The 57,671-nt window shown below is 43.0% G+C and carries 46 protein-coding genes (2 of these 46 cut by a window edge); 29 read left to right on the top strand and 17 right to left on the bottom strand.

Annotated elements, in window-relative coordinates:
• The 3 genes from BMX50_RS13035 to BMX50_RS13025 all read left to right on the top strand — a co-directional run.
• Positions 1 to 381, top strand: the 3' portion of a protein-coding gene (locus BMX50_RS13035; protein ID WP_091210951.1) for a glycoside hydrolase family 43 protein. Its footprint begins 669 nt before the window's first position; the window shows 381 of its 1,050 coding nt (coding positions 670-1,050); its start codon lies beyond the left edge, outside the window; it ends in the stop codon at positions 379 to 381.
• A 318-nt stretch (positions 382 to 699) separates the two neighbouring features.
• Positions 700 to 1,557, top strand: coding sequence for an SDR family oxidoreductase (locus BMX50_RS13030; RefSeq protein WP_091210950.1), 858 nt, complete (start codon positions 700 to 702; stop codon positions 1,555 to 1,557).
• Between the two features lie 67 nt (positions 1,558 to 1,624).
• Complete coding sequence (locus BMX50_RS13025; RefSeq protein WP_091210949.1) at positions 1,625 to 2,206, top strand: Crp/Fnr family transcriptional regulator; 582 nt, start codon at positions 1,625 to 1,627, stop codon at positions 2,204 to 2,206.
• On the opposite strand, the gene BMX50_RS13020 is transcribed toward BMX50_RS13025, so the two are convergent.
• Positions 2,203 to 2,793 (bottom strand): HD domain-containing protein, encoded by a 591-nt coding sequence (locus tag BMX50_RS13020; RefSeq protein WP_091210948.1) that lies wholly within the window; start codon positions 2,791 to 2,793, stop codon positions 2,203 to 2,205. The two genes, BMX50_RS13025 and BMX50_RS13020, sit on opposite strands and share 4 nt — an antisense overlap.
• A 168-nt stretch (positions 2,794 to 2,961) precedes the next feature.
• Here BMX50_RS13020 and BMX50_RS13015 point away from each other — a divergent pair, with 168 nt between their 5' ends.
• Positions 2,962 to 3,402 carry a hypothetical protein gene (locus BMX50_RS13015; protein ID WP_091210947.1) on the top strand — a complete coding sequence of 147 codons (441 nt, stop codon included), beginning with the start codon at positions 2,962 to 2,964 and terminating at the stop codon, positions 3,400 to 3,402.
• A gap of 23 nt (positions 3,403 to 3,425) precedes the next feature.
• Here BMX50_RS13015 and BMX50_RS13010 read toward each other — a convergent pair whose 3' ends face one another.
• The 3 genes from BMX50_RS13010 to BMX50_RS13000 are packed head-to-tail and all read right to left on the bottom strand — an operon-like array spanning position 3,426 to position 6,191.
• Entirely contained in the window at positions 3,426 to 4,973 is a 1,548-nt protein-coding gene (locus tag BMX50_RS13010; RefSeq protein WP_091210946.1) for an FAD-dependent oxidoreductase, read from the bottom strand.
• A 56-nt stretch (positions 4,974 to 5,029) separates the two neighbouring features.
• Positions 5,030 to 5,269, bottom strand: coding sequence for a hexameric tyrosine-coordinated heme protein (locus BMX50_RS13005; RefSeq protein WP_091210945.1), 240 nt, complete (start codon positions 5,267 to 5,269; stop codon positions 5,030 to 5,032).
• 49 nt (positions 5,270 to 5,318) lie between these two features.
• Entirely contained in the window at positions 5,319 to 6,191 is an 873-nt protein-coding gene (locus BMX50_RS13000) for a helix-turn-helix domain-containing protein (RefSeq protein ID WP_091210944.1), read from the bottom strand.
• A gap of 508 nt (positions 6,192 to 6,699) precedes the next feature.
• Here BMX50_RS13000 and BMX50_RS12995 point away from each other — a divergent pair.
• From BMX50_RS12995 to hmpA, 14 genes are all read left to right on the top strand, one after another.
• Entirely contained in the window at positions 6,700 to 7,671 is a 972-nt protein-coding gene (locus tag BMX50_RS12995) for a sensor histidine kinase (RefSeq protein WP_143065169.1), read from the top strand.
• A 154-nt stretch (positions 7,672 to 7,825) separates the two neighbouring features.
• Positions 7,826 to 8,239 carry a hypothetical protein gene (locus tag BMX50_RS34270; RefSeq protein ID WP_143065168.1) on the top strand — a complete coding sequence of 138 codons (414 nt, stop codon included), beginning with the start codon at positions 7,826 to 7,828 and terminating at the stop codon, positions 8,237 to 8,239.
• Positions 8,239 to 8,583, top strand: a complete 345-nt coding sequence (locus tag BMX50_RS12980) for a hypothetical protein (protein WP_091210940.1) — start codon at positions 8,239 to 8,241, stop codon at positions 8,581 to 8,583. The genes BMX50_RS34270 and BMX50_RS12980 overlap by 1 nt, the downstream gene beginning before the upstream one ends.
• A gap of 21 nt (positions 8,584 to 8,604) precedes the next feature.
• Positions 8,605 to 9,723 (top strand): sensor histidine kinase, encoded by a 1,119-nt coding sequence (locus BMX50_RS12975; protein WP_091210939.1) that lies wholly within the window; start codon positions 8,605 to 8,607, stop codon positions 9,721 to 9,723.
• Between the two features lie 85 nt (positions 9,724 to 9,808).
• Positions 9,809 to 10,246 (top strand): RrF2 family transcriptional regulator, encoded by a 438-nt coding sequence (locus BMX50_RS12970; protein WP_208864694.1) that lies wholly within the window; start codon positions 9,809 to 9,811, stop codon positions 10,244 to 10,246.
• A 119-nt stretch (positions 10,247 to 10,365) separates the two neighbouring features.
• Positions 10,366 to 12,516: a cbb3-type cytochrome c oxidase subunit I gene (locus tag BMX50_RS12965; protein ID WP_091210938.1), complete on the top strand. Its 2,151-nt coding sequence runs from the start codon at positions 10,366 to 10,368 to the stop codon at positions 12,514 to 12,516.
• Between the two features lie 5 nt (positions 12,517 to 12,521).
• Positions 12,522 to 13,565 (top strand): cbb3-type cytochrome c oxidase subunit II, encoded by a 1,044-nt coding sequence (locus BMX50_RS35255; RefSeq protein WP_091210937.1) that lies wholly within the window; start codon positions 12,522 to 12,524, stop codon positions 13,563 to 13,565.
• A gap of 17 nt (positions 13,566 to 13,582) precedes the next feature.
• A complete protein-coding gene (locus BMX50_RS12955; RefSeq protein WP_091210936.1) occupies positions 13,583 to 13,849 on the top strand; it encodes a hypothetical protein in 267 nt (88 codons plus the stop codon).
• Positions 13,846 to 14,253 carry a cytochrome C gene (locus BMX50_RS12950; RefSeq protein ID WP_091210935.1) on the top strand — a complete coding sequence of 136 codons (408 nt, stop codon included), beginning with the start codon at positions 13,846 to 13,848 and terminating at the stop codon, positions 14,251 to 14,253. Before BMX50_RS12955 ends, BMX50_RS12950 begins: the two co-directional genes overlap by 4 nt.
• A 229-nt stretch (positions 14,254 to 14,482) precedes the next feature.
• Positions 14,483 to 14,869 (top strand): group III truncated hemoglobin, encoded by a 387-nt coding sequence (locus tag BMX50_RS12945; RefSeq protein ID WP_091210934.1) that lies wholly within the window; start codon positions 14,483 to 14,485, stop codon positions 14,867 to 14,869.
• Positions 14,870 to 14,899: 30 nt separating this feature from the next.
• Positions 14,900 to 15,193 (top strand): cupin domain-containing protein, encoded by a 294-nt coding sequence (locus BMX50_RS12940; protein WP_091210933.1) that lies wholly within the window; start codon positions 14,900 to 14,902, stop codon positions 15,191 to 15,193.
• A gap of 11 nt (positions 15,194 to 15,204) precedes the next feature.
• Positions 15,205 to 15,705, top strand: coding sequence for a hemerythrin domain-containing protein (locus BMX50_RS12935; RefSeq protein WP_143065167.1), 501 nt, complete (start codon positions 15,205 to 15,207; stop codon positions 15,703 to 15,705).
• Between the two features lie 22 nt (positions 15,706 to 15,727).
• Positions 15,728 to 16,024, top strand: a complete 297-nt coding sequence (locus BMX50_RS12930) for a cupin domain-containing protein (RefSeq protein WP_091210931.1) — start codon at positions 15,728 to 15,730, stop codon at positions 16,022 to 16,024.
• Positions 16,025 to 16,062: 38 nt separating this feature from the next.
• Entirely contained in the window at positions 16,063 to 17,277 is a 1,215-nt protein-coding gene (gene hmpA / locus BMX50_RS12925; RefSeq protein ID WP_244280960.1) for an NO-inducible flavohemoprotein, read from the top strand.
• A 370-nt stretch (positions 17,278 to 17,647) separates the two neighbouring features.
• Here the strand turns inward: hmpA and BMX50_RS12920 are convergent, their stop codons facing one another.
• Entirely contained in the window at positions 17,648 to 18,988 is a 1,341-nt protein-coding gene (locus BMX50_RS12920; RefSeq protein WP_091210930.1) for a polysaccharide deacetylase family protein, read from the bottom strand.
• A 252-nt stretch (positions 18,989 to 19,240) separates the two neighbouring features.
• On the opposite strand from BMX50_RS12920, the gene BMX50_RS12915 reads away from it, so the two are divergent.
• On the top strand, positions 19,241 to 25,720 hold the full coding sequence (locus BMX50_RS12915) for an alpha-2-macroglobulin family protein (RefSeq protein WP_167667897.1): 6,480 nt from the start codon (positions 19,241 to 19,243) through the stop codon (positions 25,718 to 25,720).
• Between the two features lie 216 nt (positions 25,721 to 25,936).
• Here BMX50_RS12915 and BMX50_RS12910 read toward each other — a convergent pair whose 3' ends face one another.
• The 6 genes from BMX50_RS12910 to BMX50_RS12885 form a co-directional block, all read right to left on the bottom strand.
• Entirely contained in the window at positions 25,937 to 26,491 is a 555-nt protein-coding gene (locus BMX50_RS12910; RefSeq protein ID WP_091211107.1) for a carboxymuconolactone decarboxylase family protein, read from the bottom strand.
• Positions 26,492 to 26,507: 16 nt separating this feature from the next.
• Entirely contained in the window at positions 26,508 to 27,053 is a 546-nt protein-coding gene (locus tag BMX50_RS12905; RefSeq protein WP_091210928.1) for a carboxymuconolactone decarboxylase family protein, read from the bottom strand.
• A 71-nt stretch (positions 27,054 to 27,124) separates the two neighbouring features.
• Positions 27,125 to 28,393 (bottom strand): MFS transporter, encoded by a 1,269-nt coding sequence (locus tag BMX50_RS12900; protein ID WP_091210927.1) that lies wholly within the window; start codon positions 28,391 to 28,393, stop codon positions 27,125 to 27,127.
• Between the two features lie 5 nt (positions 28,394 to 28,398).
• Positions 28,399 to 31,167 carry a TonB-dependent receptor gene (locus tag BMX50_RS12895; protein ID WP_091210926.1) on the bottom strand — a complete coding sequence of 923 codons (2,769 nt, stop codon included), beginning with the start codon at positions 31,165 to 31,167 and terminating at the stop codon, positions 28,399 to 28,401.
• 34 nt (positions 31,168 to 31,201) lie between these two features.
• Positions 31,202 to 31,762: a carboxymuconolactone decarboxylase family protein gene (locus BMX50_RS12890; protein ID WP_091210925.1), complete on the bottom strand. Its 561-nt coding sequence runs from the start codon at positions 31,760 to 31,762 to the stop codon at positions 31,202 to 31,204.
• Between the two features lie 188 nt (positions 31,763 to 31,950).
• Complete coding sequence (locus BMX50_RS12885; protein ID WP_143065166.1) at positions 31,951 to 32,499, bottom strand: hypothetical protein; 549 nt, start codon at positions 32,497 to 32,499, stop codon at positions 31,951 to 31,953.
• Positions 32,500 to 32,778: 279 nt separating this feature from the next.
• Between BMX50_RS12885 and BMX50_RS12880 the strand changes: the two genes are divergently transcribed.
• Positions 32,779 to 33,255, top strand: a complete 477-nt coding sequence (locus BMX50_RS12880) for an organic hydroperoxide resistance protein (protein ID WP_091210923.1) — start codon at positions 32,779 to 32,781, stop codon at positions 33,253 to 33,255.
• 178 nt (positions 33,256 to 33,433) lie between these two features.
• On the opposite strand, the gene BMX50_RS12875 is transcribed toward BMX50_RS12880, so the two are convergent.
• From BMX50_RS12875 to BMX50_RS12855, 5 genes are all read right to left on the bottom strand, one after another.
• Entirely contained in the window at positions 33,434 to 34,114 is a 681-nt protein-coding gene (locus tag BMX50_RS12875; RefSeq protein WP_091210922.1) for a metal-dependent hydrolase, read from the bottom strand.
• A 27-nt stretch (positions 34,115 to 34,141) separates the two neighbouring features.
• Complete coding sequence (locus tag BMX50_RS12870) at positions 34,142 to 34,564, bottom strand: hypothetical protein (protein WP_091210921.1); 423 nt, start codon at positions 34,562 to 34,564, stop codon at positions 34,142 to 34,144.
• Between the two features lie 234 nt (positions 34,565 to 34,798).
• Positions 34,799 to 35,599: a DUF1223 domain-containing protein gene (locus BMX50_RS12865; RefSeq protein WP_091210920.1), complete on the bottom strand. Its 801-nt coding sequence runs from the start codon at positions 35,597 to 35,599 to the stop codon at positions 34,799 to 34,801.
• Positions 35,600 to 35,736: 137 nt separating this feature from the next.
• Positions 35,737 to 36,498, bottom strand: a complete 762-nt coding sequence (locus BMX50_RS12860; protein WP_091210919.1) for a LytR/AlgR family response regulator transcription factor — start codon at positions 36,496 to 36,498, stop codon at positions 35,737 to 35,739.
• Entirely contained in the window at positions 36,479 to 37,501 is a 1,023-nt protein-coding gene (locus BMX50_RS12855; RefSeq protein ID WP_091210918.1) for a sensor histidine kinase, read from the bottom strand. The genes BMX50_RS12860 and BMX50_RS12855 overlap by 20 nt, the downstream gene beginning before the upstream one ends.
• 392 nt (positions 37,502 to 37,893) lie before the next feature.
• Here BMX50_RS12855 and BMX50_RS12850 point away from each other — a divergent pair, with 392 nt between their 5' ends.
• Complete coding sequence (locus BMX50_RS12850; protein WP_167667895.1) at positions 37,894 to 38,433, top strand: RNA polymerase sigma-70 factor; 540 nt, start codon at positions 37,894 to 37,896, stop codon at positions 38,431 to 38,433.
• A 33-nt stretch (positions 38,434 to 38,466) separates the two neighbouring features.
• On the opposite strand, the gene BMX50_RS12845 is transcribed toward BMX50_RS12850, so the two are convergent.
• The gene (locus BMX50_RS12845; RefSeq protein ID WP_091210916.1) at positions 38,467 to 39,756 is read right to left on the bottom strand and encodes a serine hydrolase domain-containing protein; all 1,290 of its coding nucleotides are present in this window, start codon (positions 39,754 to 39,756) and stop codon (positions 38,467 to 38,469) included.
• A 209-nt stretch (positions 39,757 to 39,965) separates the two neighbouring features.
• Between BMX50_RS12845 and BMX50_RS12840 the strand changes: the two genes are divergently transcribed.
• The 8 genes from BMX50_RS12840 to BMX50_RS12805 all read left to right on the top strand — a co-directional run.
• Positions 39,966 to 41,033 (top strand): FecR family protein, encoded by a 1,068-nt coding sequence (locus BMX50_RS12840; RefSeq protein WP_167667893.1) that lies wholly within the window; start codon positions 39,966 to 39,968, stop codon positions 41,031 to 41,033.
• Positions 41,034 to 41,228: 195 nt separating this feature from the next.
• Positions 41,229 to 44,597: a TonB-dependent receptor gene (locus tag BMX50_RS12835; protein WP_091210914.1), complete on the top strand. Its 3,369-nt coding sequence runs from the start codon at positions 41,229 to 41,231 to the stop codon at positions 44,595 to 44,597.
• A 7-nt stretch (positions 44,598 to 44,604) separates the two neighbouring features.
• Positions 44,605 to 46,083, top strand: a complete 1,479-nt coding sequence (locus BMX50_RS12830; RefSeq protein WP_091210913.1) for a RagB/SusD family nutrient uptake outer membrane protein — start codon at positions 44,605 to 44,607, stop codon at positions 46,081 to 46,083.
• 74 nt (positions 46,084 to 46,157) lie between these two features.
• Positions 46,158 to 48,356 carry an alpha-N-acetylglucosaminidase gene (locus BMX50_RS12825; protein WP_091210912.1) on the top strand — a complete coding sequence of 733 codons (2,199 nt, stop codon included), beginning with the start codon at positions 46,158 to 46,160 and terminating at the stop codon, positions 48,354 to 48,356.
• Positions 48,357 to 48,570: 214 nt separating this feature from the next.
• Positions 48,571 to 51,528 carry a beta-galactosidase gene (locus BMX50_RS12820; protein ID WP_091210911.1) on the top strand — a complete coding sequence of 986 codons (2,958 nt, stop codon included), beginning with the start codon at positions 48,571 to 48,573 and terminating at the stop codon, positions 51,526 to 51,528.
• 9 nt (positions 51,529 to 51,537) lie between these two features.
• Positions 51,538 to 52,665: an acyltransferase family protein gene (locus BMX50_RS12815; RefSeq protein WP_091210910.1), complete on the top strand. Its 1,128-nt coding sequence runs from the start codon at positions 51,538 to 51,540 to the stop codon at positions 52,663 to 52,665.
• Positions 52,666 to 52,790: 125 nt separating this feature from the next.
• Positions 52,791 to 56,045, top strand: a complete 3,255-nt coding sequence (locus BMX50_RS12810; protein WP_167667891.1) for a GH92 family glycosyl hydrolase — start codon at positions 52,791 to 52,793, stop codon at positions 56,043 to 56,045.
• A 97-nt stretch (positions 56,046 to 56,142) separates the two neighbouring features.
• Positions 56,143 to 57,671, top strand: the 5' portion of a protein-coding gene (locus BMX50_RS12805; protein WP_091210908.1) for a GH92 family glycosyl hydrolase. Its footprint extends 766 nt past the window's final position; 1,529 of the gene's 2,295 nt are visible here — the first part of the coding sequence; the start codon lies at positions 56,143 to 56,145; the stop codon falls past the right edge of the window.

The raw sequence follows: 57,671 nt of genomic DNA, 5'->3' as shown, positions 1-57,671 counted from the left end.
ATTTTAAAACATAAGGATAAGCTATTCCTGATCTATTCGGCCAGTGGCTGCTGGACTGACTTTTATGCTTTGGGCATGCTCACGGCCTCAAAAAATAGTGATCTGTTAAACCCGGCATCATGGATAAAAACAGAGGAGCCTGTGTTTAAGCAATCGCCCGAAAACAGTGTTTACGCGCCCGGGCACAACTCATTCTTTAAATCGCCCGATGGAAGGGAGGACTGGATCCTGTACCATGCCAATTCAAACCCTAACGAAGGCTGCGGTAACAAGCGCTCCCCGCGCGCCCAGAAATTTACCTGGAATAAAGATGGTTCACCAAATTTTGGCGTGCCGCTGAAAGATGGACAACGATTGGCTGTGCCGTCGGGAACGAAGTAAACAGTTGTATAACAACATAGTTTAAAAGACCGTCATTGAGGGAAGGTAATTCCATTCACCACCCGTCATTGCGAGGTACGAAGCAATCCCCTATTTGCAGAGCCGTTAAGCCTACGACCCTGTATCGTTCGCGATTGCTTCGTACCTCGCAATGACGGATAGGAGAGTGTACAGTTCGTGATTGCTTCGTGCCTCGCGATGACAATAATGTTACAACGCCTCAGTTTTCTTGATAAATGTCAATTTCGTTCTTATCAAACATCAATGTACAGGTTATAGCTTCGCGGTAGATTTGTATCAACAAAAGAACGATACAAAATGTCAAAAACAATTTTTATAACCGGAACAAGTACAGGATTTGGTAAATTAACCACAATAACCCTTGCGAATGCAGGCCATACCGTAATAGCAGGTATGCGCGGAATAAACGGCAAAAACGAAGCTGTAGCCAAAGAGTTATCAGCCCTTGCAAACGTTGAAGTAGTTGAGGTAGATATCACCGATGATACCTCGGTTAAAACAGCTTTTGAATACACCTTAACCAAATATGGGCATATTGATGTGTTGGTGAATAATGCCGCGGTTTCGGGCTTTGGTGTATTGGAGGCCTACTCACTCGACCAGATCAGGCAGATGTTTGAAGTGAATTTTTACGGAGCTCTGCGTACTATCTTTGCAGTTTTGCCGGGCATGCGCGCAGCTAAAAATGGCTTGATCATCAACATTACATCAGGTGCAAGCGGCCATACCCTGCCATTTATGATTCCTTACCTTGCCTCCAAATTTGGGGTAGAAAGTATTACCGAAGGCTTACAGGATGAGCTTGCACAGTACAACATCGAAAACGTAAGCATCCAGCCGGGCGTATATCCAACCGAAATGAACAATGGCAGTAAAGCAGGTATCCATGCCGATAAACCAGAAGTTGTTGCCGAATATGGTGAAGCTTCGGCACAGCAATTCAACGCCATGGGCACCGCGCTTTTCAGCAAAATGGCCGAGTTTAATATGGATCCGCAAACCATTGCCGATGGTATACTGAGGCTTGTGGAAATGGAAAAAGGAACAAGACCATTGCGTTACCCGCTTGATGCCGTGGCCCAGGGTACCGACCAGGAATTTATTGATGCACGTGCTGCCATTAAAACCAAATGGTTAAGTAAATATACAGCATAAACCGCTGATAAAAATATGACCCGAACAGAAGCAAATATCCCCGGATAAAGGGGATATTTGCTTTTATATGTTTGAGCTATTTAAAGAATACATCAGCCAGAAAACAACCCTTACCGATGCCGACTATGCTAAAATCAAAGCCGTGTGTATTTATAAAAAGCTTCGTAAACGGCAATATCTGTTGCAGGAAGGCGACGTTTGGAAGTATAATGCCTTTATAACCAAAGGCCTGCTGCGTTTTTACAGCGTTGACGAAAATGGCCGCGAAAACATTGTAAGCTTTGCTAAAGAAAACTGGTGGACAGGCGACCGCGCCAGCCTGCTCACCGGCGAGCCTTCTAAAAATAACATCGACGCTATTGAGGATACCGAATTAATACTGATCACTAAAGCAAATTTTGACAGGCTCTGTCTCGATATCCCGGCTTTTAACGATATGGTTAATGCTATCATCAACAAGAGCTTTATCACCAGTCAAAACCGGATCCATGCGGCCATTTCTTTTACTGCAGAGCAAAAATATCTTGATTTTGTTCAGAAATATCCTGATCTGTCGTTAAGAGTTCCGCAGGCCATGATCGCATCATATTTGGGAATCACTCCCGAAACTTTAAGCCGGGTACGAAAGGAAACTGTAAAGCGGCATTAAGCCGTTTGCTTCATCAGGTCGATGTTTTTTTCTTTTGCTGCCTGCAGTACAGTTTTACCGTAATCAGTAAAGTACTGGTGGTGTTGTAATACCCTTAGGTTTAAGCTGTGCCACTCTTCATCGCCGTAGTGCTTATCCAAATGTACTTCCCATTCCTGTTTTAAATTGTGAGCACATTTAAAATAATCGGCTGATGCGAAATGACGCATATCGGCGTCGCAAATAATTTGCTCTACCAGGTTTTTGGGTGACTGCGGAATTTTTGTAGCTTCAATACAATCCCATACCTGTTGTATAAAGTTGTTATTGTAATGATGCTGCATTAAAAAAGTGCCGGCAATGATCATGCTGGTATCTTCATGGCCCTTATAATGATAAAGGTAACCGGTATCATGAAACCAGGCGGCTACAGTTAGGATAGTTAGTTCCGGTTTTTTTAATTTACTGTGGCTTGCAATTTCAGTAGCCGCATTCACAACCCTTTGTGTGTGCTCAAGATTATGAAAATACATCGTCGTTGGAAGGTTTTCTTCCATTAACGAGATAACATAGGCAGCAGCCCTTTTAACAATACTTATTGCAGGCATAAGACAGACGCGATAGTACCCTCATATTCTGTAGAAATTCTGGATAAATGTTCGCCAGCTTGTCTCTCAACAAAAAGATGACACTTTTATCTTATTTGTGTAAACATGGGATTTGCTTTTTTTAACGTGCTTTTAAAGCTTTATTTTAGACGTATATTTATACTATAGATGAAAAATACCCTTCAGATAGCACAACTTTATTTGCGCTTTGCTTTAGCTATTGGTTTCCTATTGCCTGTGGCGGATCGCTTAGGTTTTATGGGGCCGGCAGGGCAAAATTCAGTAAGCTGGGGGAGTTGGGATAATTTCGTAGTTTATACAAACACACTGATGCCATATTTGAGCCGGTGGATGGCAGGTGTTATGGGTTTTTTAGCAACAGTAGCCGAAGTTTCTATAGCCATCATGTTTATTGTAGGTTTTAAGATCCGTACTGCTGCTTATGCAAGTTTTGCCCTTACGCTTACTTTTGCCCTTTGCATGACCATATTTTCGGGATTCAAGGCTCCATTTAATTATTCGGTTTGGGCCGATAGCGCAGGTAGTTTATTGCTGGCAAGCATAGCCACTTATCGGTGGAGCGTTGATTTTATATATGATGAAGCTTAATGTATGTTTAAGCCTTTTATAATTCAGTTACCTTTAAAAGCATCAAAATAGCCGGTTATTAAACCTGGGCTTATTTCATCGCTAAGCAGGCCTATGTAATTATCGGGCCTTATCAGCAGGTACAATCCTGATTTTACTCCTAATTTTTGCCAGTTTTCATTAAGGGATAAATTAACTACCTTAATATGGGCTGTTAAGTGATCAGGAATTTGGTTGTTGTACCCGCTACTGCCAATACATAAAAGGTGAAACTTTGGCTCGGTGAGTAAATGATAGATGCTTTGCGATTTACCATCTATTTCTGTTATAACATATGGGCACCTGTCGCCGGCGCTAAATTTTAGCTTTTGCTTAATAAACTGCAGGGAAAGCGGGCTTTTTTTGTACGAATACCAAATTTGGGACAATATCCTGAAAATACGCTTTGAGATCCATTTTGTTGATAGTATGAGGCGTAAAATATGGGGCATAACGTGGGTGCGTAATTGATATATTAACCAGTTACAGCTTGTCATGAATGCAAATATTTTATCGGTAAATTTCATGAGCCATTGGGCAAAAGGATACCGCTCGTCATGATATGTATCAATAAGTTTATCACCGGCAACCCCCTGCAGTACCAGGGCAAGTTTCCAGGTCAGGTTGTGCGCATCCTGCAAGCCGGTGTTCATGCCCTGGCCACCTGCCGGGCTATGAATGTGTGCAGCATCACCCAACAAAAAACAACGGTTTATCCTAAACCTGTCGGCACAGCGGTGATGTAGCTTATAAACCGAAAACCAGTTCAACTTTTCAATGCCCAGCGGAAGCTTAACATTGGCAGTGATTACGTCTTTAAAGTCATCAAAACAAACATCGTCTTTGCCTGCAAAGCTTTCTGGCAATGTGCCCAGAATGCGATAATTACCAATGCCATACATCGGAAAAAAAACACAAAAGTTAATGCGCGATAGTGATGCTATAAGCTTGTTTGGAGGCTGCTGCCAGTTAAGTTGTACATCAGCAACAAAGAATTTATTTTGGTAGGTGCCGCCATCAAAATTTAATCCCAACTGCTGCCTTACCAGGCTCGATGCTCCGTCACAAGCCAACAGGTAGGAGGCTTTAATACTTATTTTTCTGAACGGATCGCTTTTATCGTAAAGATTGGCCACAACATGGTCTTCATATTGATCAAAACTTACCAAACTGGTTCGCCATAAAACATCGCGGCCTGTTGCTTTCAATTCCTGGTAAAGCAGATCTTCGTTCTTGAATTGTTCAAACGCCTGCAGATTAGGGAAATCAGTTAGGCCGTTGCCTGCATCGGCAGTTTCAAGTGCTGCTTTTTCACGGCCATTCATATAAATGGCAAATTTGCTAATCAACTGTCCCTGCTGCAAAACGACATCAGCCAGGCCCATTTGCTGGTAAATTTCCATGCTGCGGGCTGTAACCAGTATAGCGCGCGACTCATGAGTAGGGGCGGCCTTAGTATCGATGATAATAAAATCAATATTAAAGCGGGCCAGCTGGCAGGCGGCCATTAAACCGGTTGGCCCGGCACCGATAATAATTACTTGTGTATGCACGATGTACTATCGGTTAAAAATATGAAATTAATTGGCAGAGCATAGGCATTGCTGCACTATCTCCAGTAATTATTAGCCGCGGCTATTGTGGCAAATTCTGTTGCCACTGTTTGCCCTACGGCAATGAGCATCGCAGTATCTTCGGCATAAACAGCTCTCAGCTTTTCCCGAATTTCGGCATCGGGTTGGGTTACTTTGATGATGAGCCTGGCCATTTTAATAGCAAGTTCACGACCTTCCTGAGGTGTTGCCGTAATTAGGGAGTTGCCTGGGATTAGCTGTACCGGTTCTGACATGATGATAAAATTTAATTAATTATTACGTTGATTAATGGATTTGCGGTGTTTAAAAAACAGGTTGTAATACAGTTCCCCTTTTCTTAAAATCAGAAAAGCTGATCCCTGTAGCATTTTTAAAAAATTTACTGAAATGGGCCATGTCACAAAAACCCAGGTCATATGCTATTTTCTTCATACAGTTATCAGGATGTATGGCTTGTCGTTTAGCTTCGGCTGCAACCCTTTGCCTGATGTGATGGCCTGCCGATTGCCCTGTCAATTTTTTCACTACTTCATTAAGATAGTTGGGGGTTACAGATAGCTTGTCGGCATAATCAGCCACCATTTTATATTCCCTGAAGTTTTTATCGAGCAGACTCATGAAGTTTTGCAATATGGCGGTATTGCGTGATTGTTTGGGAGCCTGTTCCATAAATTCCAATTGGCGCGAAAGATAGATGAAGAAGATTTTGAAATATCGTTTTAATATTTCAGCACGGTAAAGATTGTGCCTGCTATATTCTTTCATCATTATTTCGGTAATATCATTCATATCATCGGCCAGTTCGTTGTTGATGGCAACGATTTGTGTTTGGCTAAACATTTGATGAATCGGGTTGTATATCGGGTCGCGGCCATAGTCATCTACATCCAAAAAAGAATCCGTAAATGATATTACATAACCATGCAGGCCATTGCTAAATTTAAGATCATGTAATTGGCCCGGCTTTATCAGGAGCAACTGATTAGTATTAACAGTCTCTTTTTGTAAATTAAACCTGTAATAGCCGTTACCTGAAACTATCCATATCAGCATAAAATAATCATTGGGAAGATCGACGCCATTTTTTTTGATCCATTCAATAGTATGGATTTTGAAAGGAAGGCAATAAGATGCTTTCTCAAAATGTACCGGTGCAAAATCGTTAAATTGTTTCATGGCTGCGAAGTTTAAAGCTTGTAAGGCATATGTCTGCTCTCTAATTTCGTGCCGTTGTTTTTATTTTATTGGTAATCAGTTGTTTGTGTGTGTGTTTAAATAGGACCGCTTAACGAAATATCATCATACTGCTGATTAAGAAGCGAAATATCGTAGCTTTTATATCACTAAAATATGTCACCTGTTAATATAGTGAGTTGTTAAATGTATAGGGAAAAGAATAAAAGTTTGCTGCCGGTAAATAGGACGGTACGGCCAAATAAAGGGCGTAAAATTGATAATTTATACCTAATATTTTGATTGTTAATTATATATGTTAATATTGATTTATTGTAAAACAAGCAACTGCAATATGTAATTTATACATCAAAATCCGTGTTTAATACATCGGCTGTGTTTAGTAAGTATATTATTTTTATAAGTTGAATTTAAGCGCAGGTTTATTAGTCTATCTGTATAGGACAAACCAAATCTGTGAGTTTTAGGCTGATCATAAAAATAATATCAAGTGAATATCAATATAAACTTGCCCCGGTTTTATTGTAAGCTGATACTTACCGGTTTCTTGTATTTGATACCAATAAGCGTTATGGCGCAGCATTATGAGGATACTGCTAATGATGTATTATGGACAAAAAGCAACTTATTAATTGTTAAATGGGATTTCATAACTATCGGTTTTATAATACTACTTATCATTTTGGGCTTAATTTATATCGGTTATCGGCAAAAACGACAAATCAATAATCAATTACGGCAAAAGGAAAAAGAGGTTATCGAGCAAAATCAAATCGTGCAGCAATTAGCTGTCGACAAAGACCGCCTGATCGATGAAAAAGACTGGCTATTGAAGGAGGTGCATCACCGGGTTAAAAATAACCTGCAAATAGTGATGAGCCTGCTTAATACCCAATCGGCATTTTTAAAAAATAATGCAGCAATCGCAGCCATCCGCGAAAGCCAGAACAGGGTACAGGCCATAGCGCTGATCCATCAAAAGTTATACAGCAATTCAAACGTAGCTTATATTGATATTGCTATCTACATCAGCGAACTGGTTAATTATCTTGCCGATTGCTATGAAGCTCATGATCGCGGAATCAGGTTTGAACAACAGATTGAACCCGTTAAAATGGACGTTGCCCAGGCCATCCCTGTTGGTCTTATGCTTAATGAAGCTATCACCAATGCTATTAAATATGCTTTTCCGAATAAGCGAGGGTATATAAACATCTCGCTCGGAACACTTGATGATAATAATATCATGCTCAATATAGCCGATGATGGTATTGGGTTGCCGCAAGATTTTGATATTAAAGAAACTTCATCTTTAGGGATGGAAATGATGAAGGCGCTAAGTAAGCAGCTTGACGGAAATTTTAAAATGGAAAATAACGATGGTGTAGTAATCACGCTTATTTTCAGGGCCGAAAAGAAATTCGGAAACATAGAAAGCGAAAATTATCCCGTGCAATATTAGGTGTTAGCAAGCTTAGGTCATATGTAATTTGTACTACTGAAACCATAATTAATACATTGATTTAGGGTATCTCCAACCCGAACTTTACATTGTTAAACAGCAGTTAATTATCAAATATCAGTTAATTGTATTGATAACACGTAAAGCCTTCACTATGAAAAAGTTTATATGTTTCGCGGTAGCTTTCTTTACAAGTGTATTGATGTTTACAGCAACAGGGTTGTTTATTAAACTCAATACCGGTTTAATGGAGCCACTGGTACCTGCCAAATTTTTCGTCATAGTGTTGTATGTTTTGTGCGCGTTGAAGTTTGCTTTACTGGTTATTATACTCATGCCCGGCAAGCCCTTACTTAAACTAACAGGTTTAGGTTTCATAGCGGCCGATATTGCTTTTTTGCTCCTCGGCAACATCCTCAGTTTAACGCTAAGTATTCCGGTATCACTTGTTGTGGTGCAGGCTTTACTGCTGCTTTTTTACATGGCCTTGCAAGGCCGTTTGTGGCTTTACAAAGGCAGTGCAGCTAATCACACTATTGAAAATGAACTTATAGCATCACCCATTTAATGAATATTGACATGCACCATGATGATGAACAATTGATAAGCCTCATTATTGATCTGCAGGATCGGGGCTTTAATCATGATTTTGTTATTGAAAATGAACACATCAGGTGCCTTCAATATAATGAGCTCATCTCACCCGATGATTTTGAGATACTGGAAACGTATCACTGCAAATCATCCGGTAAAAACAATGAGTGCAGTTTAGTGTACGCCATCCGGGTAACCAGCCATGAGATGAAAGGCATATTGATGAGCGATTACAGGTCGTACATCAAAGGGATGTCGTTGAGATTGTGGTCGAAATTTAATAGTGTAATCAGGTTAAATCTATCAATGATAAAATAAAATACAAGAAAACAGATCCAAATGAACAGGGAAATCAGAAATATGGAAAGCAGGACAAGTGTGGTACCTGAACCTACCATAGGAGCGGTGTATATAGGTAACTGGAAAATTCAGCTCAAATCAAACAAGGTATCTTTTTGCCCGCGGATGCGCAAAATCCTTGAACTATCAAAAGGGTATGACGAAAGAATTGATGAACTTTTTGGGTTGGTTAAACCTGCACAATTGAGCGGGCTTATCCATGAGTTTAAGGTGGCCTGTTTTAATGGTACCAAATTTGAAAAACAGGTACAGATTGTAACTCCCTGCGGTAACGAAAAATGGATCCTGCTTACCGGCATTTTATACTCGCGCAGGTGGGGCACTGCCGAACAAATGATAGGCACTATTGAAGATGTTACGCAGAAGGTTAATGAGGAATGCCTGAGCATGGCTATTGTAAACCATGAGCTGCGTGCCCCCTTAACTATAATTAAGCTTAATACGCAGTTCCTGATCAACCATTTAGGGCATAGTATTAATAAACAGCCGGTAAAACTACTAACTATGGTTGACCAGCATATTAATGGGATGACTAAATTGATAGATGAATACCTATCGCCATCAACCAGCGAGGACAGAGCTGCACAACTTAATTTTAGCTTATTTGATGTTAATGACCTGGTTGAGACCGTGCTTGGCGAAATGAGGATCCTGTATCCCGGCCACCGGTTTTGTAAATATCCTACTACCGACAGCATTTTGGTTAGGGGCGATAAATACAAGATCATACAGGTATTGATCAACTATATAACCAATGCTGCTAAATTTTCGCCGCCATGCTCGCACATCAATGTCAATATTGATCGTAAAGAAAATGATGTTGAAGTATCAGTGCACGACCAGGGTGTAGGTATCAACGAAGAAAACAGCCAGGCATTGTTCCAAAAATTTTATCAGTGTAACCAAAAATCAGTAAGGCAAAAAAATAGTAAAGGCCTGGGGCTATACATTGTGAAAAATATTATCCAAAAACATGGTGGCACTGTAAAGGCCGAGAACGGAAAAGATGGCGGGGCCGTATTTTCTTTTAGCCTGCCGCTTAGTCAGCAAAGTAAATTTAATACTACCGGGCAGGAGGCGGTTAAATTGATGGCTTAAACAGTCATGTTTAAGTAAGGAAACAATAAAAGATAAAAATGTCTTTTATTGTTAAACGAAATGACTACTTTTGCTTTATAAAGCGATGGGAATATTTTCAAAAACATGTGAGTATGCGGTTAGGGCAGTATTTTTTATAGCCCAGCACACCGCCGATGGCAGTAGGGTAGGCATAAAGGAAATAGCCGTAAAAATTGATTCGCCCGAGCATTTCCTGGCCAAGATCCTCCAGGATTTAAGCAAAAGGGGTATTATCCAATCGGTAAAAGGTCCAAACGGAGGTTTTTATCTTGATGCGCAAAGCCTGGGCCGCCCGCTATCAGATGTAATAGAAGCAGTTGACGGCGGAGGCATATTCAGAGATTGCGGTTTGGGGCTGAAGGAGTGCTCGTCAAAAAATCCATGTCCGCTGCATCATGATTTTTTAGATGTAAGGAACCGACTGCAAAGCATGCTTGAATCTATCACCATAGGCCAGTTCAACGAAGATCTGAATTTGGGAATAGTAGTACTAAAAAAATAATCCCAACCCGCCCAAAAAGGTCATAGGCGAGGTTAAAATCATGCAATTTTTTAACAATAAAATTATAGACGTATCTAAGCAAATAATTTAAAAGATAAAAAGGTATTAATATATTTTATATGAAACAGAAAATCTACTTACCCATAAGCCTGATAGGAGTGCTGCTGTTGATTCCCGGGGCAGTTGCCTATGCTGGTGAGGTATTGAAGCCCGATCCCGCCTTTAATACCGGAGCCTGCATTATCATTGCGGTTACCATTTTCTTTTTGTTATTGCTGCTGCTTTGGCTTATCCGCCTGGCACGCGGTCTTAAAGAAGATGAAACAGCACGCGAAAAATATGGCGACAAATGGATCTTCAGGCAGATAAACAGCCTGGATTCCCGCCAGCTTGATCAGCTGATAAGCCGCAGAAACAGCCGTAAAAAGGCCATCAGCAAAGCCAAAGGAGGCAATAACGGTTTCACCGCAGTTATGGTGTTACTGCTTGTGTTTTCATCATTAGCTGTACATGCACAAACACCAGGTGAAAGCAAAAATGTATTAACCAGCCCCGGTATGATCATTATGCTTACTTTAATCTTTGTTCCGCTGGTGGTGACCGTTTTTTTGGTGGCTTTAAAGATTCGTAATCTTGCAGTTAAAACCCGCTATAGTCGTGTAAAAAAGGAGACAAGCGAACTGGCCGCAGCCGTTGATAACGACGACGCGGTATACGAAGATCTGATTAAACGCCAGCGCGCACTTAACTATCATTTAACCAACAATGAGCTTGCAGGTACTATTGAAGCGGAAGATTCAAAAGGTATGTTGCTGAATGTTGACGAAGTTCATGGTCCGCGTTTTTTTGCATCCAAACGCAAGGCCGCTCCCAAACACCAAACAGATCCCAAACTGGTAAAATTAATTATGTGGTACCTGGGCACAGCAACGCTTTGGCTGGTGCTGGGTACTTCTGTAGGCGAATATATCGGGATCAAATTCGTATCGCCCGATGCTGATCATATCAGCTGGCTGAGCTTTGGCCGTCTGAGGCCGGTACATACCAATATGGTTTTCTGGGGCTGGTCGTCCATTGCTATGTTAGGCCTCGGTTATTATGTAGTATCCACAGTTAGCAATACTGTAGTTTACAGTATTAAACGCGGGTATTACTCGCTGGTACTCATGAATGCCGCCATTATTTTGGGCAGCGGTATGCTCATGGCCGGTATTAATAACGGTGGCGGCGAATACCGTGAATACATCTGGCCGGTGATGGCGCTGTTTGCGGCAGGTATTGTGGTAAGCCTCGCCAATTATATTCAAACCATAGCACAGCGTAAAACTAAGGAGATCTATATCTCCAACTGGTACATCGTATCGGCTATGATGTTTTTAACGGTGATCGTAACCGTTGGCTATCTGCCCTTTTACCAGGACGGCCTCGGCGAAACCATTGTACAGGGCTATTACATGCACCAGGCCGTAGGCATGTGGTTCATGTTTTTTAACCTGGGCCTGGTATATTACTTTTTACCCCAGCAGCTAAATACGCCTATATACTCTTACAGTCTGGGAATCCTGGCATTCTGGTCGCAGATTCTGTTTTATACCTTGATAGGCACGCACCACTTTATATTCAGTTCGATACCATGGTGGCTGCAAACGGTAGCTATAGTAGGCAGTATGGGCATGCTGATCCCGGTATTTTCGGGCACTACCAATTTTATCATGACCTTCAGGGGCAATTTTAATAAAATTGGTCGTAGTTACACGCTGCCATTTTATATCGTTGGCATCCTCTTTTATTTCACGGGTTCCACCCAGGGCACGGCCGAAGCTTTTAGGGAAACCAACCTGATCTGGCATTTTACCGATTTTACCACAGCCCACTCGCACCTTACCATGTACGGTATCATTGCCTTTATGCTTTGGGCTTGCATCTATACCATAGTACCAAGGCTCACAGGTAACGAACCTAAGCAGGGACTGGTTGGTGCACATTTCTGGATGGCTTTAATAGGTTTGTTGTTCTACACTATCCCGCTTATGGTAGGCGGTACCCTGAAAGGCATGTCCTGGCGGGATGGGAAACCGTTTATTGACAGCGTAGTGCTGATGGCCCCTTACTGGTTATGGCGTGCCATTGGCGGCTCATTGATGTGGGCATCGCACCTGGTGTTTGCCTGGAACATGTATGTGATGTTTTCGGGCCATAAAAGCGATCCTGATATCAGGAAGGAAGTTTTTGAGAAGTTAGATACTATACCCGTTAACGCCGAAATCTGATAGCCATGGAAATCTATAACAATCATAAAAAACTTTTTACTGCCGCGTTATGCTTCTTTGTGTTGCTCACCTTTTTTGTGGCGATAGGGCCTGCATTTACCAGTCAGAATAATAATGCCCCGCTGCCGGGCAGCAAGCCGTTAAACCGCCTTGAAACCGAAGGCAAGGCAGTATTTATTGCCGAAGGATGCGTGGCCTGCCATACCCAGCAGGTGCGTAATGTAGATATGGACAAAGTATGGGGGACGCGGCCCAATATAGCGGCCGATTATGCCAATATCACCCGTACCGATGTTTGGCGAAATACAGCCACGCTCATGGGTTCGGAACGTACCGGGCCCGATTTAACCAACGTTGGCACCCGCCAGCCAAGTAACGATTGGCATTACCTGCATTTGTTTAATCCAAGGTCGGTAGTGGCCGAATCGGTTATGCCATCATACGAGTGGCTGTTTGATATCAAGGATTATGCCTGGCCCAATGATGTGGTAGTGAATGTGCCCGACGACTTTAAAAAAGGCATCACCGGTAAAATAGTAGCTACGCATAAAGCCCTGGCGCTGGTAGCTTACCTGCGGTCGTTAAAAGAAGTTACCCTGCCCGATGGTAAACCCGTACCTATATTCCTGTACGGGAAAAGTGAAGCTGAAAAAGCTGCTGCAAATACACCCGGCAAAGGCGTTACCACTAAACCGGAGTTTGATGGAGCAGCCCTTTATGCAAGCAACTGCCAGTCATGCCACCAGGGAAACGGAGAAGGCCTGGTAGGGGCGTTCCCAGCGTTGAAAGGCAGCAAAGTAGTGTTGGATGACAATCCGGAGGTGCAGGTAACCATTATTATGAAAGGCTATAATGGCCGTGTAAGTGAAGGTTATGGTGTAATGCCTGCCGTGGGCACCAATAACAACCTGAAACCTGAAGAAGTGGCTGCCATTGTAAACCACGAGCGCAGCAACTGGGGCAATAACTCCAAGAAGGTAACGGCCGATGATGTGAAAAAGATCATAGCCACATTTGGTAAGCCAGAAACCGTAATTGCTAAAAAGTAAAAAATCAGAAGCCCAAAATGAAAAAATATATCATACTGCTGCTCATGCTCATCCTGAAGTTGGATGTTATAGCTTGTGAGGCTTGCAAAAAACAACAGCCCGCTGGTTTCGGCGGCATAACTCATGGTGCCGGCCCCGATAGTAACTGGGATTATCTTATAGTTTTTGTAATGGTAATCATTACGCTGTACGTGCTTGTAGCCACTATCAAATGCTTTATAAAGCCTGGTGAAAAAAACGAAGAACACATTAAACGGATGATTTTAAACGACCTGAAGCCATGAGAGATCAAAGTTTTGTAACCCTGTTTATTGATGAAGACCCGAAGCCGATAGGCGAGTTCCCTGCGCCTGTAACCTTTGATCTGGATACCCGCAAATTAACTGATGGCAGCCATGTGCTGAAAGTAGTAAGTAAAGACCACCAGGGGAAGGAAGGCATTAAGCTGATCCCTTTTGTGGTGCGTAACGGGCCGGCAATAGCCATTGAGGGTTTAAAGAAAGATGAAATTGTTGAAGGCGTACTGCCCCTGATGATCAATGCATACGGTAAAGGCGATCAGAAAACATTTATGCTGGCGGGCAGTGAAACCCCGCAAAGTATCCCCTGGTGGCTGGTGGTGGGGATCATCCTGTTTGTAGCATGGACGGGGTATTTCATTATCACATCGTTGGCGGTGAAGTTGTAGAGGAGAGATTAGTGATTGAGTAATGAAGCTAAAGAGCCTTTGTCATGCTGAGGTACGAAGCATCTTCTTCGCTCTGTATAGCGGCTTTGCATATTGAAGAAGATCCTTCGCTATCACTCAGTATGACAAACTTATTTAGGCTCAAACAGGTCTGTGTGTTTAATGAAATAATAATTGTGACAGTCGCAAGCGTAATGATCTGCCCCTCGAGTAATTGAATAAACAAAAAATGAACGATATCGAAAACATAACATCAATCAAACTACTGGTTGATGAATTTTATACCAGGGTGCGGCTTGATGGGTTATTGGGGCCTGTTTTTGCCGAAGTAATAAAAGACGACTGGCAGCCGCACCTTGATAAAATGTACGCTTTCTGGAATGCCGCTTTGTTTGGTGTGCCGGGATTTAAAGGAAATCCCTTTGCCAGGCATGCGCCGCTACCTATAGGTAACGATCATTTTGATCGCTGGCTGAAATTGTTTACTGAAACAGTTGATGCACATTTCGCCGGCCATAGGGCCGCCGACGCAAAAAATAGGGCTGGTTTAATGGCAGTAATGTTTATGAGTAAACTGGCCAACATGAAAGGCGGGCCGGGGCGGGTTGTCATGTAGGCCATGCATTGGGATATTAAAAATTAGGTTATGAAACAACTTCAAACAAACGAGCACTTTCAGGTGGTTAAAATTGAGTTCGCCGCAGGCGCAAATATGAAAAGGCATATTGCTACATCCGATGCTTACCTGATTGTGGAAGACGGTAACGCCTTGCTTATTTATGCTGGTGAAACCTATGAATTAAGCAAAGGCGAAACATTCCTGATCCAGGCCAATGAGGAGCATATGCTTAAAATAATCAATGATTTTAAGGCCTGGATTGTTTTGGCCAACGGTGCGCAGATCAAATACTTTGAGCCCGGTAACACTTATGTTAATTAAGCTTGCAGGCCATGTCCATTAAAAGAAGTGAACACATCATGGCGCTATCGCGCGACCATCATGCTGGCCTGCTCTTTGGTTGGAAGATCAAGGAAGGGCTTAAAAGAAGTGTACCGTTTTGGCGGATCAATAAGTACATCAGTTATTTCTGGAAAGCGCATCTGAAAAGTCATTTTGAGGAAGAAGAGCAATTGCTGTTTTGCCTCATGGATAATGAGCTTACGCGAAAAGCTCAAAAAGAACACGATGAATTAGCAGCCTGGGTTTTGCTGGCCAATAACGGCGGGCTACGTACCGCCGATGAATACATTTTTTTTGCCGAATTACTTACAAGCCATATCCGTTTTGAGGAGCGCGAGCTATTTCCTTACCTGGAAACTGAGCTGCCTCCCGAAACGCTTGAATGCGTTGGCGAATCATTGGCCAGGCTGCACCAAACACCTTTTACCGATGCTTATGAAGATGAGTTTTGGGTAGATGAGCATAAAAAAAAGGGTGGTATAAAGCCCTAAATCTCATTAAATACGGAATAAAATGACAATTGAACAAGTAAGGGAGCAAATGCCGTTGGCCACGGGGCCGGTAGTTAAAATACTGAAACAAAGCGACAGCTATAAAATGATGGTTATCGGCCTGAAAAAAGGGGCTGTTTTAAAAGAACATAAAACAGTTGTACCTGCCAGGCTTATAGTTACAGAAGGCAACGTGCTGTATAACGAGCATGAACGCTCGGTTAATCTGAAACGCGATGCTGATTTTGAAATACCTATAAACGTGCTGCACAGCCTGCTGGCCCTTGAGGATAGCATTTGCCTTTTAATACAAGGCTAAGCGGGCACAGCAATTAATTATAAATATATAATGTTAAAATGATGATTACTAAAGAACAAAAAGAGTTGGTTAAGGCCACAGTGCCTGTATTGAAGGAGCATGGAGTATTGTTAACAACTCATTTTTACAACCGGATGTTTACCCACAACCCCGAGCTTAAAAATGTGTTTAACATGGGCAATCAGCAAAACAGCAAACAGCAAACGGCTCTCGCTATGGCCGTACTGGCCTATGCCGAGCATATTGAAAATCCCGGGGTATTAATGCCGGTACTTGACGGCATTGGTCAAAAACATACAAGTTTGGATATCAGGCCCGAGCATTATGCTATTGTAGGCGGGCATCTTATTGCCTCAATTGGCGAGGTATTAGGCGATGCTGCAACACCTGAACTGCTGGAAGCCTGGACGGTTGCTTACAATCAGCTGGCCGCTATCATGGCCGGACATGAACAAAACCTTTACAGCAAACAAGTAGCTAAAAAAGGTGGATGGACAGGTTGGCGTCCATTTGTAATAAAGCGGAAAGTAAAGGAATCTGCCGAAATCACTTCGTTTTATCTTTATCCTACGCACGGCGGTCAGGTGCCCGATTTTACTCCCGGTCAGTTTTTGAGCGTGCGTTTATTTTTGCCCGAGCTTAATTTGTTACAGCCCCGCCAGTACAGCATTTCGAGTGCACCCAATGGCGAGTATTACCGTATTTCGGTTAAACGTGAGGCCGGAACTGAGTTGCTTGCTGATGGAATGATCAGCAACCGTCTGCATAATTTCGTGAATGAAGGCGATATCATCGAGGTATCGGCACCAGCAGGTGGCTTTACGCTAAGCGGCGACGGTGATCATCCGATAGTTTTTATAAGTGGCGGCGTTGGCCAAACCCCTTTAATGAGTATGCTGGAAAGCCTGATCAAAAGCGGCAGCAAAAGGCCTAAAACATGGATTCACGGTTGCCGCGATAAAAATGTGCATGCCTTTAAAGAGGTTATTGAACATTGGGAAGGTAAAAACGAAGAGGTTAAAAAACATATTTTCTATAGCGAGGCTGAAGAAGGGGGGGGCGATGATTTATATACCGGCTGGGTTGACCTTAACCAACTGGGCAATGAAATTTTTGAACCAGATACTGAATATTACATTTGCGGTCCGGCTGGTTTTATTGAGCTGCATTACCGCGAACTGTTGAAAAAAGGGATCGATAAACAGTTGATCCATTTTGAAGAGTTTGGCCCGCAAACCTTGCAGTTGAATTAAAGAGGCCGTTTTAAATTAATTGTTTTAAATGTAGAGACGCATCACATGCGTCTCTACATTTAAATTCTTGAAGTTAATGATTACGAAGCTGCTCGTCCTATGGGAGACGCATGTGATGCGTCTCTACCAGAAAACTTCATTGCCGTTGGTTTTAACCAACGGAATAATGAGTAGCAATAAGAGGGTTTCAGCCCAAATCTGCTTGCGTAATTAGGCTAAAGCCAGGAATTTTTAGCTTTTTACTCCGTTGGTTGAAACCAACGGCAATGAATATTTTACATTTTTAAACAGTTTCTAAGCGTAGTTATTCGTGCTGAAATAAGATGTTTTTACATTGACCATTTCAGCACGAAATAACTATCCAACATAATTATCCTTTTTTCAGTGTTACTATTGCCTCATTTGGCTGTGCCTGGTATAGCACGTAAGTGCCTTTTTCGTCTTTGGTAGTTTTTACCTTTTTACTTTTCTTACCTTGTGTAACGGTTACGCTTGTCCACCCGGTTGATACATAGGTTTTGAGCGTTACCGGCAGATAATACATTGTGCCGTCGAGGTCATGGCTCACTTTAATTTGGATATTGCCGCCAGCAGCTGAGGCCACCGCTTTGCCGTGTTCACGTTCGCGCATGTAGCGGGTTACATCGCCAAATGTGGCTATCCAAAGTTTATCGTTTTTGCTTTTGATGTATTGAAAATATTCATCGAGCAGGGTGCTGGGCAGCGCTTCGTAACCCATACCATCGATGCCATGGAAAACCAGTACCAGCCAGGTATTGGTATGGTTAAGTGTAGTATCAACCCAAAGCTTCATTACAGGCAATGGTGTTTTGGTAGTGGCGCCGCGTTGCCATTGAATATAATCTTTATCGGTTGAGCCGGGCGTTTGTTTACTGGCGCGGTCAATCTCCTTCAGCCATGGTTCGGGCATACGGTTACGCAATGCGGGATATATTTTGAGGGCGTAGCTCATTACACGGTCATTTTCAAACCCGTAGGGGCACTCTGCCGAAAAGGTATGTTTGGGTCCAAGCTGGGCCAGGATATCTGCCTTGCTTTTTTCAAGTTCCCAAAGCAGGTTTGGCTCATCCAAACCGGGCATGCTTGGGTGGGTGATAGAGTGGCTGGCAAACTCATAACCTTTGGCCGCGTCCTTTCTGAAATCATCCCAGGTTGAACCTACAGACTGTTTAAACTCATCATTAGGTTCATAGCCCGGCTTCAACTCGCCATTGCGAGCTTTGGCATAGATGTCATCAAGCACCTTAAAAGCCTTATCTTTTTTACCGCTGTCATACAAACTTCCCGCTTGTGTATGTGAGGCGATGGTACCCATATAGCCTAAATAGCCTGCGGCAGAGCATCGTTCAAAAAAGTTTTGATCATTAGTTGGAACCGTTGCCGATTCTTTGATAATCTCCTTTACCGGACGGCCAATAAATTTTCCATGGTATTTGGATCCCGGTATGGAGCCCGTAATGATGAAAAATGTGGCCGGCATTTTAAGACGTTCCATTACAGGCAGTGCTTTTCTGAACTGGTTCATGGAGCCATCATCGTAAGTAAGTGAAACAGCTCCGGTTTTACCGTATTGCCATTTGGTTATTTCGGTTGTGCCCGGTTTGGTTTGGGCGTTGCTCTGCAAGCCATTAAAGCTAATGAGGGCGGTGAGCAGCAGTGTTTTAATTGGTTTACGATTGGTGGTAAGCATGACTAAAATTAACTTATTAAATTAATTTACAAAGTAATATTACTGTTTCAATTGGCTGGAGATCAAGAGTTAAAATTGTTTTATGGAAAGTGGGGATATCCTGCATCTTAATGTTATTGCGAATGCTCGCCGGATTGACGCAACTATACTTGCTGCATTCATATCCAACTGTTAAAAAACGCTAAATTTCACCTCATGGATATTTTATATCTTGTTTCTCCGTTTAAACATCAACCCAAACCACTATCCAGCATGTTACCAAAACTTGCCAAAACACTTGCCTGTCTGTTCATATTAGGTTTCACTATTTCTGTTAACAAAGTATCAGCACAAAATAAATATGATGCCCTCAGCTTCCGGATTGATTCATTGGCGGCTATAGGTTTGCCCAAATCGGCTTTGAAAGAAGTTGATAAGCTCGACAAGCTGGCTCATGATGAAAAGAATACACCACAACAGGTTCGCGCGGTTATTTACCGGATGACCTTTCAGTCATATATTGAAGAAGAAGCATTGGTGGCTATTATCGCCAGGCTTAAAACTGATATTGATAAAGCACAGTATCCTGTAAAACCGGTATTACAATCAATGCTGGCCGAAATGTACTGGAATTATTATCAGCAAAACCGTTATCAGTATAGCCAGCGAAGCCGCCTTGAAAATCATGGTGATGACTATACCAAATGGGACCTGCAAACTATTATAGCCGAAACCAGCAATCTTTACCAGCTTTCACTTGCCAGGGCTAAGGAGGAGCAAGGCACGCCCATCGGTGTACTCGATGGCGTTTTAAAAGGGGACAAAACCATCCGCTATCTGCGCCCTACATTGTACGACCTGCTGGTGCAGCGTGCATTTGAGTTTTTCCTGGCTGATGAACCGGAGATTATCAAACCTAAAATGGCTTTCTCCGTAAATAATCCTGCCTTTTTTGGTGATGCCCGTTCATTTGTTAAGCTGAATATCAATAGCGCCGATACTGCTTCAACATGGTACCAGGGGATTAAATTACTACAGCAGGCAACGGCATTTCATTTGAGGGGAAATAACGAAGAAGCCCTTGCTGATGTTGAACTGCAGCGGCTCAGGTTTTTGCATGAAAAATCCACTTTAAGCAATGCCGGTTCATTATACCTGCTTGGGTTAAAACAAATAGCGGTTAATTATGCCTCCAAACCGCTAAGCGCCGAAGCTTTTGTGCTTAGCGGTTATTACTATCAGCAACTCGACAGCCTGGTAATTGCACACGGTTACTATGAAAAGGCTAAGGAGTTGTTCCCTAATAGTATAAGCGGAAAAAACGCGGCTGCTTACATTAAAGAGATAGAGCGACAGGCGTTAACGGCTCAAATGGAAGATGTTTATGCGCCTGGCAAACCTATGTTGGCAAGCTTGCAGTATGCAAACGTTAAGCAGGCAAAGTTTTCAATATACAGTATCACCGATTCGCAGATAGATCAACTTAAAAAAAACAATAAACAGAACCAGGGGCAGGAGTTATTGATCACTAAAAAAGTTTATGATTTTGTGAGTAAACTGAAACCAATTGAAAGTGTTAGCCTCGCGTTGCCAGACCCTCATGATTACAGAAGTCACCGGCTGGAATTTAAAATAGCTCCGCTGCGGCCTGGTAATTATATGATCATGGTTACAGATACCTCAATGAAAAAGAATGATTTAACCGGACTTGCCCGCTTCAGGGTAAGCGGTTTAGCATATGTAACCAGGCTCAGGCCCAATGGTGTGAAAGAGGTTCGGGTACTTGACCGTGATAGCGGAAAGCCATTAAAGGGCGTAAAGGTTGATATATACAATACTTATAATGGTGAGGGTAAAGTGGCGAAAATCCCCGTCACAAGTGGTATATCTGATGCCGATGGCCTATTTACTTTTACAAATGGCCTAACGTATTACAGCGTTGACCTTGCAACGGCCAATGATAAATTTACAGGTAAAAGCGATTATATAGGTGGATACCTCGAAACCTCGCAGCCAATAGCCCTGCCCATTGAGCATATGATGTTATTTACCGACAGGCAAATCTATAGGCCAGGGCAAACAGTTTATTTTAAAGCACTGCAGATAAGTACATTGAATAACAAAAGCAGGATTGTACCTAACGCGCAGGTTGTTGTTAATTTATTTGATTATAATAATCAAAGGCGGGATAGCCTTAAACTTAAAACTAACGAATACGGTACTGTGGCCGGTTCGTTTATTATACCGCGGCAAATTGTTGGCGGTGCCATGTTCATTACTGCACATGATGGCGCTGCATTGTTGCGTGTTGAAGAATATAAGCGACCTACATTCCAGATAACGTTCCCGCCGGTGACAGAAACCTACCATTTTAACGACTCCGTTCACATTAAGGGGAAAGTTACCGCGTTTTCCGGCTACGGCCTATCCGGGGCCAGGATAGTTTATCATGTTGTAAGGGTTCCGGACCGCAGGATATATTACATCAGAACAAGAAAAAGCGATTACAATTATTATAATGAGAGAAGTGCGGAAGTGAAATTTGATACAATTAAGGCCAATAGCAGCGGTGAATTCGATTTTGCTTTTAAAGCTTCGGCAGAGGGGGCTAAGCTGCCGGATATGTATGCTTACAATATAACCGCCGATGTAACAGACGGCAGCGGCGAAACGCAGTCGGCAAATACCGTGGTTAAAGTAAGCGACAATGCACTTGACCTAGCGTTGAGGATACCCGACGCGCTTTCGGCAAACGATAAAACAATCATACCCGTAAAGCTCAATAATATAAATGGCCAGCCGCAAAGCGGCGTGTTGGATGTAAAAGTGTACTCGTTGATGCAGCCAGGCAGCGTTTTTAAAAAGCGGCTATGGCAGGTTCCTGATCAATTTTTGATAAGCGCGGAAGAGTTTAGAAAAGTGTTTCCGGCCTATGCCTATAAAAACGATGATAATCGCGATACCTGGCAAATGAATAAAACAATTGTTGATAATCGCATCAAAGTAAGCGACACCACAAACAGTATGCTTGATTTGTCGGCCTTGAAAAAACAGCCCACAGGTATTTATAAACTGGTTATAGATGCCCGGAATAGTAAAGGCGATACCACGTCGCAAACCTATTATATAAAGGTTCATAATGAGCCGGGCAACGCGCCGGATATGGACAGTTGGCTAACTACCATTAATGATGAAGTAAATAAACCCGGAGAAACCGCCGAATTTTGGCTCGGCACAAGCAGGGAAAGTCACGTTTTAGTCGAAAAATATGAAGGGCCTAAAATGCTATCGTCAGAGTGGCTCACCATTAAAGGAAATCAGCAGCGGGATTTAAAAATAGCTATACCTGCTACCGCTAAAAGTAATTTCGCGGTACAGTTTTTAATGCTGAATGATAACAGGCTCTACAGCTATTACAAACAGATCAAAATAAAGGATACTGCGTCGGCGCTAAACATCCGTTTTCTTACCTTTAGAAATAAACTGCAACCCGGCGAAAAGGAACAGTGGAAATTACAGGTATCGGCGCAGGATAAAGAGCAGGAACAGGCGGAATTGCTTGCCGGTATGTATGACGCCTCGCTTGATGATGTTGCACTATCGCAAAGCTGGGATCAACAATTGCCTATATATGGTTATAACCCCGATTATTTCAGCTGGCAAACATATAGTGAATTTTTAAGGACTGTTTACACATCACCTTTTAATGAAACGTTTTATTATGGAGCACGGACGTTAAACTTCAACTATGAAACGCTAAACTGGTTCGGTTATAATTATTGGGGCGGCCAAAATTATGGCTACAACGGCTACATCGCATCAGTGTCAAACTATAAAAAGGGCTCTGATAAGGATAATCAGATTGAGGTTTCGTATCTTAAAAACTCGGCACTTATAAAAAATGGTACAGTAGTTAGCGGCAGGGTTATGAATGAATTTAATATGCCGGTGCCTGGCATTAAGGTCATGATAAAAGGTACAGACATTAGTACTACATCCAATTCATTGGGCTTTTACAAAATTAAGATAGCACGAAACGCTACACTGATATTTAGCGGGAAATACTTCATTACACAATACATAAACCAACCGGTAAATGGATATGTACGGATGAGTTTTGAAAAGGGAATAAGCGTAAGGGTTAACGGAAAGGACTATTTAGATGTTGCCCCGCCCGGTGTTAATTCAATGGATTCAGCGTTTGTTGATGAGGGTGTTGTTGATGAGGCCGTAGGTAACAGCGACAAATTAAAGGCGAGGAGTGCAATCCCTGTAATGGTGCGGGGTATGGCAAGCGGGGTACAGGTGGGATATAGTGCCGCATCTTTTACCAATTATTCCCGTAAAGCATCATTGCAAGAGGTTCAATTCAAATCGGTCGGTATGAATTATGACGAACTTGGGTTTACTCCCAAACCAATCACCACCCGCAAAAACTTCAACGAAACCGCTTTCTTTTATCCACAACTTCATACGGATGACAAGGGACAGATATTAATTGACTTCACCATGCCCGAGGCGCTTACCAAATGGAAATTCAGGGCTTTTGCGCATAACAAACAACTACAGCTTGGTTATACCGAGGCCGAAGTTGTTACCCAAAAGCAATTAAGCATAAACGCCAATATGCCCCGCTTTTTACGCGAAGGAGATACGGTAACCATTTCTGCCCGACTGGCCAATTTGGAAGCAGAACCCTTGAAGGGGAAGGTTGAACTGCGGTTGTTTAATGGTATTAATATGCAGCCCGTATCATTATTTGTCAACAATAATGATGCACAGCAAAAATTTGAGGTCGGCGCTTCGGCAACCAAAGCGGTTTCTTTTAAACTGGTAATTCCGCCCGGCTTTGATGCACTTACCTACCGCTTAACTGCCGATGCCGGTAAATACAGCGATGGCGAAGAAAATACCATCCCGGTATTGCCAAACCGTATGCTGGTTACCGAAAGTATGCCGATGTTGGTTAGGGCAGGCCAAAACAAAACGTTCAACTTTGATAAGCTGATCAATAATAACAGCCCTACGCTGAAAAGTAAAACCCTTACGCTGGAGTACAGTCAAAACCCGGCCTGGTATGCAGTGCAGGCTATCCCATACATGATGGAGTTCCCGTATGAGTGTTCGGAGCAATTGTTCAGCCGTTATTACGCCAATAGCTTGTCGACTGATTTGATTGGTAAGATGCCGCTCATAAAACAGGTTTTCGATCAATGGAAAAGCAGCGATAGTAAAGAACTGCTCTCGAACCTTGAAAAGAATCAGGAGCTGAAAACAACCTTGCTTGAAGAAACCCCGTGGCTGCAGGACGCCATCAGCGAATCGGAACAAAAGAAAAGGATAGCCCAGCTTTTTGATCTGAATAAAATGAGCTATGAAATGAAAGCCAATTTGGATAAGCTGAAGCAAAAGCAATTGCCAAACGGGGCTTTCCCGTGGTTTGGCGGTACTTATGCCGATAATTATATCACCCGCCATGTTTTGGAGGGAATCGGGCAGCTTTATCACTTGAAGATAGCCGCGGCTAATGATAAAACTTTAAAAGATATCGCTGATAAAGCCCTGGATTATATGGATGCTGAACTGATTACAGAGGATAAAGAAGCGAAAAAGCAAAAGAACTATCAATCAAGAGATGTTAATCAGAACGAGGTTCATGCGTGGTATGTGCGGAGTTATTATACCGATAAAGCCATGGTGCCGGAGCTCAAATCTATCTTCAATAATTATCTAAAACGTGCCGAAGATCAGTGGGTAACGCAAAGCCTTTATGAGCAAGGGATGATAGCCCTCACCATGCTCCGTAACGTGAAGCCACTGGTTGCAAGGGCAATCATTAAATCGCTATTGGAAACAGCGCAAACTTCGGATGAGATGGGGATGTACTGGGGGAAAAATATCGTGGGGTATTACTGGTACCAGTCGCCAATTGAAACGCAGAGTTTAATGATCGAACTATTTACAGAGGCTGGCAATAACGATAAGGCCGTTGAGGAAATGAAAATCTGGTTGATGCGCAACAAGCAAACCAACAACTGGAAAACCACCAAAGCAACCGCCGCCGTCGTATACGCCCTGCTGTTAAAACAGGAAAACTGGCTGCAAGGCAGCGCCACATCCGAAGTTAAGCTGGATAATAAACCGCTTACCGAGTTAAAGCCAGATATTAAGGCTGATGCCGGCACAGGCTACATTAAAACCAGTTGGGTTGATGAACAAATAAAACCGTCATTAGGCAAAGTTGAGATCAAAAACAACGGAAAATCAATCAGCTATGGGGCTATGTATTGGCAGTATCTGGAACAGATGGATAAGATCACGCCATCGCAAACGGATATCCACCTCGAGCGTAAATACTTCATCAAAAAACAAACAGATGCTGGCCCAGTATTGCAGGCAGTTGATGCAACACATCAGCCCAAAACCGGAGATCTGCTAAAAGTGGTAGTGTATTTAAAAGCTGGTCGTGATTATGAATATGTGCAGCTTAAAGATCTTCGCCCGGCAGGTACGGAGCCTGTATCTGCTTTATCCGAATATAAATACCAGGATGGCTTATCGTATTACCAGGTAACTAAAGATGTAGCAACCAATTTTTTCATCAGTAATTTAAACAAAGGCAGCTATGTGTTTGAATACGAATTGCGGGTAGCACAACCAGGTAATTTTTCAACCGGTATCACCAGTATCCAATGCATGTACGCGCCGGAGTTTAATGCACATAGTGAAGGGAACAGGGTGGTGTTTAAATAGAGTGATTATGTTACCCTTTGTCATTTCGATGGCGCATGGGTAGGAATAAGCGGCGGGGCGAAAGAGAAATCTTGTACGCCCTGCTAAGCGGTTATGCAAAGTCCGCAGTGTAGGGCGTATAAGATTTCTCCCTACGGTCGAAATGACAAAAGATGCTTAAAAAAGAAGCCCGGAGCTAAAAGCTCCGGACTGTAGATGTGAATAAAGCGTTAGGTATTAAACTTTCTTAAAAATGCTTGATATGTAGCCAACTTCGGCACGCTCAGGTGCCCGGTCGATATAGATCTGCCTGTCTTGTGGCGCCCAGGTTCCTAAGCCGTCAACATAGCGGTTATACATACAAAATGCGGCAGCGATCAATACAGTATCGTGGATCTCTTTATCATCAGCACCTTCTGCACGTGCGGCCTCAATTTGTTCGGTGGTTACATGTTTGCCGCCTTTTTGTACACTGCCGGCAATGGCTAACAGCGCTTTGATCTTTGGCGATAGATCGGTTGCAGAAAAATTTGCTTTGATAGCATCTATCTCATCAATATTGCAGCCGAGGTAGTGCCCGGCAACAGCGCCGTGCACATTTTGGCAAAAGAAACAATCGTTAAGGTAGGATACATAAGTTGCTATCAGTTCACGTTCGCCTCGGGATAAAGAATTGTTATCATCGCGAAGCAACTGCTCGGCAAGGGCGTTTAACGGTGCCTCTGTTTCCGGGCTGTAAAACATGAGGCCACGGATGCCGGGCAAATCGTTATTTAATTCAATATGTGCCATAATATCGGGTTTTAAATTAGTGTTGTGGTTGCGGTAATACATAACCTTTAGCCATGCGTTTGCCCATTTCGGCATAAGCTTCAGGATCGGTAGGGGTAAGGCTGGCCAACCCATCTACATAACGGTTAAACATGCTGAATGCAGCGGCTATTAATACAGCATCGTGGATCTCCCTGTCGGTAGCTCCCTGTTCACGTGCTGCGTCAACATCTTCCTGTTTTACTTCTTTCCCCAGAATCTGCACTTTGCCTGCAATATTTAATAATGCTTTTAGCTTGGCGCTGATGGGCGCTTCGGTCATATCGCGTAGTACTTCGTCAACAATCAGTGCGTCATCTTCGTACAAGCAGCGCGCGGCGGCGGCGTGGCTGCTGTAGCAAAATGTGCAGTTGTTACGGTAGGATACGTAAGTAGCTATCAGCTCACGGTCGGCCGGACTTAAGGTTGATTCTCCGCGTAATAATACTTCAGCCAGTTCATACAAATATTGACCGGTTTCGGGCCTGAACATTACCAGTGAACGGATGCCGGGAACGCCTTCTGGTACATTGATGTGTGCCATATTTTAAATTTTGAATTAGTGAGTTATTGAATTAGTGATTTGAATTGTTATTTCGCTTTTAGCCTTCGGCTTTAAGCTTTTTGCTTCATGTCTTCAGCTTTTTCGTGGCCAAATATTACCACCAGTAAGCCAACGATAAATACCAGCGAAAAGATGATCAGTGCATTGCCATATCCGCCCAGTGTTGATACCAACACACCCACAAATAATACAGCAGTAGCTGTAAATATCCGCCCGATATTGAAGCAAAATCCTGTTGCAGTTGCCCTGATGCCAGTCGAAAATAGTTGTGGAATATAGGCTGATAATACACCCTGGCTTGCACCAAAAAACAAGGCCAGTATGATGATCTCGATGTAAACTGCGGCACTGAACGTGGTGTTGGTTTTAAACAGGATGAATGACATACCCGCACAAACAGCAAAGCAGATCACCATAGAACGCTTGATGGATAACAGGTTAACCAGCCAGCCCGAAAAGAAACCGCCGGTTAAGCCACCCATGCCCATACACATCATGCTCAGGCCGCGTTCTTTAGCGGCATCATGGTCAGTAATTAAACTTTGCACCCAGGTAGGCAGCCATGAAAATATCGCCCATAAGCCTATCAGCATGGTGCCAAAGGTTAATGAACCTACAATAAGCTCGCGGCGGTGATTTTTAGAAAGCAGCTTATTTAACGGGTTTTCGCGGTTGGCAATATCATTGCGATAGTTGAGCCAGTTTTCAGATTCGTTCAAAACCAGTGCGCCTATCAAGGCCAGGGTAAGAGGAATTACCCCAACTAAAAAGCCCGACCGCCATGATGATACAATGAGGTTGATGAGCCCGGCAGAGAAAATGCCTACCGGGAAGGCAATAGAAAGAATGCCTATGATCACCGCCTTGCTTTTGGCAGGCCAGACTTCGCTTACCAGGGTTATGGAGGTTACCAAAACACCTCCTACGCCAAAACCGCTGAAGAAGCGGCAAAGCAGTACACCCCACCAGGTTGGCATCAGCCCGGTTAAAATGGTGAACACGCCATAGCTGCCGATTGCCAGCAGCAAGGCTTTCTTACGCCCCATTTTATCGCTGATAACACCCCAGGTAAAGCCGCCAAAGGCCCATCCAAAAATGAAGATGGCGTTGATATACCCGCTGATGGCATTGATCTCATCGGCGGGCACAGTTCCCTGCAAGTCTTTTACCACAACGGGCAGGTAAACCGACATGAGTGTTGACACGGAGCCACCCAGGGTAGTACTAAAAAAACAGATCGCGAACAGCACCACCTTATAGGTGGCGCTGAGGCTTGTTTGAGGTTTTGCAACCTGACCATCAATTGTTAAAGTGCTCATGTTGTTTATTTTAAAAGGTCATCAAATACTATTGAAACATAATAAATGGCGCCAATAGCCGGCGAGCCGTATGATTGGTATACTTTATTGTTGAAGATATTGCTGCCGCCCAGTTTGATTGTCGACTGGAGCTTTGGCAGTTTTTTGCTAAACTGAAGGTCAACTAAAGAGTAGGCGTCTACGCGACCCGGACGGGTGCCATTAAAGGTTCCGTACCAGTCGTAAGCAGTTTGCCAGTGCCATGCCGCGTTGAAGCCAAAATCATTGATCACATTACTGTTGCCAAATGTGGCGTTCGTGCTCCATTTAGGTGTGTTAAAGGCGGCAATGTTATTAGGGTTAGCATTGCGAAGGTTAAACACCGATAAGGTGGCGTTACCACCTACAGCGTAACCGCCATTGAGCAGGTAAGTTAAACCTGCACTTGCTCCCTGGGCGGATACTTTATCAGGCGCGTTGGTATACAATTGGAACGCGTGCACTTTTCCGTTAGGGATATCAGTTGCAGAGGCTGTGGTCACCTGTCCATCAGCACCAAGGATTGGGTTGCTTGGCTGGATCACAACTGTGTTTAGGATAAAGTTGTTATAGCTGCTGTGATAGTAGTTCAGGTCGATCAGCAATTTATCCATGATCAGGCCTTTGTAACCCAACTCAAATGCTTTTTGCTGCTCAGGTTTGATATAGGCTACACTGGCTTTTTGAAGCAAGCCTTTATTTTGCTCAACTGCCTGCGGGAAAGGAGTGCCACTTTGTACGGCCTTGCCAAACGCTGCACCAAAAGCACTTACCGATGATGAGGTGAAAGAGTTTTCATAAACATTGAGGCCTTTGCTATTATTAGGCGCGCCACCCAAAATGGTGATAGGTCCTACGTTAAGGTGAATGAACTGATCAACCGGGGTTGGGTTCCTGAAACCGGTTTGATATGATGCCCTGAAATTTGAAGTTTTATCAACCGTATAAACAGCCGAAAAACGAGGAGTGAAGCTGCCTTTAAAGTTTTCGTTTTTATCGTAACGGAGTGAGGCTGTCAGTTTCAGGTTATCGTCAAACAGTTTTTTAGCCGCCTGTACAAATGAGCCGTATTCTTTAATGGTTACGCGTTTGTCTTTATCATCAAACAAGCTGCCATTGGTGAACATCCTGTAATCGCGGAAACTGCCGCCGGCCAAGAGTTCAAATACTTTTATAGCGCTGGTAAAGTCATACTGGCCTTCTGCATGATAAAACTTACTGTTACTGAAAACGCCTGCACCACTTAGACCATAGTTATGGATTGACGCATCTTTTGCAGCATTAAATTCAGGCGTGCCCGGTAAAAAACGGCCCTGATCGGCAAAAGCCCTCGCGGCCGAATTACTATTAGGGGTAACGCCGCTTACCGAACCATTAAATGCAGCGGCATAACGGGTAAACCAGGTATCATCGGCTTTATCGGGCGTTACGGTATTACCGTTCAGGTCTTTCACCCAGTCGCGGTTAATGAATTGGGCCAGTGAGCGGGTATTGTATGAATCGTGCGAGTTTTCTTCAACCGAATAGCCACGGATAAAGAAGTTGCTGCCTTTTAACTCAACTCTGTGTGTTTGCAAAACAAAGTTGTTAAGGTCAAAACGGCTGCTGCCGGTATAGCTTGCGGTACCGCGACCGTAATTGTACTGGTAAATAGCCTCCAGGTTATTGCTGAAACGGTATTGTAAAGCACCGTTCAGTTTCAGGCTGTACACGTTATAGTTCATCAGGTCTTTTTCTTCATAACCTGTTCTGGATACCAGCCCAATGCCTGGTAGGGTTTTGGTAACCTCATCTCCATAAATATTCAGCGCGTCGCGGCCGGGGTTGTTGGGGCCACGTTGGGCAGCCGGGGTTGAAGCACTTACGTCAGTATAATTATCGGCATACCAGTCGCGGCCGGTCAGGTATGAAGCGTTGATTTTAAACGCGAATTTATCGTTGAATGCTTTGGCGTAACGGGCTGCAAAATCATACAAGCCCTGTGGCTTAACAACCGATTCGCCAAAGTGATTAAGACCGCTTTTTACCTGTAAGGTTAAGCCCTGGTATTTGAACGGATCTTTGGTTTTAAGTGAAAGCAGACCGTTAAAAGCCACCGGACCATACAAAGCCGAAGCTGCGCCGGGGATAACTTCCACGCTTTCAATATCAATATCCGAAGCGCCGAAAAGGTTACCTACCGAAAAGTTTAAGCCGGGCGTTTGGTTGTCAACGCCATCAACCAGTTGTAAAAAACGACTGTTACCGGTGCTGTTAAAGCCACGGGTATTGATCTGTTTGTAAGTTAAACTGCTGGTAACCGATTCAATGCCTTTTACGCTTTGCAAACCATCGTAAAAAGTAAATGAAGGATTATCCTTAATGGCCTTAAGGCTCATTTTTTCGATACTCACCGGCGATTGCAAAATGCTTTGGTTGATGCGAGTGGCAGATGATACCACCTCGTCAAGCACAATAGCTTTTTGTGTTAGTTTAACGCTGATATTATTGCTGGCAGATGTTACCTGGCTTTCCTGCACTTCAAAGCCTACGGCTGATATAACGATAGTAAAGGGCAGCTTTAATTTATTGGCACTTAAAGTATAATTGCCCTTTGAATCGGTAGTGGTGCCGGTAAGTTTTCCTTTAACAGAGATGCTTGCACCTGAAACGGGCTTGCCTGTGGCAGCATCGGTAATGTTGCCCGTTACCTTAACTTCCTGGGCAAACAGGTTTATGGATGTGAGCAGTAATACGAAGAATAAAAGTTTTTTCATTGTGTTGGGTTTTAGTTTAAATCAGGGGTTAGGGTTATTTTTTTAAATGATCATAACCTTGCGGCAGGCGGGTGTAGCCATGGTTAACCAGGCGTTCGGCCAGTACATTGTAGTAACCGGCATCGGCTGGGAGGGCAGTGGCCAGTCCGTCAACATAGCGGTTATAATAGCAAAACAAGGCGGCTATCAATACGGTGTCATGAATTTCAATATCGGTAGCCCCGGCAGCTTTAGCGCGGTCGATGGCTTCGGTTGTTACATTTCGGCCATTTTTTGCGGTTAGTTTGGCAATGGTAAGCAGGGCTTTCATTTTCTCGGTAACCGGGGCGGTTTCAATGTCTTCCTTTACTTTTTGGGCTGTTTCGGCCTCGCCGGCCAGTAGATCGGCCGCGGCGGTGTGTGCGGTGGTACAAAAGGTACATTGGTTGTTATGTGATACCACGGTGGCTATCAGTTCACGATCGGCTTCGGACAAGGTTGAAGGGCCGCGCAACAAAAACTGCGTAAGGTTACGGATAGGTTGTGCCGGTTCTTTGGCATACTCTAATAAGCCGGTAATGCCCGGCAAATGGCTTTCAAGGGTAATATAAGGCATAAGTAATGAATTGAATGTTTGTAGGTTGGGGGAGAGGATATACCTGTCTGGAGATTATCAATGCTATCGATATATAGTAATATCATAGCCTTTGAGCTACGAATAAACTATCGATAGAAATAAATAAAAACACAGTAGTAGAGTGGTACAACCGCTACCCAAAAAATGAATAAAAACAGGGGAAAAAATTAGCAAACGGCCTTAGGCGGTTGCTCCGGGATATCCTGGTGAGCAGGAATTAACTGTTGAACCGGGTGAACAACAATTTGTTGAGTATATTTTATTGGACAACTAAACTCAAAATGCACGAAAGTGAAATTGAGGTTGTCCTGCATAGTTATTTTACCAAAGGGAACATGTTCTTTTTGAGGTACCGGGTTCTCTTTTACATCCTTAGCATTAAGGATGTTTTTATCGGCGAGGCGGGTGGTTGCATAATTAGGTGTACACATTAGATAAATGGCATGCCTTGTTACGCGCATTTTTTGATAATTGTAGCAGTTGCTGCCAAACTGGATCTGTCCGTGAATGTTTTCGTAGCTTTTCCAGTCGGTTATGCCGGGCATGTTAGCAGGGATAACTACCTCGGTAAGGTCATTTACATTGTAAAAGCCTTTGGCGGTTTGTTCGGTAAAGTATCTGTTGCTTTTGTAAACCAGGAATTGATGTAACGCTACATGCCCGCCTATATTAAGCAGGTGAATGCTAAGCAACATCAGAGCGACAAGTTTTTTCAATTGGTTTACGAACAAAGGTTATTTAAAAATGCTGTTTATAAACATAGTATCCAAATTTATTTAGAATAATTATACGTATTGTGTAGCTATTTTCTTTATCCGTTATCGATTGTAATTAAAAGTTTCAATGACACTTTTGGGTGATTGGATTTTCGGCTTAAAGAATGTCCGGTTCGTGGTATGGGATGTCCGGCTCGCATAGTTAGTGATAGGACTCGGGCCGATATCAGGGTATCTTTGAGCATACAAAAAACAAAAACTATTTAAATAAATAACACAATGGAAACTATTAAAGAATCAGCTATCAATAAGATCAAAGTAATCGAAGATATCTCAGCTAATAAAATTGATAAAGTATTGTATACCGCTAATGTGCGCACAGTTGGCGGTCGTGACGGTGGTTCGTCTGTTAGCAGTGATGGTCAGTTGGATATTAAACATTCAACTCCCGGAACCCCTAAACCAGGTACAAACCCTGAACAACTATTTGCAGCCGGCTGGTCAGCATGTTTTGAAGGCGCTATCGGATTAGCTGCCGCTAAAAAAAGGATCGAGCTCCCTGCCGAACTGGCTATTGATGCAGAAGTGGATCTGGGTATCACTACAGGCGCTTACTTTTTACAAGCCCGTTTAAATGTAAGTTTACCAGGTCTGGATGTGGACGTAGCGAAAGCACTAATAGAAGAAGCTCACAGAACATGTCCTTATTCTAAATTAACTTATGGGAACATCAACGTTGAGATCAACCTGGTGTAAGCCCCCCGGCCCAAGCCTCCTAAAAGGGGGAGCTTTGAAAAGAAAAAGGCCTGCTTCGATTTAATTGAGGCAGGCCTTTTTTGCTTTCTTAAAATCCAGACTTAAGTTTTTAAAACTTCGTAAGTCTTCTCCGGCTTTGTTATTTCACTTTCTGGTTATAACAAAACATTTAGGCCGCTCAAATATCTATGCTCTCACCAATACCGGGTAAAAATAGTTTCAATCCTGCTTGTTCAAATTGTTTAACAGCTGCAGCTGTATCTATTTTGATAAAGCCAAAGGTATCGTAATGAACGCCTAAAACTTTATCAGCCTTTACCAGCTTTGCAGCTTCAATGGCATCATCAACGCCCATGGTTAACACATCACCTATAGGGAAAACCGCGAAGTCAAGATCAACCCAATTGGCTACAAGGCTCATATCTAAAGTAAGACCAGTATCGCCGCTGTAATAAAGATTGCCGTCGTCGGTTTTTAAAGCATAACCGCAGGCCACACCTGCATAGCTGCCATCCGGAAAGCTGGCCGAGTGTTGGGCAATGAACGATTTGGCAATACCAAAATCAAAGGTCACTTTGCCACCCGGGTTTAGTGGATGCACGTTTTTAACACCTTTTTTGCTGAAGTAGTCATATACTTCAAAAATGCCCACAACCATAGCTCCTGTGCGGTTTGCTATAGTTTCCACATCCAAAACATGATCATAATGACCGTGTGATACAAAAATGTAATCGGCTTTAATTTCATCAATGTTGATGTCTTTAGCCAAATCGTTGCCTGTAATAAAGGGATCAAACAGAATGTGTTTACCCCCGGCAACTACCGAGAAGCATGAGTGACCGTAATAGTTGATTTTCATTGGTTTGGTTTTTTATGTTAATGATGATTAGTTTAAAAGCGGAGCTAAAGCGTTTAAAACAGGCATTGGTAGTAGCTTAAAATGATCGTAGGCTGTGTAGGTAAATTTACCTGTTACATTGTTTATTTTAGGATATAGAAATGTCATCTTTTTAAGCATGATCGTGTCATTGGGAGAATAATCCAAGGAAGCATGTGTTTTTTTTGCGAAGCCGAATGGAAGGGTAGTTTCCGCTTGATTTTGCTTATCCGCAGAAGTACCCGGCAACCTGAAATCAGATGATAACCGCGAAGAGTTAAAGCGGCCAATTTTAGATGAATAGTTATGCCCGCTGGCAGGCAGGCTTATTTTAAAAGTAAATGCCTGTTCGGTGCAGTTTAATTCATTTGCCTGTGCATAAGCACCTATACTTAGAAGTGTTGTTATGCAAATTAACAGGAGTTTTTTCATGATGGTATTTGTTTAAAACAGCATCGGCCCTTTTGCAGGGCCGATGCTGTTTATATTAGATGTGTTTACTTTCTGCTGGTCTTTTCTTCTTCCCCGGTACGCAGATCATTTCACAATCTTGCGGGTTCTGCTCAAAGGGAGCCCGTGTAAGAAATGATAATGAGAACAGTGACAGGAACCCGACTAATAACCGGCCTTGTTTCAACTTGCTCATGATGTTGAAATTTTATGTTATTATATTTTAGCTACAGCGTTGTTTGTGAGGGTTGCCTTTGTTGCGGTTAAAACTTCGCCGTTGCCTTTGTCCTGGATAAAGCCTACCACTTCCCAACCTTGCTGAGTAAACTCTTTAGGTAAGTTGATGACGGTTTGGCCTTTCTTTGCCTCGTTTAAGGCGACTGTTTTTAGATCGCGAACTATCTGGGCGTGGGATAAAGTTCTGCCTTCGTTTTCACCTTTGGCAACTTTGCTGATGGCCGATTTTTGTACAATAGCTATCAACAGATTTTGGTTATCAGTGTTGCCGGATAACTCATAGTTTACGGTTAGCTTATCACCATTTTGTTGCGCCTGAAGAGAAACTTGTGCGGTTTGGGCAGTTGTTAAAGCGCTGGAAATAGCATCGCGAAGTACAGGTTCATCCGAACCTACCAATTCAGTTTTGCCGTTAACAACAACCTGCGGGGTATAAACCTGGGCATTTAAATAAGCGCTGTATTCCCGCTGACGTTTTGAAAACATGGCATTGCTGAATACATCTTTCCAGCCAAGGCTATTCCAATAATCAACATGGTAAGCCAGTATGTAAACAGGTTTGTCCTGCGACTCTTTTTGAATCCTGGCCAACAATTCATCGGCAGGCGGGCAGCTTGAGCACCCTTCTGAGGTAAACAATTCAACCAGGGCAAAACCTTTACCGGGAGTATCGGCGCTTACAGTTTTAACTGAATCTATTTTACGGGCGGCATATGCAGCAGTAGCAAGCGCCAGTGCTACCGCACCAACACAAAAGCTAAAAATTTTTAACGTTTTCATATCTTTCGATTTTTAATTTATATCAAAATTATGCCCCAATCGGCTACCGAAACAGCATAAAAAAGCCCAACCAGACATTTACATAGTTCAGTTGGGCATTTATTGGGGGGAATGTTTTTAAGCCGGAAGCATTAAATCTACCTATTCTCGAGCCAGCTTAAAAACACAGGCGCTTTTTCTTTGTTGATGAGGAGTTTCTCGGGCGTTGGAATTGTCAATTTAACAAACAATTTACGCATGAAATAGTGTTCAACTTCTTTTATTGCGCTAAAGTTTACAATGTATTGCCTGTTGAGCCTGAAAAATTGTTCGGGTGAAAGCTGGCCGCTGATCTGATCAAGCGATTGGTTAACAACATACTCCTGCTGATCAAAAGTCATAATGGTTGACAGTTCGTTACGGATGTAGAAGAACGCTATGTTGTTCGACGCTATAGTGATGTACTTATTATTCTTAAACACAAGGAAACTTTTTTTCCCTGCAGGAGGTGTAACTTGTGATAACAGGCTGCTGATATCCGGCTGCGAGCCCTGCTGGAAGAAATTCCGCAATTCATCTACCTTTTTAAAGGCATCGGCAATATCTGTTTTTGAGAAAGGCTTAAGCACGTAATCAACACTGTTAGCTTTAAAGGCCTCTAACGAATATTCGTCGAACGCGGTACAAAAAATAATAGGGCATGATACCTTTACCGATTTAAAGATCTCAAAGCATAAACCATCCGAAAGCTGGATATCCATAAAAATAAGATCGGGCTGCCTGTTTTCTGAAAGATAGGCAACCGAGCTTTCTACACTTTGGAGCTTGGTGACAATTTTTGAGTGCGGCCTTAATTCTAATATAATGCTTTCGAGCGAACGAGCCGCTTTGAGTTCGTCTTCAATGATGATAATGTTCATGTATAATAGGTAGTTTAACTTTGAATGTTTTATCCTCGGCAATGATCTCTATTTGTTTATCAAGCAGGTGATCATAGCGCAAATTAATATTCTTGAGCCCAACGCCTGTTGATGGTTCTTCAAAGCGTTTGGGCTTAATTTCGTTCTCCATAACAATGTTGTCGCCCTCGGTATATAGCTTAATATGCAGGGGATGATCCAGCGATACCACATTGTGTTTAATGCAATTTTCGATCAGTAATTGCAGCGTAAACGGAGGGATTAATGTACCGCGATATTGATCATCTATGGTATTGGTAAAAATGAAGCCATCTTCAAACCGGGCTTTAAGCAAAAAGTTGTAAGCGTCTACAATGTCCAGTTCGTCAGATAAATGAATGAGGTCTAATTTTCGGCTCTCAAGCGTAAAACGGTAAAAGTTGGAAAGTTTAAGGATGAAATCTACCGAGTGTTGATCGCCGGTTTCAACCATAGCTTTAAGTGTATTAAGGCTATTGAACAGGAAGTGCGGATTGATCTGTTGTTTAAGCAGTTCATATTGTGCGCCAAGGTTATCGGCCTTAATGCGTTCCAGTTCTACGCTAACCTGCTGGTTTTGGTAGTTTTGATACAACAGGTTTATCAGCATGTAAAACACCAGGTTGATCAGGATGCCCCTAACCTCAATCATGAGCATCACCGGACCAAAATTCATGTGCGTTAATATCAGTTGTTGTATATAAGCTAAAGCCAGCATTACACCCATACCTATCACCAATGTGGTAAGAAGCCGGGAATACGAGATGCTTTTGTTTAGTTGTTTATTATGAGATGGCTTTGGCAGCGTATATATATTATAGTACCACACAAACAGCGAAAATGCGCCTGTAACAGCCGAGTTTACTGCTGCTTCGGCTGGTTTAAAGTGGCGTTCGGCTATTTGAGGAACGGAGGCCAGCAGACCAAGAAAAATTGAGCTGCTCCATATAATTCCGGGAGAGATTTTAAATGTTGTGTCTTTCATTTATTGCAAAGGTTTGCGGAAATTAAAATGGTTGCCGGACAAATATAAAGTTAATTATGGCCTGCAAGCCAAATCTGCTGTTGTGTTAGTAAAACCACCGCCAAACTTTAATTTGTTTTGACTAAACGCCCCAATTATTTCCATTTACTGCTAAAGTATAACAGGTAGTGATAAGAAAATATGGGTTTCGGGGACAAGCGGACATTTTATCGGCTGAAATAGACATTTTAAACCGCGAATATTACGGCAGTAGAATTGCAGACAATGAGTTTTAGCCGATGAGGAGATCCGGCTTCTTAAATCAACCTAAAATACTTTTGATCAGGATTTTTTTACTTAAAATTGTACATTATTTCAGTTAACTGTTCCCGTTAAAAGCAAGCCGCTCAACATTGGAGATTAAAGCACTTATAGATTCTATCCATTACAACAATGATGAATCTGCCTTTAATGAACTGTATAAGCTGCTGATCAATAGTCTTAATCAGTTTGCCTGGTCCTTTTTGGGCGATAAGGAAGCTTGCGAGGAAATCATTAACGATCTTTTTGTAAATATCTGGACGGGCCGTCATAAGTTGGATAGGATCACGAACCCCAAAGTGTATTTTTATGTATCGATAAAAAACGCCTGTCTTAACCATATCCGCAGCAATACCTCAAAAAGAAACCGCGACGCTCAGCTTGCCGAAACCTATTATTTTCATTTATCGGTTGATCCGTCGCAATTGCTCATTAGTAAAGAGCTGCAAGCCGGAGTTTTAAACGCTGTAAATAGTTTGCCCCCACGTTGCAAACTCATCTTTAAAATGGTTAAGGAAGATGACCTATCCTGTAACGAAGTAGCCGATATCCTTGGCCTGTCTAACAAAACGGTATTTGCGCAACTGGCCATTGCTTTGAAGAAATTGGATGAGGCACTTGGTAATAGTTAGCATCAAATTTTCGATACTGTTTGCAATGCCTCGTTACTGACGTTTCAGTTCATATGTATCGTCCACGTCCTGTAGTAATAGTCGTTTGCCGTTGTTGTCAAAATAAAAGAAAAAGCCAAATGGTTTATTCCAGAATTCATTAGGTGAGATTGGGGTGAGTTCAAAGTCTTTGCCTTTTACAGAACTTACCAACGTGCCGTTTGCCACCCTGTTAGTTATCTCTATCCCTGAAGATGCGCTGTACTTTCCTGTAAAGTTTGCTAAGTGAACGCTATCTGCCTTAACAGGATTAAAAGTTTCCAGCGTATCCGCAATATGGAAACAAGCTTTAAAAATATGGTCGAGGATACGGCCTTTGGGGAATACCTCGCCGTTGGTGCAGTAAGCGATAGCCAGGTCCGATGCCGGATAGTATTGAACAGAACTACCAAATCCTTCTGTTTTTCCGTTATGGCCAAAACCGGGATATGCCGCAGATCCATATGGAAACATGCCCTTTCCGTAACCGTCGCGCATTGTTTTCATCAAATTGAGGCTACCGGTACTGATTAGTTTGCCTTTAAACAATGCGCTTATGAACGTGCATAGGTCTTGAGGAGTAGAAATAAGTGCGCCGGCCCCTGCGAAATTATCGAGGTAAACTGCACGATCCTGCTTCCAGCCGCTATCGAAATATTTGTAAGAAATAGCCTCGCCTTTGGCAAACCCAGCCTTTTCACCGTAATAGGTTTGTTTTAATTTAAGAGGGTGAATAATTTTTTCGGTAACTACCGTTTTATAGGGTTTGCCGTAAATTTTTTCAACTATATAGCCTAAAAGTAAATAATTGGAATTGTTGTAATCTGCCTTCGCATCCGGCTCAAAATCTGGCTTTTGTTTTTTGATCATCGCAAGCAATTCTGCTTGTGTATGAGGCTGGTCTTTCCATGTATCAAAATCCGTATTGTTTGTAAAGCTGGCCAGGCCGCTACGGTGCCCTAACAGTTCGGCAACAGTGATATGGCCTGCGTTTGGCAGATCCGGGAAGAAGCGGCCCAGTGAATCTGTTAGTGCCAATCGGTGTTCATCAATCAATTGATATGTAAGTACTGCCGTAAACATTTTGGTGATGGACCCAATCCTATATTCTGTCGTCGGATTTTGATCTTTACCCAAAGAGCGTTGATAGATTACTTGTCCATTTTGGCTAATGGTCATACTTCCAATGGCAAGATCGTTGGTTGTAAGATACAGGAACAGGCTATCAAGCCGCGCACGATCAATCTGGGCATTGCTCAAAAAAGGTATCAGTAAGAAGCTTACAAGCAAAAGGAAATATTTCATACACTAAGATTTAGTTGTGAGACGAGAGATTATCCGAACAAGTTACAAAAAAAGATATGGTAAAAGGGGGCTTTTGGATAGATGCAGATTGGCCTGTAGCCTGTTATCATTGCGTTACTTCACAACAGCCGTCTCCTCAAAAAAATATTTTAATTTCTTTTAGGAAAAACCCGGAGGAGCGGTGTCCTTTAAGCAGAATACCAATTACTATGAGCAAATCCAGGTTTATTGAGTTAATGGCTAAAAGTATGGGCAAAACTGCCAGTGCTGAAGAATTGGCCGAACTCGACGTGTTTCTTGAACAATTTCCCAACTATAAAAAAACATACCAGGTTACTAACGCATTAAAAGGAAATGATCCCGAACCGGCAGAGGTCAAGCCTGAAGATATCAACGGAAACCTGGAAGAGATTTGGAACCGGATTAAAAGTTCGAACGAAAATACGGTAAATGAAGTTAAAGTTAGGCCAATGTTCAGGTGGCAATGGGTTGCTGCCGCAGTATTGATATTTATTGCGGCGGGAGCTTTATTTTATAAGAAAACAGCGCAACAGGATAGCCTCACAGCCGAAAATATATTACATGAAATTCATGTGCCTTACGGTAAAACCCAAAAGCTCAAATTACCCGACGGAACGCAGGTTACCCTGAATGCAGGCAGTACGTTTTCGTATCCCGAGGCTTTTGAAAAAAACACAAGGGACGTAAGCCTTACCGGCGAGGGTTTTTTTGAAGTAACTAAAAATGCTAAGAAACCTTTTTTGGTACATACAGCCAGGCTTGTTGTAAAGGTATTGGGAACGGTTTTTAACGTAAAAGCTTTTAATAACGATAAAACGGTAGAAACTACCTTGTTAAAAGGTAAAGTACAGGTTGAACTAAAAAACAATCCGGAGAAAAAGATCATTCTGTTGCCTAATGAAAAGCTGATTGTTATTAATAACCGTGAGCCCAAAAGTATAAAACCCAAAGAGGGAAAGATTGAATACCAGGTAACCGAGTTACCGGATGTTAAGCCTGATGAAGTAAAAGAAACAGCCTGGGTTGATAACCGAATTCTGTTCACCAACGAGATGTTTGAAGACGTGGCTGCACAAATTGAACGCAAATACAATGTGCAGGTTGTGTTTGAAGATCAGGCGCTCCGCAGCGAACAAATTAGCGGTTTGCTTGATAAAGAGACGTTGAAGGAGGCTTTGGGCATTATCGAACTGACTACGCCATTCAAATTCAGAGTGGATGGGCAAACGGTGTACCTGTCGAAAAAAGAAAAATAGAAATCAAAATAAACTAACTAACCCATTAACCAACAGCTTATGATATTGAAAACTTACCTATCAGATTCCTGAACATCCGCAAGTAAACAAGGGAAGAGCTGCCACTCCTCCCCGCAAACAAATAGGATTTTATTAACGGAGTAAGCAATTGTAAAACAGCACTTGCTCCATCCATTTATTTTCAAAACAAATGTAATGAAAAAAACAAGAAGGGTGTTTCCGCTTCGTGGCGCCCCCGTATGTCTCAAAGTTATTTTGCTGATGAAAGCAGTATTTTTATTTGTCCTGGCTACCTGTGTACAAGTTTCTGCAAAAGTGTACTCACAGCAGAAATTTACGCTTAGCTTAAAGCAGGCCGAAGTAAGCAGTATCCTTACAAAAATTCAAAAACAAAGCGATTACCGCTTCTTCTATAACTATGCTTCCATCAAAAAGCTGGGCAAGGTTGACCTTGACGTAAAAGATGCAACCATTGATGAATTGCTTGCAGCCATCATTGATGATAAGCTTTCTTATAAGATGAATGATGACCATGTAGTGATCATTGCCAACCAGGAGGAGACCAAAAGTATAGCCCTTGTAAAGGGCAAGGTTGTTGATGCCAAAGGCGAGCCGCTTATTGGGGTAAACATTCGCTTACAAGGAACAAATCAGGGAACAACAACCGATGCGAATGGAAATTTCAGTATTGATGCCCCTATAAATGGCGTATTGGAGATATCCTACATTGGTTTTGAAAAAAAGATAGTAACCATAACAGGAAGCCAAACTTTAAATATCACTTTGGTGGCCCTGCCATCTGCCTTGACCGAAGTTGTAGTAGTAGGTTACGGTACCACTAAAAAGATAGATGTTACCGGCTCTGTAGCGAGTGTAAAAGGTACAGATATTCAAAACCTTCCTGTAGCTTCAGCAACTCAGGCCCTGGACGGCCGTGCGGCTGGTGTAAACATTGTACGCAACGATGGTTCGCCGGGTGCTGCTTCAAGTATCCGTATCCGTGGTACCGGTACGTTAAACGATGCCAACCCGCTTATTGTTGTTGATGGTGTGCCTACCAGCGACCCTGACGCCTTAAGCGATATCAACCCCAACGATATTGCTTCGGTTGATATATTGAAAGATGCATCGGCAGCGGCTATTTACGGTACACGTGCTGCCAACGGCGTTGTATTGGTTACCACCAAAAGAGGTACTTATAACCAGAAATTAGCTACTACTGTCAATTTCTACAACGGTTTTTCTAATACAACCAAATATCTTAAACTGTTAACCGCACCCGATTTGTATTCATTGAAAAGGGAACGCTACACCAATGATGGAGTTGCTATCGATGCACCATGGAACGACAGCTATTACGCCACTCAAAGAACCGACTGGCAGCGTGCTATCATGAAAACGGGCCATGTAATTAATGGCGATGTTAACCTGCAGGGTGGAAATGATGTATCCAACTATTATTGGTCCACCTCGGTTTATAACGACGACGGTATAATTGATAAAACTAATTTTAAACGCTTTAGCACCCGTTTTAATTCAGAGCATAAAGTAACCGAATGGTTGAAATTGGGTGAAAATATCCAGTTAAGCTATGCAAACAATGTTGGGTTTGATAATAACAACTCGCAAACGGGTTTAATTTTCTCTGCACTACGCTTTAACCCTGCAATACCGTTGGTTAATCCTGATGGCACCTATGGTACTTCCAAAGCTTTCGCTAACCAGTTAGGGGATATCAACAGCCCTTATGCTACCATACAGGAAGCAGACAGGTTTAATAAAAAATACCGTGCACTGGCCAACGCTTTTGCCGAAATCTCGTTCCTAAAAGAGCTAAAACTTCGTGTTAACTACGCTTATGACGGTACATTAAACCGTGTCTACAATTTTAGTATAGCCGATGTTAACCAGGCCAGGCAAAATACCACCTCGCAGCTAACCCAAAACGAAGGTGAAACATCATCACAATTACTTGAGTCTTTCCTGACTTATGATAAAGTGTTTGGTAAAAGCCATGTAACTTTTACAGGCGGTTATTCATACCAAAATTATAAAACCTACGGCTTTAGCGCATGGAGGATTGGGTACGATGATACTTCGGTAGATCAGCGTGTGCTTGGCACCGGTAATAGCCAGTTTAACAATAGCGTGATACCCGATCAGTGGTCGTTACAATCAGCATTCGGAAGGATGTTTTACGATTATGATGGAAGGTTCCTGGCCACTCTGACTTTTCGCGCAGACGGTTCTTCCAGGTTTGCACCTTCAAAAAGATGGGGTTACTTCCCTGCATTCTCTTTGGGTTGGAGGCTATCTAACGAACAATTCATTAAAAACATAAGCTGGATAAGTAACCTTAAATTATCGGGTGGCTATGGTGAACTTGGCAATCAAAATATAACTACATTTCAATATGCCAGTTTAATAAAACTGGGCAGTACTTATGAAAACAATGGCTACACTTTTGGTGGCGTTGGTTATACAGGTGCGGCAGTTTCGCAGCTTGCCAATCTTGACATTGCCTGGGAACGTACAGCTATGACCAATGTCAGTTTAGATGCAGGCTTTTTAAATAATCAGTTAACCACTACATTAGCCTGGTTTAATAAAAATACCAAGGATATGCTTTTGGCGCCTCCCGTTGTAGGCTCCGCGGGTTCGGTAGGTATCCCTTTGCAAAATATTGGTACCATGAACAATCATGGCGTAGAGGTTGAGGTTAATTATCATGGTGGGAATAAGGTGAAATATTCAGTTGGTGCCAATGCTTCTTTCATTAAAAACAAGGTAACCAAACTTAACGGCGAGGGGACATTTGTAGGCGCAACTGTTTACGGCCGTTCAAGTCAGGAAATTTCCCGCACTTATCAGGGCCAGCCAATAGCTTCATTTTACGGTTGGAAAACCAATGGTTTGTACCAAACACAAGCCGATATCGATAACGACCCGGCGTTGAAAAATGACTCGCGTAAAAGTAGTATCAGACCTGGTGACGTTCGTTTCCTTGACCTGAACGGCGATGGCCTGATTGACGGTAACGACCGTACTAACCTGGGTAATCCCAACCCTAATGTTACTGCCGGTTTACAGGGCAGTGTATCGTACAAAGGCTTTGATTTTTCGGCAAACTTTACCGGTGTATTCGGCGTGAGCCTTTACAATGCCGACAGGATGCAGGGTATCGACCCAACTTATCCGTTTAACCTTTATGCCGAAACTTTAGGCCGTTGGACAGGTCCGGGTACCAGCAACACCATCCCTCGCTTATCGCTTGATCGTGCCAATGATAACTACCGTACATCTGATCTGTTTGTTGAAAGTGGAAGTTATGTGAGCCTAAAAAATGCCACTTTAGGCTACACCCTTCCTGTGAGTTGGGCTAAAAAGGCCACGTTAAAAAGCGTAAGACTATATGCATCGGGCCAAAATCTGTTTTTCATAACCGGCTACAAAGGTTATACGCCTGAGTTGGGTTATACCAACGGTAATTTGCAAAGAGGGGTTGACGTAGCTCAATACCCATCGGTGAGGATAATAACATTTGGTGTAACAGTTAAATTATAACATCATCATGAAATCAAACAAACTAATATATACGCTTGTGTCACTGGCCCTGATGGGCAGCGGCTGTAAAAAAGCGCTTGATTTAAAGCAAACAGGTGTTTACAGCTCCGCCAATTATTTCCGTAACGAAACAGACGCTGTTAACGCAGTAACCGGTATTTACAGCATTTTACCGGAGGAAGATTACATAGGGCACGCCGAGTCAACATTTGATACCCCATCTGACGATTACTGGCGCTCGGGCGACCATGGTGAGGACGAGGCTATCGAAAACTTAACCTACGATGCCTCTAACGCAGCTATCCGTTACCCATGGAAATGGCGTTATGAGGAGATTAACCGCGCTACCAACTGTATTATTAATATTCCTAAAATCACCGCTATATCTGCCGATGTGAAAAATCGCAGTATGGGCGAGGCTTATTTTTTAAGGGCTTTTGGCTACTGGCGTTTGATGATCATTCAGGGTGATGTGCCTATCATTACTGAAGCTGACTATACATCGCTGAATTTCAACGTACCGAAATCACCTATCGAAGAGGTACGTAAACAGATAGAATCAGATTTGCTAAAAGCGGTTGACCTGCTGCCCGAAAGCTACGGCGCTGCCGATCGCGGTCGTGTAAGCAAAGGAACAGCGTTAGGTTTATTGACCAAGCTTTATATGTATTGGGAAAAATTGCCTGAGGCCATCGCAACCGGGCAAAAGGTGATCTCAAACCCGGCATACGCACTTGCGCCTAATTATACTGATAATTTTACCCGCGCAAATGAAAACAGTACTGAAATGCTTTTCTCAATCCAGGCCGTACAAAATGTGGTTCAAAATGACTTTACCGTTTATTACATTCCGCGTCCATGGGGAGGTTACGGTTTTAGTCAGCCATTACAGGGCCTTGCCGATGAGTTTGAAGCAGGTGATCCGCGTAAAGCTGCAACATTGTTAAGCGTTGGTGATAAGGTAGATCTGGGTGATGGCAACGGTTTAACAACCTTTACTGCCGATCTTTCTGCTACCGGATATGCATTTAAAAAGTACGCTGTATTTAATACCCAGGCAGATGGTGGCGGTGTTGACCATAGTTATGCAGTGCCTTTAATGCGTTCGGCTGATATTTACCTGTTAGTTGCCGAAGCATTGATCCGTACGCAAGGTGCAGGTGCAGGCGATGCGCTGATCAACCAGATCAGGCACCGTGCATCGGCTTCATTAAAACCGGTTTCGGGAGCTGGCATGAAAGAGCTGATTCATGAACGCCGTGTTGAGCTGGCCGGTGAAGACCAACGCCACCAGGATTTGATGCGTTGGGACAAAAAGAACATCGTTGATATTGCGGCTATTTATAACCTTGCCGTTTCCAAAGCTCCACTTGATCAAAATAAAACGGTAACCTTTGTGCGCCCTAAAAACTACTACTTCCCGATACCGCAGGTTGAGATTGATAAGAGTAAAGGCGTGTTGGTACAAAACCCTAATTTTAAATAATAATATCCTCATACCGGCAGCAGAGGGGAGCCTTCTGTTGCCGGTATTTATTTTCAGCGTTTAATTATCTATTGATGAGAAAGTGTTTACTTGTTGTAGCTGCTATTATTGCATTTGGCTTTAAAGCCGGTGCCCAGGTTGATCAAAAAGCCTCTTATGATTTTATTGAAAGGGTAATCCCTGGCAGGGGTAACGTATTTACTGTCGAATCTGTCCCGCAACAGAACGGTAAAGATGTATTTGAGCTGGAAAGCCGTAATGGTAAAATTGTGCTCAGAGGTAATAATGGCTTGTCGGTGGCGTCCGCATTAAACTACTATCTTAAAAATTATTGCTTTTGCGATATCGGCTGGAATGGCACCAACCTTAATTTGCCTGCTACTTTGCCTGCAGTTAAAGGCCTTATCCATAAAACTACACCTTATCAATATCGCTACTATTTAAATTACTGCACCTTTAATTATACCATGGCCTGGTGGGACTGGACCCGCTGGCAAAAAGAAATTGACTGGATGGCCCTGAACGGTATCAACATGCCGCTGGCCATAACCGGCGAAGAAGCTGTTTGGCAAACCGTTTACAAAGACATGGGCTTCACCGATAAACAACTGGATGAGTTTTTTAGCGGTCCTGCTTATTTTTCATGGTTTTGGATGGGGAATATTGATGCCTGGGGCGGTCCGCTGCCGCAGCATTGGATGGACTCACACAAAGCATTACAAAAAAAGATCCTGGAGCGTGAACGCTCATTTGGGATGACGCCTGTTCTGTCGTCATTCACCGGCCACGTGCCGCCATCATTTAAAGATAAATTCCCCGGTGCTAAGGTTAAAAGAACCAACTGGGATGCCGGGTTTCCCGATGTTTTTATACTTGACCCCGACGATCCGATATTTGAAACCATCGGCAAAAAATATATAGAAGCGCAGACAAAAGAATTTGGCACCGATCACCTGTACTCTGCCGATACTTTTAACGAAAACGTGCCGCCAGCCAACGATTCAACCTATTTGGATGGCATGAGCAAAAAGGTTTTTAACTCTATGGCTGCTGCCGATCCCAAAGCTATTTGGGTGATGCAGGGCTGGATGTTCCACTACAATAACAAATTCTGGCAGCCTCAGCAGATCAAAGCTTTGCTTAATGCCGTGCCTAATGAGCAAATGATAGTGCTTGACTTGTACAGCGATGCCCACCCGGTTTGGAACCGTACGGAAGCTTACTATGGTAAACCATGGATTTGGAGTATGCTGCAAAACTTTGGCGGTAATATCAGCTTGTTTGGTCGTATGCGCCACGTAGCTGCTGATCCGGCCATCGCCCTGCACGATCCTGAATCGAAAAATATGCGCGGTATTGGTGTTACGCCCGAAGGTATCGAACAAAATCCCGCCCTGTTTGCCCTGATGCTGGAAAACGTTTGGCGCGATACCCCGATTGATGCTGACGCATGGGTTGCGAACTATGCACAACGCCGTTACGGACAGGTTAACGGCCAGGCAAATGAGGCATGGCATGTCCTGTTAAATTCTGTTTATTCAGGTGGCTTAACAGAGGGTGGCCCTGAATCCATTATTGTGGCAAGACCAACGTTTAAAAAATATATCGACAGGGTGTTAACAAAATTGGATTACGATCCGATGCAATTGGTTAAAGCCTGGGGCTTGCTTGTAAACGCTGCCGACAGCCTGAAACAAAGTGATGGCTTTCAATATGACCTGGTTGATGTAACCCGGCAGGTATTGGCCAATTATGCGAGTCCGCTGCAACAGAAAATGGCACAGGCTTATCAAAATAAAGATCAGCAGCAGTTTAAACTGTACAGCAGCCAGTTCCTGGAGCTAATGGACGATATGGATGACCTGCTAAGTACCCGAAAAGATTTCCTGTTAGGCAAATGGATCAACGAAGCAAGGGCTAATGGTATAACCGACAAAGAGAAAAACCTGTATGAATTTAACGCCCGCGATCTGGTTACCCTGTGGGGCGATAAGGAAAGCGGTTTAAGGGAATATTCCAACCGTCAATGGGCAGGCCTGATAAAAGGCTATTATAAACAACGCTGGACAATGTTCTTTAACCAGCTGGACAAATCGTTATCGGCCAAAACTGATTTTAATGCCGATGCCTTTGACAAGCAAGTGAAAGATTGGGAGTGGCAGTGGGTAAACAAGTATGACAATGCCTACACTGATGTTGCTAAGGGTGATGCCGTTGAAAAATCAAAGCAATTGTTTGTGAAGTATAATGCGGTGATTTTAGGGACTCGCTAAGAAAACTCAGTAAATACGTCATTGCGAGGAACGAAGCAATCGCGAACTATACAGGGCGGCCCGGCTAATCGGGGATTGCTTCGTGCCTCGCAATGACGCTTTTTTAGATTTAATAGCCTTTAAAGAGACAGAACACACAGATAGAAGACTTACGAAGTTTTAAAAACTTCGTAAGTCTGGATTTTACCGAAATGACAGGATCGTAAAATAACTTATGAGAATACGCTATTCTATATTAACATTTATCTTACTACTAAGCGCCTTTACTAAAGCACACAGTCAAAGCGCTAACGATCATATTTTCCCGGCTTCGGCTGTTGCTAAGCCCTACATAGATTTTGACAGCAAAGGTTTTATGGTGAATGGTAAACGTACGTTCATCGTATCAGCCGGGTTGGAATACGCCCGCATACCGCATGAGCTTTGGTACGATAGGCTATTGCGGATAAAACGGGCGGGTTTTAATTGTATTGAGATCTACACCATTTGGAATTTTCATGAAGAACAGGAAGGCAAATTCAATTTTACCGGTGATCACGATTTGGGTAAATTCCTGGATATCGTAAAACAGCTTGGCTTATACGCTATTGTGCGCGTTGGCCCGTATTATTGCGCTGAGTGGGATAACGGCGGTTACCCCATATGGCTTAAATTTAAAAAAGGCCTGCGGGTTAGGGAAGACAATAAATCTTTTGAACAATACGTCGATCGCTTTTTTGATCATCTTTTGCCGGTTGTATTTCAACGACAAATAAATAAAGGCGGCGCGGTGATATTGGTGCAACTGGAAAATGAGCATCCCAATGGGTGGGGAACTGTAATGCCCGACGGCTATTTCAAACACCTGCAGGCAAAAGCTTTGGATATGGGTATGCAGGTACCATATTTTTTCAGCGGTCTGCACCATGCCAGCGATCCCGCCGGTGATGGTAAGCTTGATGACGATAAACGGCCAAACCCATGGTTTTCTACCGAGTTCTGGGCCGTTTGGTATTCGCAATATGGTGCAAAGCCGGGCGATGCAGAGCTTTATGACAGGCGCACCTGGAAGATCATTGCCCGTGGTGGTAACGGTTATAACTACTACATGGCTCATGGGGGCTCGAACTTTGGTTATACCAATAATGATGAGGATGCAGCTTCGTATGATTACGGTACGGGCATAGGCCAGGCGGGTGATTTGCGGCCAATATATTATGCTTTTAAACGTGCTGCATGGTTTTCGCGTAGTTTTCAGGATGTATTGGAAAACAGTACAAATGCTTCGGAAACATACAAAGGCATTGCTGTTGACACTGCCATTAAAATATCCGCCCGCACAAGCCCTGCAGGTGATCTGATATTTTTAGATAATCCGGGTACTTGTAAACTAAGCACACCATTAGATATTAAAGGTGCCGAAGAGCTGCTTGCAGGTAAAACTATCAGCGTCCAACCTAAAGAGATTTTCCCTTTAGTTCATAATTATAAACTCAATGACGATGTTACGCTTGATTGGGTGTTTACACGTGTATTCGCCATAGTTAAACAAGCTAACACTATAACGGTAGTTGTTGATGCCGAAGCTGGCAATCCGCTGTTACTTCGTTTCAATACAAAAGATAAAGCTTCATCAAAATCAACTGCCGTAAAAATTGGCAGTAATGATGTGTTGATCGACGAAAAAATGCCTGTTGCCAATGAAATGCCTGTTGAGTATACCTTTACCTCCGGCCCGCAGACCATCAGGGTTTTGGCCATGAACCGGGCTTTAACCGATAAAACGTGGATCACCGAAACTGAAGGCAAAAGCTATATCATCACGGGGCTAAACTATGTTGGCGAAACCTCGGTTAAAAGTGGTCAATTTAAAATCACAGCAGAAACGCCTTTGACACAAAAGTCGCTACAAAAAGCAATTTTATATACCGATAGTAAAGGGATCGCTTTTAATATCGATGCCAAAAAGGGCGGCCAGCAACAAACCATCAATTTATCAAACTGGCAATATAAAAACGCCGCCGTCAACGTGGCATCCAATGTAAGTACAAGCACCTGGCTTAAATCAAAAGACCCGCAGCCCATTGGTGCTGATGCTGACGTAACTGCTGATGCCTGGTATAGGGCCATGCTAAATATCCCATCTAACGGAAAATATACCTTACAGGTTAAAGGAGGCGGCAGGGGACAAGCTTTTATTGACGGCAAGCCTGCTGCTAAATGGAAACTGAATGATAATGAGTTAACCCTTAATCTGACAAAAGGCAAGCATACGTTAGCCGTTTTTGCAGCACATGACGGGCGCGATAAACTGGCTGCCTACCTTGGCCCGATAGATGAGGTAGATAGCAAAGGACTTTTTGGCAATGCGCTTATCAAAAAGGGCGGCCCTTTTATTTCTGAGCTTGGCAAGTGGTATTTTACCAGTGCCAACAAAAAAGATGATGTAAAGCAAGGTCCGCCGGCATTTGATACATCGGTGTACAAAAAGTATAAAATAGGAAATGATGTTTTTAACCTGAAAGAGGGTTATGCGTGGTTCCATACCATCATTCCGCAGCAGGCTGTGGGTACTTCAAAATTAGCGATACTGTTTAAAAGTGTTGACGAAAATGCTACCGTATTTATTAATGGCAAACAGGTAGCCCATCATGATGGATGGAACCAGCCTTTTGAAGTAAATATTACCGATGCCGAAACATTAAAACGTCCGGTTGAGCTTACTGTCTTTATCGAGAATTATTCGAATGAAGGTGGTATCGATCAACCTGTAAAAATCAACGCCATCGGTGATGCAACAACCGTAACCAACTGGCAACTGAAAGGTGGCCCCGGCGATGTGTTGGCCTCTACCGGCTGGACAAAACCCGATGCAGCCATGCAAATGAAAAATGAGCCGGTTTTTTATCGCACAACATTTAGCTTACCACCATCAAAAGGGAATATCTTTATCTGGCGTTTTGAACCTGAAGGATTAGGGCATGGCTCTGTTTGGGTTAACGGTCATAATTTAGGAAGATACCCTGAAAAGCTCGATGTGAAAAGCCTTTACATTCCAGAGTGCTGGCTTAAAACAGGCTTAAACCAACTGGTGGTTTACGACGAAGACGGCAATAGTATCAACCAAACCCGAATTGTAGCCGAAGAGGCAGCAGGTAGAACAATCAACGAAATTTCAATACCCCTTAATTAATAACAGCACATGGCTACAACAACCGAAAGATTTACCGCACTTGATGTTTTCCGTGGTATGACCATTTGCTTCATGATCATCGTTAATGCCCCCGGTTCGGGGGCGAACGTATGGTCACCGCTTGACCATGCCCCCTGGATAGGTTTTACACCTACCGATCTTGTTTTTCCATCGTTCCTGTTCGCGGTAGGTAACGCGCTTAGTTTCTCCAAAAAGAAGTTTGAAACTGACTCTGCTTTTATCGGTAAAATATTTAAGCGTACGGTGATCATTTTTTTGCTGGGTTACCTGATGTATTGGTTCCCGTTCTTCCATCGTGAGGCAGGTAGCTGGGTGTTTAACCCTTTAAACCATACCCGTATCATGGGCGTGTTACAGCGGATAGCGTTGTGTTATTTCTTTGGTGCTTTGATAGTTCACTATTGTTCGCAAAAGACAGCTGTCGTTATATCTGTTGTACTTCTATTAGGCTACTGGGCTTTCCTGATATTTTGCGGCGAACCTGGCAAAGAGTATACCATGCTTGGCAATGCAGGCACGCGATTGGATATCGTGTTGATGGGTAACGATCATTTATATCATGATAAAGGCGGTCCCATAGCTTTTGATCCCGAAGGTTTGCTCAGCACCATGACCGCCATTGTGAATGTAATTGGCGGCTATCTGGCTGGAGCGTTCATTCAGCGTAAGGGTAAAAATTACGAGTCGGTTGCGCGGTTATTTATGTGCGGTGTTTTGTTGATCGCTGTTTCCTTATTCTGGGCGCAGTTTTTTCCCGTAGCTAAAAAACTATGGACAAGCTCCTTCACGCTGCTTACCATCGGTATCGACCTTTTGCTATTAGGTTTTATGGTATTTGCCATCGAAATAAAAAAGATCAAAAAAGGCACAAACTTCTTCCTCATTTTCGGACGAAATTCGTTGGCTATCTACTTGCTGTCGGAGTTGCTGCTTACCGTTTTTCAAACTATTTGGGTAAAACCACAGTTAAGTTTTTATGATTGGATAAACCAGGTGTTTTACCAAAAGATATTCCCGGGTGCTTTTGGTACACTGGTATTCGCACTTTGTTATATGATGCTTTGCTGGCTGGTGGCCTGGGTGCTTGATAAAAAGAAGATTTATATAAAAATATAATAATCCTGTAGAGACGCATAATTGCGTCTCTAACTGTACAGAGCGGATAGTGAATTTCCAATGCCTTGCAAGCGGGAGACGCAATTATGCGTCTCTACATTTATTTTAAATTATTGATTGCACAATTGAAGAAGATAATATATTTCGTCTTAGCCTCGATATTACCGGGCTTCAACCTCTATGCCCAACAAGTAAACCACCTGCATTATGTTGATCCGTTTATTGGTACAACTGTAAGCAATGTACTCACCAAATGGGGCAATAATGGCGGCTGTTATCCCGGTGCTGTTGCACCATCGGGTGCGGTACAGCTAAGCCCGGAAACAAGGGTTACTGGAGCAAGGGGATATAATTATACTGACAGTTCAGTTTATTATTTCAGTTGTCTTGGGCACATGAGTGGCTTTCCGGAAGGATCATCCGGTCGTCTTTTTATCATGCCATGGAATAGCGGTGCTAATTTTGAGCCTGGTAAATCAAGCATTCACTTTTCGCACAAAAAGGAAAGCGCTGTGCCGGGTTATTATAAAGTGAATTTTGATGAGCGGCCCATCACAGCCGAAGCAACCGCTACTGCAAGAACCGGCATGTTCCGTTTTACTTTTAAAGAAAATGCTAAACCGCAAATTTTTATCGGTAATGGTGGCGGGATTAACGCCATATCCAATAAAGTGATCCATAATTCTGATGCTAATACTGTGATAAACTTTAGCGAAGGATATACAGACAAAAAGGAAGTTAAAGGCGGTTGGTTGTTTACCTTTTCTAAAGCCCAAACAAGTACTACAATCATTACTTTGCAATTGAGCAAATCATCGGTAGGTTATTCCGGTGCTCAGCACAATATCGATCAGGAAATCGGGAGCCTTAGTTTTGATGAGGTTCGTGCACAAACCAGCAGAGAATGGGCTAAGCTATTATCTGTTATTGATATAACCGATAATAATGAGCAGCATAATACGGTGTTTTACACCGCGCTCTATCATTCGCTTTTATTACCCTGGGTAATTGATGACGCCGATGGTAATTATCGTGGCCACGATGGGGAAATCCATCAAAAGACTGGGCAAAACCAGTATGGCGGTTTTTCTCCCTGGGACACTTTTCGGTCGTTGCATCCTTTGCTTACAGTGTTATATCCGCAAAAGCAACAGGATGTGATCTTCTCTATGTTGGATGTTTACAAGCAAAGCGGGCACCTGCCAACCGAAAGCATGACGGGTAACCATGCTATTCCAATCATTGTTGATTCCTATTTAAAAGGGATAACCGGCTTTGATAAAGAACTTGCATACAAGGGAATGAAAAAAGATCTGGTTGACGGTCCATTTGTTCAATCGGATATGGAAGTGTATCATCAAAAAGGATACGTACCTTTTACGCGGCAGGAATCGGTTACCCGTACGGTTGAGTATGCTTATGACGATTGGGCCTTGTCGCAATTTGCGGATAAGGTGATGAATGACCAACAAACCGCTCAATTATCATTAAACAGAGGTCTAAACTATCGCAATCTTTTAAATAAAGATGAATTATTTATGCTTCCGCGAAACGGCGAGGAATTTAAACTTCAACCCGGTACATCTGGTTATAAAGAAGGTGATAAATGGGTGTATTCATACTTTGTGCCCCAAAACGGTAAGGACCTCATCAATATGACCGGCGGTAACGATCAGTTTGCTGCCCGCTTGGATTCGGCGCTAAGCAATAACGTTATTCTGTTTGATAACGAAACTGTATTTCACCTGCCTTACCTGTTTAACCAGGCCGGTAAGCCACAGCTAACACAAAAATGGGTAAGGGATATTATGCTAAACAGGTTCAGTGCTACGCCCGGCGGTTTGCCCGGTAATGATGACCTTGGTTCAACATCCAGCTGGTATGTTTTTAGTTCGCTGGGGATTTATCCTGCTTGTCCCGGCAGGCCGCTTTATGCTATTGGTACGCCATTGTTTAAAGCAGTAACCCTTCATCTGCCAAACGGCAGAAAGTTTGTCATCAGCAGCGATAATTCAGCATTAAAAAATAACTATATACAATCGTTGCAGGTAAATGGTAAGGCCTGGCGGCGGTTAGTGTTACCGCATTCCGTTATAGCAAACGGCGGTGCAATGATTTTTAATATGGGCAAAGAGCCGGGTAACTGGCCGATGGATAAAGATCCGGTTGAGCTATCATCTACACAAAAAAACACCGCTTTTAAGATCATTGATTATTCGGTTGATAAAAAAAGCGTAGTGCCACATGAGCCGCTTGTCGTAAAGTTCAGGCTTAAAAATACAGGTAGCAAAGGTGTTAAAACGGTGAAGTTGTTGGTTAACGGCAAGCCATATGGCTATAGGAATTGTTTGGTTGAACAAGGGCAAACTGTTCAGGATTCTATAATGTTCAGGCTTTATCCGGTTGGGAAGACCACATTGACACTCGATAATACACTCCCGTTGACTGTTGAGGTGAAGCTGCCGGCAAAACCACAGGAGCATGCTTTTGAAATATCCCAACTGCAAGTAAAGCCGATGATCAGGCTAAATGAAAACCAGGAGATAAAATACCTGATAAAAAACACAGGCGGACTAAAGCAGACTTTTATAATACCGGTAATCCAGAATGATTCGGTTGTATTTACAGATAATATCAAACTGAATGCAGGTGGGGTTAAAACTATCGGTCATAATATAACTGCTTCCAAAAAAGGATTTAAACAAGTAAAGGTTGATACCGCGAAAACCGTATATAAAGTTTATGAAGATGCCGCCGAATCATTGATGCTTAATTTCGTATCGATAGCTCCCGGCAAGTCGGTAGCTGATAGCTCAGGATTTCATAACAACGGGAACATTATTTCAACTCAGGCAACAACCAATAAAGATCAACTGCTGTTTGGCGATAGCACTTACGTGGAAGTTCCAAACGCGCCTGTTTTAGATAACATGGGCGAATCCATCAGTATGATGGGCTGGGTATACCCAACGGGTAAGGAGAAAGGTTTAACCGATATCATTACCAAAGGCGACAACCACGTGTTGCAAATGACCGATAACAAAACGCTTACTTTTTTTGCCGGCGGATGGGGCAGGGGCGATTGTACTGTAAACCTCCCTACCGACTGGCATCAACACTGGCACCACATAGCGGGGGTTTACAGCGGCAAAAAGCTTTATCTTTATATAGATGGCATTTTAGTGGGTACTTCCGAATTAGATGTAACTGCTGATCTGTCGGTAAATAACAAATGGACGTTGGGCCGGAATGAGGAGTTTCCTTCAGAAAGGGTGTTTCACGGTTATATAAACAAAGTGAAAGTATTCAAGGCTGCTTTATCTGCCGATGATATAAAAGGCATCGTATCTTCAGAAAAGGTATCAATTCTTCAGCAATAAATATTCGCGAAAAAAATATCAGGCTTTTCACAAATATGATCTGAAAAATTAGAGATTTGCCAGGCCTGTTTAAACAAGCCTAAAAAATCTATCTGAAATGATCTTAAACATTTGCCCGAAATTAAAACGGAAGGTATATCCCTTTTTATTGCTTTCGTTAGTTTCCGTAACAACAAATGCACAGCAAAAAACAACCAAAGTAAAAAAGGACGAGGTTGACTATGTAAACCCGCTCATCGGTACGGCATCAACCGGTTTTGCCAAAGGACTCGACGGTGGTGGTACTATGCCCTGCGTGAACGTGCCTTTTGCCATGACCAATTTTGTTGCCCAAACCGGCGAAAACAAAATGAGCAAAATGAGTTATACCTATGAGGATAACTCGGTAATAGGCCTGATGGCCTCACACCAGCCAACCGTTTGGATGGGCGATTATGGTTATGTATCTGTAATGCCTCAAATTGGTAACCTTCGTGTACTGCCCGAAGAGCGTAAGCTGATGTTTGACCATAAGGATGAAGTGGCTAAACCATATTACTACTCCCTAAAACTAAAGGCTGCCAATAATACAAATATTAAAGCCGAGATAGCCGGTGCCAATACTTGCGGTATGTTCCGCTTTACTTTCCCTAAGGCAGATCAGGCGCATCTCATCATTCAGGGGATCAATCTTAATCCTGCACTTACCGATTGGGCCAATGATTTTAAGGTAAGGATGAAGGAGATGCGCGGATATGTGCATGTTGACACCGTAAATAACGAGATAACCGGCTACAATCCCGACAGGCAGTCGGCACAGCTTGGGCCTCCGCTTAAAAACTTCAAAGGGTATTTTATTATCAAGTTTGATAAGCCTATCCGCAGCTACGGCACCTGGGATAATCAAACCATTAAGAAGAAAAGTAAAGAACAGTTTGGTACCCGTATGGGTGCTTATGTTTCATTCAAAACAGCAGGTAGTACCGTAGTAAAGGTTACCGTAGCTACGTCATTTATCAGCATCGATCAGGCACGTCACAACCTTAAGCGTGAAATCCCTGATTGGGACTTTGAGAAAGTAGTGAAAAGCACTCGTGATAACTGGCAGCAACAATTGAAAAAAGTGCAGGTAGCTGATATCACCGACGGACAAAAGACTATTTTTTATACCGCTATGTTCCACACCCTGCTTTTCCCGAGGGAATTTTCAGAATACGGCAGATATTACAGCGCTTTCGATGATAAAATTCACAATGGTGTTTCGTATAATGATTACTCTTTATGGGATACTTTCAGGGCTTTGCATCCACTATTGATCCTAACTCAGCCCGAGCGTGTGAATGATATGGTAAAATCGTTGCTGCAAATGTACCAGGAGGGCGGCTGGATGCCGATGTGGCCTAACCCAACCTATACCAACATCATGATAGGTACCCATGCCGATGCTGTAATTGCCGATGCCTACATCAAAGGTTTCAGGGGCTACAACGCGGCCTTAGCTTACGAAGCACTACACAAAGACGCGTTTACAGCGCCCGATGGCGATGTTCAGAAAAAATGGGGTGATCGTGATCTGTGGACAAGCTTTGAGGCCCGTGGCGGTTTAACCAATTATCATAAGTTAGGATATATTCCTGTTGATAAAAC

This window comes from Mucilaginibacter gossypiicola (genome assembly GCF_900110105.1).
Classification (GTDB): Bacteria; Bacteroidota; Bacteroidia; order Sphingobacteriales; family Sphingobacteriaceae; genus Mucilaginibacter; species Mucilaginibacter gossypiicola.
The sequence above is the reverse complement of the archived record's forward strand: the minus strand, read 5'-3'. Positions and strand labels throughout refer to the sequence as shown.

Bases quoted from the DNA above. Each gene is read 5' to 3' on its own strand.
- BMX50_RS13030 (WP_091210950.1), top strand. From the start codon at position 700: ATGTCAAAAACAATTTTTATAACCGGAACAAGTACAGGATTTGGTAAA.
- BMX50_RS13025 (WP_091210949.1), top strand. From the start codon at position 1,625: ATGTTTGAGCTATTTAAAGAATACATCAGCCAGAAAACAACCCTTACC.
- BMX50_RS13020 (WP_091210948.1), bottom strand. From the start codon at position 2,793: ATGCCTGCAATAAGTATTGTTAAAAGGGCTGCTGCCTATGTTATCTCG.
- BMX50_RS13015 (WP_091210947.1), top strand. From the start codon at position 2,962: ATGAAAAATACCCTTCAGATAGCACAACTTTATTTGCGCTTTGCTTTA.
- BMX50_RS13005 (WP_091210945.1), bottom strand. From the start codon at position 5,269: ATGTCAGAACCGGTACAGCTAATCCCAGGCAACTCCCTAATTACGGCA.
- BMX50_RS13000 (WP_091210944.1), bottom strand. From the start codon at position 6,191: ATGAAACAATTTAACGATTTTGCACCGGTACATTTTGAGAAAGCATCT.
- BMX50_RS34270 (WP_143065168.1), top strand. From the start codon at position 7,826: ATGAAAAAGTTTATATGTTTCGCGGTAGCTTTCTTTACAAGTGTATTG.
- BMX50_RS12980 (WP_091210940.1), top strand. From the start codon at position 8,239: ATGAATATTGACATGCACCATGATGATGAACAATTGATAAGCCTCATT.
- BMX50_RS12975 (WP_091210939.1), top strand. From the start codon at position 8,605: ATGAACAGGGAAATCAGAAATATGGAAAGCAGGACAAGTGTGGTACCT.
- BMX50_RS12970 (WP_208864694.1), top strand. From the start codon at position 9,809: ATGGGAATATTTTCAAAAACATGTGAGTATGCGGTTAGGGCAGTATTT.
- BMX50_RS12965 (WP_091210938.1), top strand. From the start codon at position 10,366: ATGAAACAGAAAATCTACTTACCCATAAGCCTGATAGGAGTGCTGCTG.
- BMX50_RS35255 (WP_091210937.1), top strand. From the start codon at position 12,522: ATGGAAATCTATAACAATCATAAAAAACTTTTTACTGCCGCGTTATGC.
- BMX50_RS12955 (WP_091210936.1), top strand. From the start codon at position 13,583: ATGAAAAAATATATCATACTGCTGCTCATGCTCATCCTGAAGTTGGAT.
- BMX50_RS12950 (WP_091210935.1), top strand. From the start codon at position 13,846: ATGAGAGATCAAAGTTTTGTAACCCTGTTTATTGATGAAGACCCGAAG.
- BMX50_RS12945 (WP_091210934.1), top strand. From the start codon at position 14,483: ATGAACGATATCGAAAACATAACATCAATCAAACTACTGGTTGATGAA.
- BMX50_RS12940 (WP_091210933.1), top strand. From the start codon at position 14,900: ATGAAACAACTTCAAACAAACGAGCACTTTCAGGTGGTTAAAATTGAG.
- BMX50_RS12935 (WP_143065167.1), top strand. From the start codon at position 15,205: ATGTCCATTAAAAGAAGTGAACACATCATGGCGCTATCGCGCGACCAT.
- BMX50_RS12930 (WP_091210931.1), top strand. From the start codon at position 15,728: ATGACAATTGAACAAGTAAGGGAGCAAATGCCGTTGGCCACGGGGCCG.
- hmpA (WP_244280960.1), top strand. From the start codon at position 16,063: ATGATGATTACTAAAGAACAAAAAGAGTTGGTTAAGGCCACAGTGCCT.
- BMX50_RS12920 (WP_091210930.1), bottom strand. From the start codon at position 18,988: ATGCTTACCACCAATCGTAAACCAATTAAAACACTGCTGCTCACCGCC.
- BMX50_RS12915 (WP_167667897.1), top strand. From the start codon at position 19,241: ATGTTACCAAAACTTGCCAAAACACTTGCCTGTCTGTTCATATTAGGT.
- BMX50_RS12910 (WP_091211107.1), bottom strand. From the start codon at position 26,491: ATGGCACATATTGAATTAAATAACGATTTGCCCGGCATCCGTGGCCTC.
- BMX50_RS12905 (WP_091210928.1), bottom strand. From the start codon at position 27,053: ATGGCACACATCAATGTACCAGAAGGCGTTCCCGGCATCCGTTCACTG.
- BMX50_RS12900 (WP_091210927.1), bottom strand. From the start codon at position 28,393: ATGAGCACTTTAACAATTGATGGTCAGGTTGCAAAACCTCAAACAAGC.
- BMX50_RS12895 (WP_091210926.1), bottom strand. From the start codon at position 31,167: ATGAAAAAACTTTTATTCTTCGTATTACTGCTCACATCCATAAACCTG.
- BMX50_RS12890 (WP_091210925.1), bottom strand. From the start codon at position 31,762: ATGCCTTATATTACCCTTGAAAGCCATTTGCCGGGCATTACCGGCTTA.
- BMX50_RS12880 (WP_091210923.1), top strand. From the start codon at position 32,779: ATGGAAACTATTAAAGAATCAGCTATCAATAAGATCAAAGTAATCGAA.
- BMX50_RS12875 (WP_091210922.1), bottom strand. From the start codon at position 34,114: ATGAAAATCAACTATTACGGTCACTCATGCTTCTCGGTAGTTGCCGGG.
- BMX50_RS12870 (WP_091210921.1), bottom strand. From the start codon at position 34,564: ATGAAAAAACTCCTGTTAATTTGCATAACAACACTTCTAAGTATAGGT.
- BMX50_RS12865 (WP_091210920.1), bottom strand. From the start codon at position 35,599: ATGAAAACGTTAAAAATTTTTAGCTTTTGTGTTGGTGCGGTAGCACTG.
- BMX50_RS12860 (WP_091210919.1), bottom strand. From the start codon at position 36,498: ATGAACATTATCATCATTGAAGACGAACTCAAAGCGGCTCGTTCGCTC.
- BMX50_RS12855 (WP_091210918.1), bottom strand. From the start codon at position 37,501: ATGAAAGACACAACATTTAAAATCTCTCCCGGAATTATATGGAGCAGC.
- BMX50_RS12845 (WP_091210916.1), bottom strand. From the start codon at position 39,756: ATGAAATATTTCCTTTTGCTTGTAAGCTTCTTACTGATACCTTTTTTG.
- BMX50_RS12840 (WP_167667893.1), top strand. From the start codon at position 39,966: ATGAGCAAATCCAGGTTTATTGAGTTAATGGCTAAAAGTATGGGCAAA.
- BMX50_RS12835 (WP_091210914.1), top strand. From the start codon at position 41,229: ATGAAAAAAACAAGAAGGGTGTTTCCGCTTCGTGGCGCCCCCGTATGT.
- BMX50_RS12830 (WP_091210913.1), top strand. From the start codon at position 44,605: ATGAAATCAAACAAACTAATATATACGCTTGTGTCACTGGCCCTGATG.
- BMX50_RS12825 (WP_091210912.1), top strand. From the start codon at position 46,158: ATGAGAAAGTGTTTACTTGTTGTAGCTGCTATTATTGCATTTGGCTTT.
- BMX50_RS12820 (WP_091210911.1), top strand. From the start codon at position 48,571: ATGAGAATACGCTATTCTATATTAACATTTATCTTACTACTAAGCGCC.
- BMX50_RS12815 (WP_091210910.1), top strand. From the start codon at position 51,538: ATGGCTACAACAACCGAAAGATTTACCGCACTTGATGTTTTCCGTGGT.